The organism is Nitrospirota bacterium, assembly GCA_040754395.1.
In the GTDB taxonomy this organism is placed as follows: domain Bacteria; phylum Nitrospirota; class Thermodesulfovibrionia; order Thermodesulfovibrionales; family SM23-35; genus JBFMCL01.
In genome coordinates, this window is record JBFMCL010000004.1 from 57,672 (window position 1) to 115,342 (window position 57,671).

The window sequence follows — 57,671 nt, forward strand, 5'->3', positions numbered from 1 at the left end:
CTGAGACGTGCATCCCTTTCTCTGCGAACACTTCCCACGATGAAAGCATACAGTTCTTCAGGAAGGTCCGGCACAAGTTCACGGGGGTCAGGCACATCCTCCTTCAGGTGCAAATCCATTAGAGCTGTGAGATTATCCTCGGGAAAAGGCCTTTTTCCCATTAGCATCTCATATGCGGTAATTCCGAGGGAGTAGATATCGGTTCGTTCGTCAACAGGTTCCCCCCGAATCTGTTCCGGAGCCATGTAATAAATTGTTCCAGGAAGGTTAATGTCCACGCTCCCCGGAGGGCATGCCAGTCCGAAATCAACGATTTTTGTCACACCGTCAGGCTGAACAAAAATATTCGCAGGCTTGATATCCTGATGGATTATTCCATGCGAGTGTGCATACTCAAGTCCGGAGCATACCTGTAAAATGATATCCAGAACTGCCTTCAGGGACAATTTTGGCATATGCGCAAGGATATCTTCCATCGATGATCCTTCAAGATATTCCATCATGATAAAAACCGTCCGGTACAATTCTTCGATATCATAGACTTTCACGATATTTACATGATTCAGTCCTGCAATGATCTTTGCTTCATTCTGGAATTTTTCGGCGAATTCAGGGTCCATGGCCATTGTATGTTTAAGCATTTTGATTGCAACGGGGAAATTCAATTTTCCGTGAATACCCTTGTACACTGTGCTCCAGGCACCCTGTCCTATCGTCTCTTTTATAGTATACTTGCCGACTGTTCTGAATGCCGACAGTTTCGAAGCAGAAATCCTGTCGGTTACTATTTCGGTTAAAAAATTCCTGAGGTCGGGATATTTCTGGGACAATGAATCAAAACTGTTCCTGTTCAAACGCCATACACTAATGCCGGTTTCAGCATCAACATGCGTGCTCCTTCGGGCACCTGTCAGTACCGACATTTCCCCTACGATATCACCTGCCTTTAATCGTGTTATTGATTCTTCTTTTCCGTCTATTTCCACTCTGATAATACATGAGCCTTTGCGGATAATATACAAACTGTCGCCTTCATCACCCTGCGTGATAAACCTTTCTCCCGGCTCGAAATGCATAAAACTCAGGCTGTTCAACAGAGGGCTGACCGATTCATGGGGAATTGAATTGAAGAGATTTGTTTCAAGAAGGAATTCAAGATCCTGAGGAGTCATTCTTTTTTCTTCGTCTCCAGATACAGACGCAACTCTCTTGTCTCCGGCAACTGTCTTATGAAATTCAATCCCCATGAGATAGCTGCCTGTCTTCTTGGGATGAATATCGCTCCATATCACCTTTCCCATAAGTGTCATCCATGCCTTATTTCCGGGATGCCAGATGCGCATGTCGAGAACCGATTGCCTCCTGAAATCCATCGGCGTTTCAACGAGAAGTCCTTTTTTGCTGATATTAATGACATTTATATGCAGAGTTGCCGGAATTTTTGCAAATATTGTGCGCAGATCTTTTCCTTGCTCAGGATAGATAAGACCGTTGTTTGGCGGCTGTATCTGTTCTCTTGGCCAGCGCCTTCGTTCTTTTTTGTTCTCCATTCACTCCCCTCTGCATTGCTTTCCAGCCAACAGATAGCTTTTTGTGAATAGATGGAGTATTCAAATATAGTTGTAAAATTATAGCAAATTTTTGGTATTGAGCAGAAAACGTTTTTATTGAAGCTTCAGTTTTCCTCAAGCTATGAAAAGGCGGGGATATCTGCCGTATCAATTATGTGCAGATGGATCTTTTCGTCTTTATTCGCACTGCTGAATAAGGCTTCCGCAGCATTTCTGATCTTCTCCGGGGAATGCGCTGCAACTACAATACGCAACCTGTTAAACCCCAACCTGTTTCTTTCCTTTTTTCCTGCATCAACAAGAATCGGTAACACTTCCTTTATTACGTCTGTATCATCGATTTCCGCGATATAAATCAGGAGCCTGTTGCCGATATTCAGCCTGCTTCTCAGAACAATATCGTGTACCCTAAGAGAAGACTGACACTCAATAATGCGGAATACCTCGTCGGGACACCCGCAACCCAATGTATTTCTTACAAAAGTTTTTATTTCTTCATAATTATTCATATTTTCTTCAGAATTATACAAGAATGACGACCCTGAGGGTTCAAACGAAAGAAGACTCTCGTGCAGAGTGGTTCTGCCGGAAATGAATCAGCGAAGCCTGAGGGTCAGTATGGGGAGCCGAACAGACAAAACATGCAATATTGCAGTCGCAAGTACGGATACTGGCTTAGCCTCCTGCTGTCCGTCTCTCGTATGACCTTTTTATCCTGAGGGCTTTTACCCTTTTCTTTCTCGCCTCTCTCTTTTTGCGCTTCTCTTTTTCGGATGGTTTCTCAAAAAAGCTTCTCTGCTTTATCTCTTTGAAAAGGCCGTCTTTCTGAAGCTGCCGTTTAAGGGATTTGAGTGCTTTCTCTACATCGTTACCGTATACTTTGATATCCAAAACATTTATCACCGCCCTCTTCCTGAACTGTTACTTTTTCCATATGCTGCACTGCTCTGGACGGCCCCTTTGTCCCGTTTCTCAAACGAGTCATCACCTTGATTGCTGTAACATGATGACTTCGAATAAGCATTATTCCGCAGAAAAAACGAATATTTCATCGTCTCAGGGGGCCAAAACTCCACAAGACAAAATAGTATAGAATAAGTTTATTTTATTGTAAATCTTTTTTTCATTTCCATAAGGCGAAAAATCTCTATTGTCCTTAAAATTTCCCCTTTATTATTTGTCTGCCCTGAGCTTTTACTGCACTTCCTGTATATCTCAAGAGATAATATTCACTTTTTGTCAACTTTTTTGTTTTTTGGTAGAATGAACACCATAGGACCTGAACAGTTTGCACAATTAAAAACACCCTGAAATAGCATTACAGGAAATACCACATCACAAATTATTTCTGATACTTATTATAATATTAAATACATAAAATTTATTGACGGTTGCAATATGAATCATCATAATGAAGTCAGGACATTATTGTGAGAATAAAAACAGGACAAGGAGGATGTAAAATGAAAAGGTCTTTTTCTGCTATTGCTCTTTTGCTCGGAATCTGTCTGGTATTCTTTTATTTCGGTTCTGCACAGGGATTTCGTGGCGGCGGCGGAAGAGGAGCTTCTGCAACACCAACCAGTTCTGCCCTGAAACCCGAGGGCGCAGCCGTATGGCAATATCTGAAGACAACGGATTACACGAAGAAGTTCAAGATGTGGCCGGGAAAGTCGTCTTTCTATCAGGGCAAGGAGCCTCACGGTGCGCTTTTGACCACTTATGTCAATATTCCGGCCCTAATGGCCATTGCGGGAAAAAAGGGATCCTTTCCTGAAGGCTCCATGATTGTGAAAGAGAACTACTCCTCTGAAAAGCAACTAAAGTCGATAACCGTTATGTACAAAGTATACGGATACAATCCAGAAGCAGGAGACTGGTTCTGGGCACAATATGCGCCGGGCGGAAAAGTTGAAGCAGAAGGCAAGGTGGATACATGCATCAAATGCCATGCTGAAAACAAAAATAACGACTATATTTTTACCGCACCTCTGAAATAAGATGCCTGGGAGGGGAACCATGCTCCGGCACTTTCCCCTCTTTTTTCATACTGCATCGGGAGGGTTTCATGGATAAAGCATTCGACACAAGGGTTATTGACATTATCCAGCGGACTCACGATATTAAGAGTTTTCGATTTTCCTGCCCTCAGGACATTTCTTTCAAACCGGGACAGTTCTTTTTTGTTACGATAAGAATTCATGGAAAGGAAGCTTCAAAGCATTTTTCCTTTTCAAATTCTCCTACAGAGCATGGATATATCGAATTTACCAAGAGGTTAACCGGCAGCGAATTCTCTCAGGCACTCGATACACTGAAAACAGGGGACTGGGCAAGAATCAGAATGCCATTCGGGCTGTTCACATTTGAGGGTGAATATCCAAAAATTGCCTGCCTTTCCAGCGGCATTGGCATAACTCCTGTCAGAAGCATCTGCAAAAACGCATGCGACAGGCATTTACCCACAGATATTGTGCTGCTCTATGGCAACAGGACAGAAAAGGATATCGCGTTCCTTGACGATTTCCGTCAGATGGCAAAGGAAAACAGAAATTTTCGCGTCATTTACACTTTAAGCCGGCCTTTATACGCAGATTCCTGGTCGGGAAAGCAGGGACGAATCAGCGGAGACATCATCAGGGAAGAAATTCCGGATTACCTTGAACGGATTTTCTACATATGCGGGCCTCCACAGATGGTAAATGATTTAAAGGAAGTTCTTACAAAAGAGCTCATGGTTGATACTCAAAAAATAAAAACAGAACTATTTACCGGATATGGCTCCTGATCATTTCTTCCATAGGAAAAGGAAAGGTCTTGTTCAATACAGATCCGCCAAGCCCGTGGATCTTTCAGCCAAAATGTCTGAATCATGCAACAAATCCTACAGAATCAGAAAGGATTCTTCATGCAGATAGGATATGTCGGCCTCGGAAAAATGGGTGTCAACATGGTTGCACGTCTCATCGAAAAAAGCTATGAGGTTATTGTATTTGACAAAAACCCTAATGCGTTGAAAAGCATCACACAGACCTGTGTTTCCCCTGCTCGTTCCCTGAAGTCACTCGTTCATCGATTGGTGCCCCCCAGGCACATTTGGATAATGGTACCGCACATCGCGGTTGATGCGGTAATCGGGGAGATCCTTCCCCACCTCCAAAGGGGAGATTTGATTATCGATGGAGGAAACTCTCCCTACAAAAAATCAATGAAACGTTTTTATGCACTGGATCTGAAAGGCATAGACTTTCTGGATGCAGGGGTGAGCGGCGGGCCATCAGGTGCACGGAATGGAGCATGTATCATGGTTGGAGGGAAAATCGCAGTTTTCAGAAAATGCAAAAAGCTTTTCCGTGATCTGTCATGCAGGGGCGGATTCGGCTATATGGGAGAGGCCGGTGCCGGGCATTTCGTAAAAATGGTGCACAACGGAATCGAATACGGTATGATGCAGTCGCTTGCCGAAGGGTTTTCTGTCATGAAGTCTGCTCCATTCGCGCTTGATTTATCAGGAATAGCGGATCTTTATAACCATAAGAGTGTTATAGAATCAAGGCTGGTCGGCTGGCTGAAAAAGGCGTTTGATCAGCACGGAGAAGACCTGGTTTCAATATCTGGCAAGGTCTCGCATAGCGGTGAAGGAGCGTGGACAATTGAAACCGCAAGAGAAATCGGGATTCCGGTTCCGGTCATTGAAAATGCATTGAAGTACCGAATACAATCTCAGCGCAGCCCGTCGTTCACAGGAAAGCTTCTCTCTGCCATGCGAAATCAATTCGGGGGGCACGATGTCTTCAGGAAATCTCAGTGAGGAGAATAAATTGATAGATACGGAGAAATTGCAAAGGATAGCAAAACTTATCCGTTACTATATCATCTCTTCAACTGCAGAAGCGGGTTCAGGGCATCCGACCTCATCCCTTTCAGGGACAGATCTGATGACCGTACTCTTCTTCAGCGGTTTTTTCAGATTTGATCCTGATAATCCCGAACATCCGAATAACGACAGGCTGGTTTTCTCAAAAGGTCACGCATCACCTCTGTTTTACGCGTTATGGGCAGCTGCAGGAAAATTGACGGAGCAGGAACTAATGACCATGAGGAAATTCGGCAGTCCGCTGGAGGGTCATCCGACATCTTCTTTCAGGTTTACTGAAGCGGCAACAGGGTCTCTTGGCCAGGGTCTTTCTGTCGGCCTGGGAATGGCTCTGAACGCGAAATATGTCGATAAACTGCCATATCGCACATATGTGCTTTTGGGAGACAGTGAGCTGTCAGAAGGGTCCCAATGGGAAGCAATACAGTTGGCTGCCTATTACCGGTTATGCAATCTGATCGGGATAATCGATGTAAACCGCCTTGGACAGCGCGGAGAGACAATGTACGGTCATGATCTGAATGCCTACAAGAAGCGGATTGCTTCTTTCGGATGGAAGACATATGTCATCGATGGTCATTCGTTCACGGAAATAAGGGATGCGTACAGAAAAGCTCGCAGGTCCAGGAACAGCCCTGTAATGATTATTGCAAAAACCACAAAGGGAAAAGGCGTTTCTTTTCTTGAAGACAGAGATGGATGGCACGGCAAAGCGCCCAATATAGAAGAAGCAAAAAAAGCTATTCAGGAACTGGGAAATATCGATGCATCAGTCAGGGGAGTCATCGCGAAACCGAAAAACCTCAGACCCGCGATGATTCTGGAAGAAAAGTCGGATGAGACTGTATATCCCATGGACATACCAGTCGCAACCCGCAGGGCTTATGGCAATGCAATTACGCGTATTTTCCCTTCATGTCCTCATATGGTAGTTCTTGATGCTGAAGTCAGTAATTCAACCTATTCCGAAATTTTCCGTCAAAAGTACCCCAAACGTTTCTTTGAGATGTATATTGCCGAACAGAACATGGTGGGCGCAGCCCTGGGCCTTTCGCGACGTGGCAAAATACCGTTCGTTTCGTCCTTTTCAGCGTTTTTTTCGAGGGCTTTTGACCAGATCAGGATGTCCCAGTATTCAGATTCCAACATAAAGTTCTGTGGCTCCCATGCGGGTGTTTCAATAGGCGAAGATGGTCCTTCTCAGATGGGATTGGAAGATATCGCGATGTTCAGAGCCATTTCAGGCAGTGTCGTTCTGTATCCCTGCGATGCCGTCTCCACTGAAAAACTTGTTGAGGAGGCTGCAAAGCACTATGGCATAGTGTATATTCGTACAACAAGGAAGGAAACTCCCGTTCTCTATCAAAATACTGAATCTTTCCATATTGGAGGAAGCAAAATACTGAGAAGAAGCGGGAATGATCTTGCCACTGTCATCGCCGCCGGGATAACACTGCACGAAGCACTCTCTGCATACGAGGATCTCAAAAAGGAAGGTATTTATATCAGGGTAATTGATCTCTACAGCATAAAACCGGTCGACCAAGCGGCAATACAGGAAGCAATGATTCAAACAAAGGCCCTCATCACTGTTGAGGATCATTTTGCAGAGGGAGGCCTTGGGGAAGCGATAAGGAGTTCTTCCGTCAGTTTTCCGGTCCCTGTGTATTCTCTGGCCGTAAGCAAAATGCCGAAAAGCGGAAAACCTCAAGAACTTCTCGATTATGAAGGAATTTCACGTAATGCCATCACACAAACAGTAAAGGCTCTGCTGTGAAGCAGGGATGCCCTGAAACAATATTGTTCCCGCATGATGGATAATACTTCAGACAACCTGACATACCAGCCACAGTACCAGAAGATCGGAGCATGTGAAATAGAAATTTCCAGATCGTTCTGCCTCGTGATCTTCGGCGCTGCCGGAGACCTTGCAAAGAGAAAACTCATTCCCGCACTGTATCATCTGTTCAGAGATGGACTGCTTCCCAGACATTTTTTTCTTTTCTGTACCGACCGTCTGGAAATGAATCCCGGACAATATCGTCAGCTAATCAGAAAGTGGCTGAAGAAAATGCTTCAGGGAGATTTCACGGAGTCCCACTGGAAGAAATTCTCTAAGAGACTGTATTATTCGTCTTTCGATTTTTCCCAAACAGCCTCATACAGAATAAATCTCTTGGAACAACTTCCCATGCTTGAGAGGAGGCACAGGACAAATGGAAACCGCATTTTTTATCTTGCGATACCCCCTTTCATTGCAGAAAAGGTCATTTCAAATATCGGGGCAACCGGTTTAGCGTCCGAAGACCGCGGATATTCCCACATTGTCGTGGAGAAACCTTTTGGCCGGGATATCTTATCCGCACAGCACCTGAACAATGTCCTGAAAAAATATTTCACGGAAAAACAGATATTCAGGATAGATCATTATGTTGCCAAGGAAACAGTGCAGAACATGCTCATGTTCCGTTTTGCAAACTCAATCTTCGAACCGCTATGGAACAGACGCTACATAGATCATGTCCAGGTCACCGCCTCAGAGACGCTCGGAGTTGAAAACAGAGCCGGTTATTATGAAACAGCCGGGATCATTCGGGATATGTTCCAGAGTCATATCCTTCAGCTTCTTGCTGTCGTCGCGATGGAACCCCCTGCCGCCTTCAAGGCTGATTTTGTCAGGGATGAGAAAATCAAGGTATTCAGATCGATAAGGCATATCCCCCTTGAAAATATCAGTGAATTTGTTACGCTCGGTCAGTACGGAAAAGGGCGCTTCGGCAAAAAAATAGTTCCCGGATACAGGGAGGAACCGGGGGTATCCCCTCATTCCGTCACTCCCACATTTGCCGCCATGAAGGTTTTCATCGACAACTGGAGATGGAGAGGAGTCCCGTTTTATCTTCGTTCCGGCAAACGCCTCTCGCACAGGAAGACGGAAATATCGATACATTTCAAACATGTGCCGCATCTGATGTTCTCAAGCGTCATGGATGAATATATTGAACCGAATGAGCTGATTTTCAGGTTGCAGCCTGATGAAGGCATCAGTCTTACCTTTCAGACAAAAAAACCGGGCACAAAGGTATGCCTGAACCCTGTTCTGATGGATTTTTCCTACAAAAAGGACGTACTCCTCGATGCCTATGAGTGGGTACTGCTTGACTGCATACTCGGCGATCAGATGCTGTTTCTGCGGCAGGAGGGTGTTGAAGAAACATGGGCGTTTCTTACCCCGGCGCTGGAACAACTTGAAAAAACAGCTGCAGCATCTCATTTCCCGAACTACGATGCAGGCTCATCGGGACCCGATGAGGCGCGGGTTTTAATCGAAAATGACGGACGGTCATGGAGGCCCCTTGTCAGCGTCAAACCGGATAAACGTACAAATATTTCCAGATTTAGAGGGCATCAGCCGTAAGGCATCGGAAATATTTCTGAATCTTTCCGAGCACTTTATTTCGCTCGCCGACCGTTTTACCATTGCGCTTTCGGGCGGCAGAACACCTTTTCTCCTGTATTCTCTGCTGGAATCAGAATATTTTCTGAATACCCTTAACTGGAAACGTATCCATTTTTTCTGGGCAGATGAGCGATGCGTCCCGGCAAATGATCACAAAAGCAATTTCAGACTCGCCTTTGAAACGTTCCTTTCCAGAGCACCTGTGCCTGAAAAGAACATACACAGAATCAAAGGCGAAAAAGAGCCTGAGAAAGCGGCTTCGGACTATGCAACGGAGATCCGGGATTTTTTCGGTGGTTCGTATCTGCCGGTGTTTGACTGTGTAATCCTCGGCATGGGTGAAGACGGGCACATCGCTTCGATATTTCCCGGTTCTGAACTTCTTGCGGACACACTGAGAATTGCTGCTCCTGTGCATATGATAAAACCAGAAACTGACAGAATCAGCCTGACCCTCCCTGTTCTGAATAATGCGGCACATCTGCTCGTCCTCGTATCCGGCAAATCAAAAGCTCGGGTTTTAAAGTCTGTTTTCGAAAAAAGAAATCGGAAGGTTAATCCTCCCGCACGATTTCTTAAGCCCGTTCATGGGGATATCACATGGCTGATAGACAAGGAAGCAGCACAATGCCTGTCAGATGAAAGGTCAGAGTTGCATGACAATTGTTTTCGCATCTCCGGTCAGAACAGATTGAAACAGCAAGGATGACCTTTGTATGGATCGTTTAAGACATGCAACATGCAAAAAAGAAAAATGTATGAATCCTATTTATGCAATATGAAACAGATGTTGATAATTTTTTTTATCGAATGCTATGAAAAAGGTTTAAGCTGAATTATCCTTTTTTTTTGCGGATAAATAGACAGGATAAATAGAGTGGCAGGCTTTGCTGCGGCCGCTCCTGAAAGAAAGGAAAAAAACCTATGCCCCGGGATATTCCGATAGGAAATGGCAAGCTCCTCATTACATTTGATCACGATTATTGCCTCAGGGATATCTACTATCCCCATGCAGGCAGGGAAAATCATACAGAAGGTCATAAATTCAGATTTGGGGCATGGTCAGAGGGACATTTTGAATGGGTGAATCGGACTACATGGGAACTTCATTTGAATTATGTCAGCGAAAGCCTTCTGACAAATGTCAATGCAACCTCTAAACCCCTTGGCATAGAACTTCAATGCCATGATGTTGTCGATTACTGGGAAAATATCTATATAAGGAAAATAATCGTAAAAAATCTCCTTGATCGGGAACGAGAAGTGCGGATATTTTTCCACCATGATTATCACATCTCCGAATCATCAACAGGTGATACAGCCTATTATGATCCTGATGAGAGGGCGTTGATCCATTACAAGGGGAACCGGTATTTTCTAATGAGTGGGATACGGCACAATGTTCAGGAGCTTGACCAGTATGCTATCGGGGTGAAGGAATTCCATGGGATGGAAGGCACTTGGAAAGATGCAGAAGACGGTATCCTCGAAAAAAACTCTATATCACAGGGCTCAGTAGATTCAACACTCTCTTTTTCGATAAAGGTATCGCCTTCCCGCAATGAGACAGTTTACTACTGGACCTGTGTTGGTGATAACTATGCGATGGTCAGCAACCTGAACAAAATGATATCAGGTCACGGAACCGAATATTTTATCAAGCGAACGGAAAACTATTGGAAGGCATGGGTCAATAAGGACAATATCAATTTTTCACCCCTTCCCCTGAACGTGGTTAATCTTTACAAAAAAAGCCTACTTATATTAAGAACTAATATTGATTCGGGAGGGGCGATCATAGCAGGAAACGATTCAGACATACAGCACTTCGCACGAGATACATATAGCTACATGTGGCCAAGAGACGGTGCACTCACCGCATATGCCCTTGATATGGCAGGATATTTTGGTCTAACCAGGGATTTCTTCAATTTTTGTCTTGATATCATAAGGGTGGGAAAGGAATCGGTAGGATACTTCCTGCATAAGTATAATCCCGACAAATCTCTCGGAAGCTCGTGGCATCCATGGCTGACAGACAGCAAAAAACGTCTCCCTATTCAGGAAGACGGCACAGGCCTTATCATCTGGGCATTGTGGTTTCATTTCGATAAATACAGAGATATAGAGTTTATCATACAGCAGTACAAGGAAATGGTGATACGATGCGGAGATTTTCTTGCATCGTACAGAGAGGAAAAAACCGGACTCCCCCTGCCCTCCTACGACCTGTGGGAAGAAAAATGGGGCATTCATACCTTTACCGTTTCTGCAGTTTATGCTGGGTTAAAAGCCGCAGAGAAGTTTGCAGACTTTTTCGGTGACAAAAGAAGGAGTATCATTTACAGAAATGCTTCTGACGAAGTGAAACGGGCAATGGACAAGTATCTTTATCACAATGAACTCAAGAGATTTGTCAAAACAATACTGCCCGGCGAAGACGGATCTTTCAATATCGACTTTGCCGTAGATGCCAGCATTTATGCACCCTTTTATTTCGGAGTATTTGAACCTGATGACGAGCGCATTGTGAATACCATGTGTGCGATCAAAGAGCGTCTCTCGGTAAAGACCGATGTGGGAGGAATAGCAAGGTATGAAGGAGATACATACCATAAGGTTACTGACGATATGGACAAAGTACCCGGTAATCCCTGGTTTATATGTACTATATGGCTTGCTCAATGGTATATCGCGAAAGCAAAAACTCCTCAAGAACTCCGTGAGGCTATCCCTATTCTCGAGTGGGTAGCCTCACGGGCCCTGAACTCCGGTGTTCTTGCAGAGCAAGTCCACCCATATACAAACCATCCTGTTTCCGTATCTCCACTTACCTGGAGTCATGCGAGTTTCATATCTGCGGTGTTTGAATATTTGCACAAGTTTGAAAAAATTAGTATCTGTCCGGAATGCGGAAAACCCATGTATCTGCACAAACAGCAAAATGAAGAAACAATCAATTAAAGCACCAGGGAAAAGATCTCTGTCGTCCTCCTCGCCTTTTGTAAATCGGACAGCTTTCCATATTGATTTCGAAAAGGGACTATCTGTGATCCATTGTCCTCACAGTCCGGAATCAAAATTTTGCGGCATATAATTACCTGTTCAATAATATGCCGGGAAAGGAATTATTACCATGTCGAAAGTAGAAGACAATTCTGAAAATGAGACAATCTGCATCAGATTTTGTGGCACGTGCCCTTCTTACCCCGGTGTCAAGGGTGAATTGTTGTTTTGCGCGCGCGCCAAGAGCGGTTCCCCTAAACAGAAATCGGGCTGCAACTGCGGACTGTGCGATATCTGGAATAAATACGAGCTGTCCGCTTTTTACTATTGTATAGAAGACCCAAAAAAGTCTCAAGGTACAGAAGATGCCTAAACATCTTTCCAATTCAAACTGACGGGCAGGGAGGCTACTTATGAACATAACTGTGTTTACTCCGTTGCTCAAGTATGTGCACGGCGTTTATAATGCAGTTGTTCTGCTTTTTTTTCTTTATCAGGCTACGCTCGGGCTGAGAATAAGAAAGGAGAGATTAGCGGGGGGAAGTCCGCCGTCGGATCTCTCAAGAAAACACAGAATACTGGGACCAGTTCTGGCCTTCCTGGGCATTTCAGGTTTCTTTGCGGGAATGACGATCGTATATATCGATGAAGGAAAGATATTTGCACGTCCTCCCCATTTCATTGCAGGTATGCTCATCACGCTGTGTATTCTTGCGGTTGTGTTTGCATCACGGAAGATATCTGTCCGGAAACCTGCATGGAGAGACCGACATTTCATCCTCGGGATAATACTCATCCTGCTGTATCTTGTGCAGGCATTTCTTGGAACCAGGATGCTTCTTGAGTCTGGGAAGATCACGTCTTTTCTATCCTGATCTTCTTTGCCCCTTTGGCCTGTCTCAGAACTGCAGGGTCGCCGAATATCTTTCCGACAAGGTTGACATCGCTTGCAGGAACCGGCTCAGAGCCTTTGCTAATCGGGGTCGGGCCAAAAAAAATCGCCAGTGCATTGCCTGGAGGCCAATAGCCGATGTCTCCAACCTTTACCTTGGTCGTAGCGGTTTCATCAAGGGGCATCTCAACCGGTATATCAAAATAGAACTCATCACCCCACTCTTCCGGGTATGACTCTATTGGCAGCGCATCTGCTATTGCCCTTCCGGTTTTTGTATCATATAATTCAGCGTCGAGGACAATATCCTGGATAATTATTCTGATTCTTTCCTGTGGCATGAGAAATCCCTCAATCCTTTTTCTTCACACTTTACAATTTCAATTATAGGAAAAGGATGGATATTTGGCAAACGTATGTGCGGGCGGATGTTCAACAGCACTGCATAAAACTTCTGGCTCCTGCAATCAGCTTTTCAGTTATTGAGAATCCTCTTGAAATCCTCGTCTTCTGCAAGGCTTCTGAAGTCGTCATCTTCTCCGGCGGTATTTCTGTAGTCGGGATTGAGCAAAATGGCTTTTTTCAGATCTTTCAGAGCTTTTTCCTTGTCACCTGTAAAAGCATGCAGACAGGCTTTATTGTAAAGCGCATCAGTGAAATCAGGCTTGAGATAAATCGCCTTATCGTACGCCATGAGGGCATCCTCATACCGCCCGAGTCTTCCAAGGGCAAGGCCCTTGTTATACCACGCATTGTAAGAATCGGGCTTCAGCCTTATGTTATGCTCATATGCCTTCAGGGCTTTTTCATGAAGTCCGAGCTGAATCAGGGTAACCCCCTTGTTATACCAGGTATCGGGCGAGTCTGGATTCAATTCAATCGCATTTTCGTATGCCTTGAGAGCTTCCTCATATCGGCCAAGATTCGCCAGCACAACTCCGCTGCTGTGCCATATCCGCGCATCATTCGGCGTGAGTTCCACAGCTTTTCCGAATGATGAAAGGGCTTCCTCATACCGGTCGAGCCTTACAAGCACAATCCCTTTACCATGCCAGGCTTTCGCGTGATACGGTTCATTTTCGAGCGTCTTTTCGAATTCTCCCAGTGCTTCTTCGTATTTGTTCATATGCAGAAGCGAAGCGCCAAGGTTGCATCGGGCAAGCGAATAAGATTGGTTCATCGTGAGTGCCTTGAGATAGTAGTCTTTTGCCCGGATAAAATCACCCTTTTCATACTGGAAATTTCCCAGAACCACATAAGCTTTTTCATCGCCAACGGTCACATTCATATTTTTCTCGATGTCATACATTTTGTGGGAAAGTTGCGTAATAATACCTTCTTCAAAGATGCCCCGGGGGTTTTTCCTGTCCTCTCCTGACTGCACATCAATCGCATACGGACTCATCCGTGTTTTTTCCAGTATTTCCGAAATGATTTTTCTTATCTCGTCAGCGGTTAGGGAAAGCTGACTGTACTGTTCCAGTTTCTCCAGCAATTTTATTTGAGGAAAATTCAGATGAATCGCATTCAGCAGGCGCGCACTTTTTTTCTCAGCGTCACTCTCAACCGGTTTATTTTCCGATTTGTGTTCTTTTACAGTCCTTTCCAAATTCCGCATCTGTTCGCCCAATCCCTTCAGCTGAGGGGGAATGTTTTCAATGAATTCTTTCTCGATTTTCGCAATACGTTGCATAAGGTTAATGATGTCCTCTTTCATTTCTTCACTGTACCGTGTTTCTTTTGTAGATTCTTTCTTCTTCGCCTTTTTCCTTCTCAGATACGCAGCGAAAAGTCCGATTATACACACAAATGCAAGGAAAGCCGGAAGGATGATCCACCAGTTCTCAGTGAGTATTGTCATATCAATCAAGAATTGCATTGATTATAAGAGAGCATCAGCGTGCGTTTTGCCAGTAATCTACACGCTTTTCAGAATCATGTCAATGAATTATCAACGTTTCATCATATAATTTGTGATTATTGACCACCGATTGTCCGAGTGATGATTATCTGTACGCTGCTATTCATGTTATACTTTTTCCGAAGCCTTCTTGAGGTCAGAGAGAAAGGTTTTCGTCAGAGACCTCATTATTCCCACAGGAAGCAGAAATCCTGAAGCACTTGCAAGCAGTCCGGTAAACGTCTCCTTGCTCGTCACAAGGATTGCCTGTTCCTGTGTCTGGAAGAAGAATTCATGAAATGCAAAAAGGCCTTTCTTTTGCGCGGTCCAGACGACCCGGTCATACTTCCTGATTTCTTCAATCCTGATCCTGACGTTGATCGGAAACCAGAAGGGACGGAAACAGCATTTGATATCATTGCCACCTATAAGACATTCTGCCGCAGAATTCACATTCTGCAATACGGTATTCCAGTTCGTCCAGCAGGTCAGGTCTGTGAACGTATCCCATACTTTTTCCATAGGAGCATTGATCAATATCGTCTCTTTTATCATCATAGAAGTAACCAGATGAGCTCCTATATTGTAATTTTTTCCTTAACCTTATGGCTACCGGCTTTTCAGATTCCGGATTTTGCGCTTGCAACTATAAAGCATGCCTCTTAGAATAGTATAAAATGGAAAAAATCAGGATCGGCATCAGCTCTTGCCTGCTTGGAGAACATGTCCGTTACGACGGTGGGCACAAACGTGACCGCTATATCACGGATACGCTCGGCAAATATTTCTTGTGGACTCCGGTCTGCCCTGAAGTGGAATACGGCCTTCCTGTCCCAAGGGAAGCGATGCATCTCACCGGAGACCCGCAGGACCCTCGTCTTGTAACAGTCCGGACAGGGACAGATCACACGGACGGAATGCATAAATGGTCAGAGGCAAAACTGAAACAACTCGAAAAGGAAGATCTCTGCGGGTTTATATTTAAAAGCAAGTCACCGAGTTCAGGAATAGGAGGAGTGACAGTATACTCGGAAACCGGCACACCAGGCCGCAAGAGAGCCGGGATATTCGGGGGAGCATTTATCCGGAAATTTCCCCTTATCCCTGTAATTGACGACGGGCGCCTGCATGATCCGGGTCTCAGAGAGAATTTTATCGAAAAGGTCTTTGTCTACCAACGCTGGAAGGATTTTTTGCACAGCGGAAGCTCCATAAAAGATCTGGTTGCCTTTCACACAAAACACAAGCTTCTTATCATGTCCCACAGTCCAAAACACCTGAGTGCTCTGGGAAAACTCGCTGCAAGTGCAAAACACTATGAGCGGAAAGAACTTTTTCCCCGATATGTCAGTCTTCTCATGGAAAGCCTGCATCTTTTGGCCACGGTTAAGAAGAATACAAATGTCCTGCTGCATATTGCAGGCTATTTCAAAAAGGTACTTTCTCCGGATGAGAAAAAGGAACTGCTTGAGGTCATAGAGCACTATCATAAGGGGTTTGTTCCCCTGATAGTTCCTGTTGTGCTCATCAATCATTTTGTCAGAAAGTTCAATGAACCCTACCTCACACAACAGCTTTATCTCAACCTACATCCTGTGGAACTGATGCTCAGAAACCATGTGTAACTTTTGGAATTTCCATCGGGCACAATGTACAAAAGACGGGTATATGATACGGCTTTTGGTATTCACGGATACATGGTTGGCACATTTCTTTTATTCTGGACAGGCGATCAAATGACACGCATATTTCCTCAGATGAATGAAACCCTTCTGTCTGTGGGAGAAACAGCCTTATATCTTTTTCTCTCTATTTCTCTCGTCGCTGTCCCTTCAGCACTTGTGATATCATTGTTGTATTGGAAAGACTGGAAGCTTCTTATGCCTGGGATATGTTTGCTTGTGCTGTCCTTAGTAATTCTGTCAGTTGACCAGTCAGGCTTGCATATTGCCGCAATTTTATACGCACTTACGGCAACTGCTGCTTCTTCCGAGTGGTTCATCATACGCCGTCAAAAAGATTATGTTTACACGGACAAATCATCCTGAAGAATAGGAAGCGTGAGATATGCTCTTCTTGAAATACTTGCATCTTGCATTATACCTGTGGCTTGCGATTGTCTTAAGCGGATGCACACATGCAAAGAACATAAAAGACACGGAGGAATTGAAGCAGATCAGTGCCATCGGAAACAGTTCGGTGGTTTTTGGAAGGATACAATGGATTGAAGCCGGTGACGAGAAGCGAATTGGCAAGGGGATATTCAGGATGTCCCTTACTCCCCATCTTGTAAGATTGGAGGACAAAGCCAGAACAGTAACTGAAGTCGGCGAAAATGGCTTTTTCGTGTGGACTCTCCCTTCAGGCACATTTCTGATGAATAAAATAGCATATCGTGATCCTTGGTCAGGCAATTACTTATTCGTACCAAAGGTTGCCTTCACAGTCCCTGAAAATGGAAAAACCTACTATTTGGGAACATTAAAGGCCGAATTTTTTCCGAAAAGAGATGTAATAGGCGGGCTATCAGGATCGGTGAGATTCAGCACGTTTGATTCGGGAGAAACCGAGATTGCTGCTTTTCAGGAACATTTCGATGTGAAACACGAAAAGATCGAAAAATCCTTAATGGTACATGACTCCCGTCTGCCTCAAACATTTGAAACCACGTCAGAATTCGATCTTACGCTCAAGATAATCAATGCAGTGCTTTACGGACTGTCACCATGAGATTTGATACGCCTTGTTTTGAAAATGTCCGGATCAGCCCTGTTTCAAAAACCTTTCGAATGGCTTCTTGTCGTTTGCCTTCACATATGCCTCTTCCGGAGATACTACTTTCTGCATCATGAGTTCCATAATCGCCTGGTCAAGAAGCTGCATGCCATCTGCCTTTGCCATCTGTATCATGGAAGGTATCTGAAACGTCTTTCCCTCCCTGATAAGATTGGCAATCGCGACATTCACAAAAAGCAGTTCTATCGCGGCTATGCGCCCGGCCTTATCGGCTCTCTTCAGCAACTGCTGGGCAATAACTCCTTTCATCGATTCCGAAAGCATAGTTCGTATCTGTGCCTGCTGTCCCGCAGGAAACGCATCGATGACCCGGTCAACGGTTTTTGAAGCTGAACTCGTATGAAGAGTACCAAAGACGAGATGCCCTGTTTCAGCGGCAGTTATGGCAAGCTCAATCGTTTCCAGATCCCTCATCTCCCCGACGAGAATAACATCGGGGTCTTCCCTGAGCGCTGCGCGTAAGGCTGCCGCAAATGACCCCGTATGCGTGCTTACCTCCCGCTGGTTGACTAGACAACTTTTATTCTGATGGACGAATTCAATCGGATCTTCGATGGTCAGAATATGGTCTTTCCTGTTTCTGTTGATATAATCGATTATCGCAGCCAGAGTCGTGGATTTTCCGCTTCCCGTAGGTCCTGTCACAAGAACCAGCCCCCTGCTGAGATCTGCAAACCTCAGTACCTGCTTCGGAAGTCCAAGGTCTTCGACAGAAAGTATTGTGCTCGGGATTACCCTGAACACTGCACCAAAGCCCCTTTTCTGGAGAAAGAAATTTGCCCTGAACCTTGCAACAGATGGTATTTCATATGCAAAATCAAGGTCTTTCTCTTCAACGAACCGCTTCTTCTGGTCTTCCGTAAGCAGATCGAAAAGCAATTCTCTCAAGATTTCATTTGTCAGAACCTGAAAATTGATCTCCTCAAGTTCCCCGTGTCTTCTTATGAGTGGTTTTGCACCTACACTCATATGCAGATCACTGGCATTTTTTTCGATCATATACTGGAAAAACCTGTCTATTTTTGCCATATTCTGTGACCGTTTATTATTTTCTTGATTTCACTGGGAGAATAATTACCTTCCAACCGTCTATTAAAAACATATCCAAGTTCATTACATGACCTGCACCCCGATCCCCTGCAGGAACTGCACACTTCAGGAACCGGCATGCTGACATAAATGCTCATGAACTCTTCCGGCGCAGAATCCGGGATATACACTGTTTTGTCAGTGATCAGAGCACTGTGCTCACTGTGCTTCATTGAGAAAAAAAGATATCCGTAAACAGGTCTTTGTGACTGGAAAAACCCGGGCAGACGATGTGCTCTCATATCTGAAAATGTGAATTCCTCCGGAATGAACAAGCCAAAAGTCCCTATTACGGCGGGGAAACACACATTCTCATTCCTGTTCAACATGGGGAATACCGATAAAAACATCGTTGTGTCATTCAAATGGACTTCATACAAAAAGCCTATCCCCAGGGATTCGAACGATTCGAATACCTGTTCACTGGTATACGACTCGCTCAGAACCTCCATTTTTTTCAGAATTCCCAATCCGAATACATTTATCTCTGTATTGTTTTCGGTTGTGACAAAATCTATCCGGCAGAAAGAGGTTCCTTCCAGTCGCTCCAGAACTTTTTTAATACTGCTCATTAACGCAGGGATTCCTTTGCGCCTGAAAAACTCCATTAATATTTCTCTTATCTTCTCTCCGTTACCGGAGGAGAGCTTTATTTTTTTGCCAGAAAACTCCTCCATGGATTGAAAAACATCATTATTGAGAGGGTCATCCGTAGCAATCGCGATTTCATCATCAGTCTCATAAAGCGGCAATATTCTGTTTCTGGTAAGAAGTCCCTCGGAAAATCTGCTCATCAATTTCGTATCGAGAGCAATATTCTCGACTATCACGAACGGTATATCGAGTTGTTTGCTCAATACCCATTCAATATCATCACTGGTTATCTTTCCCAGCCTAATGAGCGTTTCCCCAATCCTGAGATTGAATTCTTTCTGGACCCGCAAGCCCTCTTCGAGGTCATCGCGCGTAATTTTTCCGTACTCTATCAGCAGTTCTCCGATACTCTTTTTCTTGAACACTGGGTTTTAACTCACTTACATTACTTTTATGTGATTATAGCAAAACAAGCGGTTCTTTCTCCCGGCCTTTCTTCCTGCGTCCTGTGCAGATAATGCATTAATATGCATTTGACTTTTAAAAATTTATTATGTTTATATAGCTCACCGTTCCGTATCTGAAATGAATTCATAAGGAGGAAATTATATGCGCAAGTACGGATGTATCGCAGTAATAGTATTCCTGATGACCATGTTTTTTCATGGTCAGACTGTGGCAAAGGAAAGTGATGTTGTTGCGAAAATCGGAGAGAAAAAAATTACCCTCGCTGACTTTGAGAGAATCCTTGGATATGTTGACACAGACAGACAGAAACTCTTTGAACAGAATCCTCAGTTGAAAGAGACGCTCCTGAATCAGATTGTGCAGAGCACTGTCATCTCTGATCTTGCCAGAAAGAAAGGTTTTGATAATAGGGCTGATGTGAAGGAACAGCTAAAGATCGTTACCGATAATTTTCTCGCAAATGAATATCTGAAAAGAGAGATCGCCAATAAGATAACTGTTTCCGAAAGTGAAATGAAATCGTATTATGAGGCCCATAAGGATGAGTTCAAAATACCGGAAATGGTAAAGGCGAGCCATATCCTGGTAAGACTGGATGCATCATCTCCTGAAGACGACAGGAAAAAAGCCAGAGAAAAAGCAGAGGATATTCTCAAAAAGATCAAGTCCGGAGAAGACTTTGCAAAACTTGCCTCAGAAATGTCTGAAGACCCGGGCTCGAAGACAAAGGGAGGTGATTTGGGGTTTTTTCCGAGAGGAAGGATGATAAAGCCTTTCGAGGAGATTGCCTTCTCTATGAAGCCCGGAGAAACAAGTAATGTGGTAGAGACACAATTCGGATACCATATCATTAGGGTTGAGGAGAAGAAGGAAGCGTCAGTTGAACCCTTTGATGCGGCAAAAGAACGGATCAATCAGAAGCTTTCACAGGATCAGATAAAAACAAAAGTTGCTGAATTTATTGAAAATACCATGAAAGATGCGGCGGTGGAGATGCATCCGGAAATTCTCACCGGAGAGGGAATAAGCAAGTAATTGTATAGTATTTTTGCTGCTTCTCAAGGAAGAAATAGCCCTGTTACACGGCACTCAGGGCTATTTCTTTGCTGCCTCACGTATTAAAGCCTGTCCGATGACATTCCTCTGTATCTGATTAGTCCCTTCATATATCTGCAGGATTTTGGCGTCTCTCATCATCTTCTCCACAGGGTACTCTCGCATGTATCCGGAGCCGCCCATAACCTGTACAGCATTCGTAGTAACCTTCATTGCCATATCCGTTGCAAATACCTTTGACATTGCGGAGACCTTCGAGATTTCTTTTGCCCCGTTATCGATATATCGCGCAACCGCATATACCAGCGCCCGTGCTGCCTCAATCTCTGTGGCCATGTCTGCAAGCATATGCTGAACTGCCTGAAAGCTGATTATGGGATGTCCGAACTGTATCCGCTGCCGTGCAAACTTCACCGCCTCTTCAAAAGCACCCTGCGCTATGCCGACCCCCTGCGCCCCAACACCGGCTCTTGCATGGTCGAGTGTTCTCATGGCAATGACAAACCCGAGTCCTTCCTTCCCGATAAGGTTTTCTTTCGGAATCCTGCAATTGTCGAATATCAGTTCTCTGGTCGAAGAGGCGCGTATCCCCATTTTTTTCTCTTTCTTCCCGAAAGTAAATCCCGGGGTATCTTTCTCAACAATAAACGCAGATGCTCCCCTGGCACCCTTGGCTTTGTCAGTTATGGCAATGAGCGTATAGATTTCAGCCTCTCCACCGTTGGTAATCCACTGTTTCGTCCCATTCAGTACGTATTCATTTCCATCGGGCTTTGCGGTTGTCTGTATTCCTGCCGCATCGCTGCCAGCATTGGCCTCTGTCAGACCGAAGGCAACCAGCCTTTTCCCTGAAGCGATATCAGAAAGATATTTATTCTTCTGTTCATCGGATCCGAAAAACAGCACCGGATATGTGCCAAGTGCGTTAGCCGCATATGTTGTTGCAACTCCAAGACATGCCCTTGACAGTTCTTCAACCGCAAGACACAAATCAAGACTCCCCTTCCCCAATCCCCCGTATTCCTCGGGGATAAAAAGCCCGAAAAGATCTGACTGGGCAAGCACCTTCATAATATCCCAGGGGAATTCCTCCTTCTCGTCAAGTTCCTCTCTGACAGGAACCACTTTTTCCTCCGCTATCTGTCGTGCAAGACCCCTTATTATTATCTGGTCTTCGGTCAAGAAGTAATCCATAAACATATCCTCCATTATCAGTATAAATTGAATTTCGTCTTATCGATTTCTCATCGTCATTGCATGAGAAAATAATTCTACCAAAAATGACGTAGTTTTTGCTGGAATCTCCCGGAATGAAAATACTTTGCCCGCTTCAAAGTACCATTTCTGACGGGTGTCCGCAATGATGACACAACAGGCAAGACGTATGTTATCTGATTACTGTCTCCTGTAACTGAATTTTGGGGGCTGTATCTCTATGTATGCGATTTCATGAGGAGAGAGAGGGCAGTTTCCAGGTATTCTTTTTCTTCTCCCTGGATGCCAAGCTCATCAAGGCTCAGGGAGAAATATTCCTTCGGCTCCTCTCTCCCTTTATTTTGAGACAGAGAATCAATGACATTTTGCATTGAATCCGGAATGCTCGTGAGTTTGATACCCACCCTGTAGGTTGTAGTATTGCCCTTTTTATCTCCCGGGCCGGCAATCAGCGTCGACCACACAATGTTTCCTTTGACAGGAAGTACCCTTCCCCCATGGTGCAGGTGAAACGTATATTCTCTGTTGATATCCAGTCTCCTGTCGGTTTCAAGAGATATGCCGCTCAGACTCATATCGAGTATTTTGATACAGTCAGCGATAGCCATTCTGCACACAACATCCTGATTGCGTATTCTGATTCTTTCGTGCATCCTGTGTTCTTTTGACAGCGTGATTTCCCGATCGCTTGTGAATTCAAGACCATTCTTGTAACAGATTTCGTCGTATTTATGACTCCATCGCACTACCGCAGGTATGTCTGTACCGATTGGGGTATTTTTTATGATGACACTTTGTCCGACTCTGAGTTGAGAAGCGGTTAAAAGACATAGTCCGAATTCATTTGCGTCCATAACAATACCATTGCAGGGTCTTTGTGAGCCAGGGGAAACAATGACATATTCTGTATTCTGGAATGCCAGTTTCCGGTTCTTTCTTCTTTTTCCGTCTTCCATAGAATTTTACTCCCCTGATTCCTATTGTATTCCCAATAGGAACAAAAAAAAATCCTACCGGGGTAGGAAAAAATTGAATCTGGGAAAAATCTGGATGCCGGATATTCAGAGATTCAGTCTCCCGTCGATTATCTTTAACCCTGTCATGGCTGTTGAGGTGACAGGATCATTGTAGACCCACATGACCTCTGCCTTTATCGAAGAACTTTGCACGCTCAGGTTCATGATATCGCCAACAGGAAGAGCGAGTTGACCGAAAATCCTTATACTGAACCCGCCGTCAGAAATATCAACCGTGTTTGCTTCAAGGAACTGTCCATTGTGGGAGAAAAGAAATGGTATCTCTTTCCTTATACGGTAGCCTTTTCTTTTCTCGGAACCGTGCTTCCCGCTGAAAATAATCCCGCAGAAGGGACATGGCTTGAAAGCCTCCACAGACGCAGTATATGCATCCTTTCTGCAACCCGGACATGTCAGCCGCAATATCAAATCATTTACCTCAAACCATGAATCTTTTGAATCTGTATTACCCCGCCAGCGGAATCCGCACGGGCAAAATCCCCGGAATATTTTATTTTCCTCAATTCCAGTAACTTGTACAAGAAATACTACAAAAGAAAGAATATTTCAATTACCCAAAAGAGTGAATTACTGTGATAAAAGTTTGAATAGTTATTAATACTTTTGTTTTAAAACCTCAGATATGACCAGGCCATATCTTGTGTGTGTAAAGGGCTAACTGAAGTCTGTCGGATACCCCGACTTTCTTGAATATTCTGTTACAGTGGGACTTTACCGTCTGTTCGCTGATATCCAGTTTCTGGGCTATCTCTTTGTTTCTGTATCCGTGGCATATAAGGGAGACTATTTCTTTCTCTTTTTTTGTAAGATCAATCTTCTTGTCGACAGTGTTCATATTGCAGAGGACATTTTTTATTAATTTGCGGTCGAGCCAGAGCTCACCGGAATAGACGACCTTCACGGCCTTTTTCAATACTGCTGCATCAGTATCAGGAGCAAGAATACCGTACACTCCCCTCAGAAGAAGTTCCGGGATATTCTTCTCTGCATCCGAAATCCATGATCTGTCGCATATGAGAAGTATTTTTGACTGGTTGCTGCTGTCGAAATCCTCCGGAAAGGAACGGAATATCTTGAAGTCGGCAAGGATAATATCGGGGTCCAGTTTCAGGATCTCGGAAATATCTATCCCTTCATCAAAAATACAGATTACGTCTATTTCTTTTTCTTCCCTGAAGAGTCTCTTGATTCCTTCTCCAAGGAGATAACTGTGACACCCTATGGCGATTCTGATATTCATTGGAATTTTATTATATTATAGCACTTTACATAACCTTTATTCATCTTCTACTTTCATTTTATTCCTCAAAATATGTCGCCGAGGCGTGTTCTGATTCCCAAACCGTGACCGCGGAAAGGCTGATATTATCATTATTCAGCTTCTTTTTAAGAGAATCATAAATCCATTTTGCGATGTTTTCAGAAGACGGGTTCTTCTCGGTGAAAGGGAATATTTCATTAAGATACCCGTGATCAAGCGGTGTCAACACCTCCTCAGTAAGTCTTTTAATCTCGTGGAAATCAATCGCGATGTCTATCTCATTCAGCTTTTCAGCAAGCACATACACCTGTATCTTCCAGTTGTGTCCGTGTAATTTTTCACATCGTCCTTTATACCCCCTGAGCTGGTGCGCTGAGGAAAAATGTTTTTCTATCATTAATTCGTACATTTGCGGTTAAATTATGCTTTTTTCTTGAATATCGATATATAGGGAAGATTTCTGAACTTGTTATCATAATCAAGACCATACCCGACCACAAACCTGTTCGGGATCTCAAATCCGACATAATCGAGAGGGATCTCAACTATTCTTCTCTCTTTTTTATCGAGAAATGTGCATATTCTGAGGCTTTTGGGAGATCTTGAGAGAATCCTTTCCCTTATATGATTGAGTGTCACCCCGGTATCAACAATATCCTCAATTAGGAGCACATCCCTGCCTGACATATCCTCCCGGACATCATAATAAACCTTCACCACTCCAGACGTATCAGTCTTTATGTAGCTTGACGCAATAATAAAGTCAATCGTCATGGGGACCTCTATAGATCTGACCAGATCTGTAAAAAACATGAACGCTCCCTTGAATATACCGACCGCAAGGATGTCCTTCCCCTTATAATCGCTGGATATCATGCTCCCGAGTTCACTGACCCGCGTCTGAATCTGACGTGTCGTAAGCAGAGGTTTTCCCACTATCATATCGTTTCTCCTCATCAGCGGAAAGTACAATCCTGCAAAAATACCTGACTACTATTAAATATAACTTTCTTTAAAATCGCAAGTTTTATTATATCAGACGCCATTGTTATGCTTAAGTTGCCTGCATTCGCTGATGGTATAATAGATCTGGTAACGGAATATGCCGATTAAGGTCTTTACCTTCCCTTTTCGCTACAGAGGATCAACCGCTGATATCCTCAGAACAGCTGCAGAAGATATCACGGGGTCTGATTACTCTTCAATCCTTTATCTTTCCCCTTCTCCTCAAAAACTTCTTGACAGCCAGCAACTGTTCTCAAAAATTGCAGGGGGATGTTATATCCCGCCTGAAATGCATACGCTCAAGCAACTCTCTAAAAAACTGTATTCAGTGCATGGAAACAAAAAAATCATCGCTCAGGCAGTCATTCCTGTGATTGTATCTCGACTCTCCGGCATGGGGCTCGGGTTTTCTGCCATCATCTCTCAATTCATATCTGAGATAAAACAGCACCATTCAGGAAAGGATCTTGCGTCAATCCGCAGTGAAATGAACGGTATTTTTCATGAGCTCGGCATCCCTGATGAAATTGCTGCGCGGGCAGAATATGCGCTTGATCTTCTGAATGCCTATCAGCAACTCCTTCGCTCATGTTCTGCAATCGATGAGAACGATGTGATGTCTGCCTGCCCGGAACTTATCAGCATGCACAATTTCAGCCATACTCACTTGCTTATTGACGGTTTTTACGATCTCACCTCAACGGAGGAAGAGATATTGAAACATCTGATTGGAAACTCTGAGAATGTTCTCATTTCAATACCCTATGATAATAATTTTACTTTTATAACAAAAAGATATATTTCTTTTCTGAATAATAACTTTAAATATGAAAAGATTCAGAAAAATCCTCTGCATGATGCTCCCGAACCTGTGTATCATTCATATCCCGGAATTGATGAAGAAGTGGAAGGCATTGCGCGAAACATAAAAAATAATTTTGTATCCGGCAGAATGCGCAACCTCGAAAAAATTATTGTTACCTGTCCTGTTATGGAAAAATATACACACAGAATTTCACGGATTTTCAGGAAATACGGCATTCCGCATTCTTTGTCTCACCTGAAAACACTCGGAGAAACGAGACCGTTTCTTGATCTCGTCGCCATGCTTGAATCAGTTGCAGACAATTACCCAAGGCTTACTTTCTCGCAGTTCCTTGTGTCCCCTTTTTTCAGGAAACTTTCTCCCCTGTTTCAATCCCATATCCCGCGCTTATGCATTGTAACCGGCATTTCCAGAGGAAAAGAGTCCTGGCTCAAAATATCATCTTTCTTACAAAACGGACATGATCTGTTATCAACAAAAGGTATCCCGCCCGGTCTCGAAAAGGAACTGGGTCGCATTTTCAGCAAACTTGCACCCCTTGAAAACCTGAAAGAATCCGGCAACTGTTCGCTGTTCAGTGAGTGCATACTCTCTCTTCTGGATGAGTTTGATTTTTCGTCAGATGACGATGCAGATCTCAAGGAAAAGACCTTTCGTCTTCTCAGGGAACTCTCTTTCATTGACATTATGATGTCGCACGCAGCTGATATCACCCCTCTTACTTTGCGCCAGTACATAGATGCCCTGAAACATGTCCTGAACACAACCGAAACAGAAATCGAAAGACCGGGAGTAAGAATTATGGCTTTCCGCGAGATACAGGGAATCGAACCTGAGTTTCTCTATATCGGCGGGCTCAGGGACGGAGAACTTCCTTCAAAACCTGATATTGACCATATCCTTCCCGACAGTGTCAGGACACGTTTCGGCCTTTCAAATCTTGAAAGATATCTGCTACTTCAGAAATTCATATATTTCAGGGCAACGGCATCGGCAACAAATCTTCATCTTTCCTATCCATCCATGGAGGAAGATCAGATGGCCCTGCCCTCTCCTTATCTCCCATGGAACAGAGAAATACCCAGCAGGTGTTACGGCATATTTTCAATGGAAGAAGAACTGATAAGAAAAGGACTGACACCATTCACATTTTATCTTACGGATATTTCCAGCAAGAAATCACCATTACTCAAGAAAATCTTCGGTACAGATTCGCATATAAGGGTAACGGATATCGATTCGTTCAGAAGCTGTCCGAGAAAGTTCTTTATAGAAAAAATACTCAATCTTCAGCCGACCGAAATCAGAAAATTCGAGATTGAGGCATCTTTGCTCGGCTCAATCATGCATGAAATAATGCAGGAGGTTATCGCGCATCCTTTCAAGGATCTCCACGAGCTTACATTCGTGTCAGAAGAAACAACACACAGCCTTCTCTCTCAAAAACCGATTGATGAATACTGGAAAAGAGTGATCGGTAAAACCTTCATTGCCCTTTTGCCGGAACTGTACAAGATTGAGAAGAAAATCCGGGAAGAGGGATATGCTTTTCAGACAGCTGAATTCAAGGTTGCCGGGGAAGTCATAAGGGGGGTTAAGCTTAAAGGGAAAATTGACCGTATCGACATAAAAAGACCAGATACCGCTCATCCCTTGCACGACCCCACACACAATACTTTTCTCTCTGATGGACCGAACAGCACGGTAATCGAAATTATCGACTATAAAACAGGTTCAGTGCAATTCAGCGGTCCTCAGGTATTGTCAAAGGGCGCCTCTCTTCAATTATTCCTTTATGCCTCCCTCATGAAGGCGACGGGAAAAGAGGTTGTCCGCGCGGGTATCTACTCTCTTAAGGACATGTCAATAACCTGGATACCCGGGAGAAATGACAAGCGAGATGGCCGTTCAATCGATGACTATCTGGAAACAAGTCTCCGCTTTCTCAGTGAGACTGTTGAACAATTGCGTAACGGATATTTTCCTGCGGATCCGCTGAATGAGCAGATATGCAGAAACTGTCCGGAAAGGCCTTATTGTCCTTTTATTCAGAAATCGGCCTGAGCATATGCGATCGGGTAATGGGTACAAACATGGAAAAGTATCTTGATATAACAAAAAGCGTTATCATCTCATCCCCCGCAGGTTCCGGAAAGACCGAGAAACTCGCAAGGAGATATGTGAGTCTGCTTGAAGGCGGCTCTGAAATCGAAAAAATTCTCGCAATCACGTTTACCGAAAAGGCAGCCGCAGAAATGAAGGAGAGGATACTCCGCATACTCGAACAGGAAAACCTCTCAATATTTACCAATGTGCGTGAAAAGATGCCGTTGATGCGCATATCAACAATTCATGCCTTCTGCCTGAAACTGCTTAAGCGATTTTCGATCGAACTCGGCCTCGATCCCTCTCTTAACGTTACTGATGAATTCAACGCATCGCTCCTTTGGTCAGATTCCGTTTATGAGAGTCTGCTTGTCGAAAAAGAACATCCTGACCTTTTCTTTGAGATGATGGTAAGCAGGGGAATAAAGGGCTGGGATGTCCTTTTGCGTACCCTCAACGAACTGCACAGCAGAAGGCCAATTCCGGAAGTCATGCTGACGGAAGATCACCGTTTCAGCCAGGAGGAAATTAACCTGCTCACGCTCTACCGACGATGTCTCAACCGCTATACCATTAAGAAAAGAGAGAAGCATCTCATTGATTTCAATGACATCGAGATTCTTACGTATGAAGCCCTCCTGCAAAACCCCCAATGGCAGAACATCCTGTATTCATTTGACGAACATACAGACCATATCCTTGTTGATGAGTTTCAGGATACGAGTTCTCTGCAATGGAAGATCATCGACAAACTGACTGAAGAATGGCGCTCAGGTCTCGGCGCAAAGAGAGCCGCCGGCAAAATTCCCACCATCTTTCTCGTCGGCGATGAAAAACAGTCTATCTATCTTTTCCGCGGGTCAAACGTCAGCGTATTTCACAAAGCAAAAAAGAGATTCTCTGAATGGCTCGGTGAGCAGTACCATTTTGAAGAAATACGGGAAAACTACCGAAGCCTGCCCGGGATTATCGATTTTACCAATTCCCTTTTTTCAAGAATAATGCCTCCTTCGCTCCATGAGACATGGCGCACCCGTTATACACCATTTGAGGCCACAAGGACAGGGGACGGCCGCGTTGAACTCATGCTCCTTAAAGGCGGGGAAAGCACAAAGAAAAACCGGGAGAAGGAGGCTTCTGTTCTTGCAAAGCAGATCAGTTATCTGAATGATTTCCACGAGATATGGGACAATGAATTTCACAGGCCATGCACATATGGAGATATGGCTATCCTCCTTAGAAAGAGGACTCATCTGTCTGTCTTTGAAGATGCCCTCAGGCGTCACGATATACCGTTCGTGGTGGTAAAAGGCATCGGGTTTTATGACGAACCGGAAGTCGCGCTGTTAAGGGAATTCATCTCTCTTCTGATTGATCCCCTTGATGATCACAGTCTTTTCTGCATTCTGAGGTCTCCCCTCTTTGGCATCGAGTACAACACTCTGCTGCCGCTCATCTCCCGTGGAGACATCCCCTTGTTTGAGAAGATCCATTCCTCACGCAACAAGAAGCTGATGAATGCATTTGTCCGCATTTCCGCATGGATTGAGAGGTCATACAGGACACCTCTTGCGGTGATGATCGAGGAAGTTCTGTCAGAAACAACTGCATGGCAGTATTTCTGGGAAAAGCAGCGTCATGGGAATATCAGGAAGTTCATTGCAATCATCGAACAATATGAGTCCCGTGGTTTTTCCTGCCTCGAGATCAGGGAAAAACTTATCTCGTCAAAGACCGGAGAAGAAGCAAAAGCGAACATCAATACCGAAGGTATGAATGCAGTAAAAATCATGACAATACATGCGGCTAAAGGTCTGCAGTTCCCGATCGTCTTTCTTCCTTCCCTGGATGAGGTCAATTCACCGAAAAGCGGACCTATTGTACTCATGGAAGATGAGGGAAGCATAGCTTTTGCACATGAGGAAGATCCGTCTAAGAGAAGAAAGAATATTCACTTTCAGCGGCAGAAAGAAAAGGAACTTGAAGAGGAAAAGAGGCTTTTTTACGTTGCGGTTACAAGGGCGAAGGACTATCTCTGCATGCTCGGAGTTCCCAAAAAAGACCAGCCCCACACAGGAAGGCTTGGATATATGACGGGAAATCTCGAACACCTCTCATCACTCAGCGTAATTCATGAACAGGAGATCGAGCGGATATGGTCGTCCCGCGGGATAACCTCCCGTCCGCCATCATTTTCTCAGGACGAGCTTTTTTCCGGTCCTTCATATACGGAACGGATTCCTTATGAACCTGCCGTAAAATGGCGTGATGTGACCGAATCGATGGATATCAGGATTACGCATGGAGAAGACTGGGTGCTGCTCGGAAGGGTTTTTCACAGCCTTTTTGAAAGTCTTTCGAAGGGAACCCTGAAACCGGAAGAAGTCACTGACAAAGCACGTATTCTGCTCAGAAATGAGCTATTCTCCGGCCAAGATGCGGAAGGCCTGATCAGTATCATAAAAGAAGATTTTCAAAAGCTCCGTGTGTCAGGGCATCTGGAAAATATCATCCTTCCCAAGGAGCGTTCTTTTGCGGAACTCCCCTTCATCCTGCACAAGGGAGACATAGCATACAGGGGCAGAATCGACAGGATTATCATAAAAGAAAATACCGCTTTGATATACGACTACAAAACCTTTCCCGCGCGCAACCGGGAACTCCCGGAACTGCTTGAAAAATATCGTTTTCAGATGGAGATATACCGTGAAGCTGCGGAAAAAATATTCTCTCTTGCGTCGAAGGGCTTTATCCTTTTCACCCATCTGCCCTCCCTGACCGTACTGTAAGTTACATGCGTTTGATCGTGCACGGCGGGGCAGGATCCAGAAGACCTTCCAAAAGGGTGCTGAAAAAGCTTTCTGAATCAATTTCCTCAGGATTCAGAGTATTGCAGGAAGGGGGCACATCACTCGATGCCGTTTCGAACGCTATAGTAATTCTTGAAGATTCCGGTCTGTTTAATGCGGGTGCAGGCGGGAACCTGCAGATGGATGGTGCCAGAAGACTGGATGCTTCTCTCATGGAAGGAAGCAGTCTTCGTGCAGGCACGGTTATCGGCCTGGAAGGAATACGTAACCCCATAAAGATGGCGCGGATTATCATGGACCTGCCGCATACTGTTCTCACAAATACGGGGGCAAAAAAGATAGCAGAGGCACATAACCTTCCGCCCCTGCATGGAACTGACAAAGAAGACCTCGCCAGGCTCGAGAAAAAAAGAAAGTGCCAGAAAGAAATCTGGAATATTTACGGACAGTATTTTTCGACTGTCGGGGCAGTTGCCCTCGATGCCTATGGAAATCTTGCAGCCGGTTCATCCACAGGCGGGGTCAGTGCAATGCTGCCCGGGAGGGTCGGTGACACGCCGATGATCGGTTCCGGCATCTATGCAGAAAACTCGCTCGGAGCTGCTGCCTGCACAGGTATCGGAGAATATATCCTGCGTTTAGTCCTTGCAAAGGAGATATGCATGAATCTTCAATACATGTCCCTCCGGACTTCTTCATCCACATCATTGAGGCGGCTGATCTGTCTGGGCGGACAAGCGGGGGTAATTCTCCTGGACAGAAAAGGACATTTCGCAATTACACATTCAACAGCATATATGCCCTCAGGTTTTGCGTCCTCCAGGGGAGTTTCAGTCAGGGAGAACTTCAGAAATATTACTGTGCAGAGACGCCGCAAAAATCTTTTGGGCAGTAACTGACCGGAGATTTTTCGGATTACTCGGGCATGTAAAGCGAAATACGATATCTGTAATATTTAAATCGTGGTGACGCTATCGTATGTAAGCTTCCGTGACATAACGTCGCATCATGCGATGGGAGTTGAAATAATAGGCATTCTTCCCTATCGCATTCTGCATCATCCTTATCCATGTGCGCCTGTCATTATAAAACATTGGTATGATGGTATCCTCAAGCTTGTTGTAAAGGTCATCTGCATCCCTAGTATCCGTATTCTCAACCAGAGTTGTCTCGGTCGGATTCGGGCCTATTGACCATCCGGTAAACCCTTCTATATGCCCTTCTATCCACCAACCATCGAGAACACTGAAGTTCAGCACTCCGTTATGGGCTGCCTTCATCCCGCTCGTTCCTGAGGCCTCTCTGGGTCGCAAAGGCGTATTCAGCCAAATATCAACTCCGGAAACCATCATGAGAGCGATTGACATGTCATAATTTTTCAGATATGCCAGCTGTATCCTGCCTTTCAGTCTTTCCCTCACGGTAAATATTTTTTCTATCAGCCTCTTTCCCATATCGTCCCTGGGATGCGCTTTTCCCGCATATATTATCTGGAGCTTGCCGGTTCCCATTTTTTCAAGTCTCTCAATGTCGCTGAAAATAAGATCAGCCCTTTTGTATGCTGTAGCCCTCCGTGCAAAACCGATGGTGAGAATATCCTGACTCATGGCGACACCGGTTTGTTTTTTGACATAATCCATCAAAATGTTCTTTGCCTCAAGGTGTGCATTCCAGATATCATCGTCAGGAACACGTCCAACCCTTACGAACAACTCGGGTTCATTCGCCCACCCGGGAAGATAATTGTCAAACAGATTCTTAAAACTGTCGCAAGTCCAGGTGAAGGTGTGGACACCATTCGTGATTGCACTGATCTCATATCCGGGAAACATGTTCCTTGATACCTCTCCGTGTTTTTTTGCGACACCGTTTATGAATTCGCTCAGATTGAGGCCGAGCCGGGTCATGTTCATGCTGTCTTTGCCTCCGAGCTCCTTCAGAACGTTCAGAGGAATCTGCTCCCCCATTGTCTTCATGACAAGGTCGTACGGAAAGCGATCATGACCGGCCTCTATAGGGGTATGCGTAGTAAACACGCAAAGGTCTTTTACTTTCTCTACATCCCATACCAACTTTTCATCCCACACGTCTTCAATAGGCCGCTTGAATCTGTTGAGCAGTTCGATGGTGAGAAGACTTGAATGCCCTTCATTCATATGATACTTCTTGATCTCGAACCCGAGTTCATGGAGCATTCTTACTCCTCCTATGCCGAGGACAATTTCCTGCTTCAGCCTGTAGGCCAGGTCTCCTCCATACAGATAATGGGTTATTTCCCTGTCCTCGGGGTCATTCTCTTCGATATCCGTGTCAAGAAAGAAAATCGGAACAAAACCCCCGGTCAGGCTTTTCTCATTATATTGCCACGCCTGGACAAGGACGTCCCTACCTTCTATCTGGACAGAAATTTTTGTAGGGAGCAGGGTCATATACTTTGCGGGATCCCATAATACTGGAGATTCGGTCTGCCGTCCCGATTCGTCCAGATCCTGTATGAAATATCCCTTCTTTGTCAGCACGGTGACGGCAACCATTGGAAGCTTGAGGTCCGCACTTGTTCTGATCGTGTCTCCGGCCAGTACCCCGAGACCACCGCTATAGGTCGGTATATCATTCTGTATGCCTATCTCCATTGAAAAATAGGCTATCTTGGGCTCATTTGTAAGATCTATCGGACACACGATATGCATGGAGAGATATTGTAAGATATTTGTACAGAGTTTAACAACAGGTGAATTACACAGGTGCGTCACATGGGACAGATCAGGCGTCCCAGTTTTTCGGTCATTATCAGATTGTCGGAGTAATCCACCGGACAGTCAATTATCGAAGGTACTGCCTGACTGAGGGCATCATTCAGGACAGGCAAGAGTTCATCCTCTGAAGAAATCCTGTAGCCCCTTGCGCCGAAAGACTCTGCGATACGGACGAAATCAGGGGTATTGAACTTTACGTGAAATGACTCTTTGTACCGCAGTTTTTCTTTCCATTCTATGAGCCCGTACCCTCCGTCATTGAATATCAGGCAAACAAAACTGATGCCGAGCCTGACCGCGGTATTAATCTCGCACATGGACATCAGAAATCCGCCGTCACCCACTGCCGCGATCACCTTTTTCTCAGGAAAAAGCAGTTTTGCCGATATGGCGGCAGGAATCCCAAAGCCCATAGACGCAAAGCCATTGGATATAAGAACGGTATTCTCAGCATAAGCCGGAAAGAACCTGGCAATCCAGATCTTGTGAGCACCGACATCACTGATGAGTATATCAGTGCGACCGAGGACATGCCGTATTTCCTTCAATATCCTGAGAGGCCTGAGCGGAAATCCCTTGTGCGAGAAATGCACTCCATGATCTGCAAGCACCTTCAGCTTCAGGTAATAGGGAGATATCTCCCTGCCGTCCAGGCGCTCCGACAGGAGAGAAAGTGCCCTGGCGATGTCCCCGATGATTTCGATTGCAGGATAATGGGAATCCGTTTCAGACGGAACAAAGTGGATGTGGATTATCCTTTTATTCGTGTCGGGATTCCAGTACCGGGGGCTGAATTCCACAGGATCATATCCGACAGCAATAATGAGGTCTGCTTTCTCAAATCCGCATGATATATAATCACGCGATTGAAGTCCTACAGTAGAGATGAAACAGTCATCATCAGACGGTAGCGCTCCCATGCCCATGAATGTGGCTGCAACTCCGATGTGTGTTCGGGAGACAAACTTCCTCAGTGCACGCGAAGCCTTCCCACGAATAATACCGTTTCCCACGAGAACCAGAGGGAATTTTGCATCTCTAATTAAGGTGACGGCGTGATCAATGGCATCCTCTGAAGGTTCGGGGTAGTGCTCAGTTTCATGGGGAACGGGATTTCCGACTGCATCGTTCAATGCGACGTTTTCCGGGAATTCAATATGTGACGGACCTGGTTTCTCGGCAGAGGCAGTCTTGAATGCCTTTCTGACAATCTCCGGGATGACATTCGGACTCTCAATCCTTGCATTCCACTTGGTGACCGTTCTGAACGCAGAAAGAATATCAATATACTGGTGGGACTCCTTGTGAGTCTTTGCAATGCTGGTTTGCCCTGTTATTGCAACCATCGGCGAGAAATCGAGAAGGGCATCGGCAACCCCAGTCATGAGATTCGTTGCCCCCGGACCGAGTGTGGAAAGGCACACACCCGGTTTTCCGGTAAGCCTCCCATAGGCATTTGCCATGAATGCAGCCCAACGTTCATCATGGGTGGTTACCACTTCTATGGTCGATGAGGTCAGGGCTTTCAACAGGTCGATTGTCTCTTCTCCGGGGAGGCTAAAAACATGCTTAACCCCCTCTGCCTCGAGACATTTCACGAACAGTTCAGCAGAATTCATAACAATTCATCGAAGTCGGTAATATGCAAAAAATGTCTGGACTGCTTTGGACTTACTTTGGAATTCGCCCTCGCCTTGTACAGAAGAAACCTGATGCCGAAACGCCTTGCCGTTTTCAGTATCTCCTCAGTATCATCGATGAAAAGCGTCTTCTCCCTGTCAAAGCCGAGACGTCTTTCAGCAACTTTCCAGAATTCCAGGCTTTCTTTCGGATACCCGGCATCAAACGAAGACAAAACAGTATCGAAATGTTTTCCTATCTGTGTCTTCCTGAATTTCAGGTCGATTGATTTATAATGTGCATTCGTCACGAGAAAGACTTTTTTCCTGCGTTTCCTCATATTCATAAGAAAGGTTTCGACATGAGGATGAACTTCTATGAGATGCTTTATCTGTTCCTTCAGGGCGGGGATGTCGAGATCAAGCTCTTTCGACCAGAAGTCGAGGTCTGTCCAGTTTAATGTTCCTTCATGTATCCTGTACTTGCCCATGAGCGCTTCTTTCGCCTTGCCGAACGTGATATTATATTTTTCTGCATATGTTTCAGGAACGAGATGTTCCCAGAAGTAGTCATCAAAATACTTGTCGAGCAGAGTACCGTCCATATCAAGGAGTACAAATTGTATTTCATCCAGAGGCACTTTCATGTGTTTTTCAGACCAAGAGAACACTTCTCTCTTCTTCTCATTTGCGTGAATATTTCTGCATTCACAGCCAGGCCTGAACTTCCCGGCTGCCTTTCAGGCTTTAAAAAGGGAGGATTTTCGGTATCTTGAAGCCTTTTTTCCCCTTGAACATCTTCAGCATTCTCTTTATTTCGATGTACTGCTTTATTACCCTGTTCACGTCCGTTACGGTTGTACCGCTTCCGGTTGCAATCCTCCTTCTTCTGCTCCCATTGATAATCGTATGATCTCTCCGTTCCTTTTTCGTCATGGAACTGATGATTGCCTCGACTTTGACCAGTTCTCTTTCATCTATATCCATATCCTTGACCTTGTTCATGCCTGGTATCATATTAATAAGGTTTTCAAGGGGTCCCATGTTGCGCATCTTCTTCAGCTGTTCCCTGAGATCATCAAACGTGAACGATTCATCCATTATGGTCTTCTGAAGCTTTTCCGCCTCTTTCTGGTCAAACGTTTTCTGGGCCTGCTCTATCAGACCCAGGACGTCCCCCTTGCCGAGTATCCTCGACGCGATCCTGTCAGGATAAAACGCTTCCAGAGCATCTATCTTTTCTCCGGTCCCGATGAATTTTATTGGTTTCCCGGTAACTGAAATGATAGAGAGTGCCGCACCGCCTCTCGCATCGCCATCCATCTTGGTAAGAATGATCCCGTCAATTCCAATCTGTTCCCCGAAATTTTTAGCAATATTGACCGCATCCTGTCCTGTCATGGCATCAGCGACAAAGATAACCTCTTTTGGCAGGACACTCTCCCTGATTTTTCTGAGTTCTGTCATAAGCGACTCATCAATATGCAGCCTTCCGGCAGTATCAAGGATTACCACATCCCTTGCATCCAGTCTTGCCTTTTTGACCGCCTCGCTGCAGAGGTTCACCGGATCCTTGATTTCCCTTGATGAAAAGACAGCCACGTCAATCTGTCCACCAAGCGCGACCAGCTGGTCAATGGCAGCAGGTCTCTGGAGGTCTGCGGCAACAAGCAGAGGCCTTCTGCCTTCCTTTTTGAACATTCTGGCAAGCTTTGCAGCTGTCGTGGTTTTTCCGGAACCGTGGAGGCCTACCATCATGATAATAGTAGGCGGGTTGGGTAACAGTTGAATCCTGCTGTTCGTTTTCCCGAGCAGTTCGCAAAGTTCGTCATTTACTATTTTGATAACCTGCTGCCCCGGGGTAAGGCTTTCGAGAACTTCCTTTCCGACAGCCTTCTCCTTTACCTTTGCAATAAACTCCTTCACAACCTTGAAATTGACGTCTGCCTCCAAAAGGGCAATACGTATCTCCTTCAGGGCAACCTCGACATCCTCTTCCTTAAGGAGGCCTTTGCCTTTCAGTTTCTTAAAGATAGATTCCAGTTTCTCGGTGAGAGATTCAAACATAGAAAAACCTTTTTATCATTTGATATCGAATGGTTACACCGCTCTCAGGATGGATACATTCTGCTTATGCACTGAGGAGGGAATCCAATTTTGCCTTAAGCTGCTGTTTCGGAACAACACCGACTATCTGATCCATCTTTTCTCCGTTTTTGAAAAACATGATTGTCGGGATTCCCATGATTTTGTATCTGCTGGCGATTTCAGAATTTTCATCGGTATTCAGTTTCAATACTTTCACTTTGCCAGAATACTCTTTTGCCAGCTCCTCGACCGTGGGGGAGATCATCCTGCACGGACCACACCATGCCGCCCAGAAATCAATCATGACGACCCCCTCCGTCTTGAGCACCTCATTCTCCCAGTTAGCGGTCGTCGCTTCATGTATTCCTTCTGCCATGTGAACCTCCTGTAATTCCCTTATTTTCATAAAAGGAAATTGATTGTATAATTATATTTTCCGGTCTCCGACTTTGTCAATGACAGAGGATCAAGAAAAACTTTAATTCATTGACACTCTTGAGTTTTTTCTGCTATTTTTAACAATGAAAAGCTTCTGGCTGAGCCTTTTTTTTGTATTCATTGTCCTGTGCGGAATTTCATATGGTTTCGAAGTTACCGGCATTCAGCCAGTTGACCCATACGGGGTTTTCTCGACCTTCAGCGCTGAGAGCCTTCCCCGGGGCAAGGTAGCCCTTTCTGCGGGTTCTGAAGTATCAATAGACCCTGATTTCTATCGTTTTGTTTTCAAGAGCGCATATGGCATTACTGATAATCTTGAAATCCTGCTCACTGTTCCGTACGTATTTGGCAACGATACAACAGATGGTTTTGAAGATCCCGCATTCGGCCTGAAGCACAGGTTTTTTGATGAAGGCAGGTATGGCCCATCACTTGCATACGTACTGAACGCGTCTCTCCCTTCAGGACGAAGTCAGCTGAGTACCGATGGAAGGTACGGTCTGGGTCTTGTAATCAGCAAAAGGATCGGTCCGGTAAATGGACATCTGAATCTTTTTTATGAGAAAGCCGGTTCCGGTGATTTTGAAGACGACATATCATTCCTTGCCGGACTCGATTTCGCTGCATCACACAACTTTAAGTTTCTCGCAGAGTTATACTGCAAAAAAAGTCATGATTCAGGAAAACTCGATTCAGTAGAGGGCCGGATCGGGTACAGGTTTACGACCACGGATTTTATTTATACTACATTTGGTGCAGGGTTCGATCTGAAAAACAGAAACCCTGAAACCAGAATAATATTTACAGTGACATTTCTGTCACCTGCCGAAAAAAAGAAGATCAAGAAAATATATGAAGAGGAATAACTAAGAGATGTTTGATATTGGCATGCCGGAACTGATAGTAATTTTCATCGTTGCCCTCCTGGTTTTCGGCCCCAAAAAACTGCCGGAACTGGGCAGGACTCTCGGCAAAGGCCTTGGTGAATTAAAAAAGGCATTGCAGGATGTGAAGGAGTCCGTAGAAGAGGAATTCAAGGAAACAACTTCAGATATCCGCGATACGGTGACGGATGTCAAGAAGCAGCTTGAGACAGAAGTAAAATCTACCGAAAAAACAATAAAAGACACCGTGAAGGAAGTTCAGACACAGGTTGAGACCGAGTCAGAAGAACTCAACAAGACCATTGACAGCACAATAAAGGATGTGGAGGATCATGCGGACAGTGGTTCCAAAAAGGGAAAATGAGATATTGGTTCAGGTGGTGCCTTAAAAACCTTAATGATCCATTTCAGAAATAGAATCAGAATTCCCCTGCATTGTATTGACCGCAAAACTTATCAGGTTTTGAAAATAATTCTTCCAATAGATACGGAGGCAGAAGGTTAGCATGTCAGAAACCAGGATGATGGGATTTCTCGAACATCTCGGTGAACTCAGAAAAAAAATTACCGTTTCCTTGATCGGTTTATGCGTTACGTTTGTCATTGCCTTCAATTTTTCCGAACAGATCCTCAGGTTCCTCATGTTCCCTCTCAAATACAGCCTGGATTTCTCGGTAACAAAAAGGTACATGTATTTTGCGCCCCATGACAAGCTCCAGAACATGAAACTCGTGTTTCTTTCACCTGCTGAAGGATTCTGGATGAACATGAAGATCGCTATAGTTGCCGCCCTTATACTTGCACTTCCCATCATTTTCCAGCAGCTGTGGAGTTTTATTTCACCCGGACTTCATAAAAAAGAGAAAAAATATGTCGTTCCGTTTGTCCTGGTAGCAACACTCCTCTTCCTTGTTGGTGCTGCGTTCTGTTTTTTCATCGTTCTGCCGTTTGCCATGAGTTTCCTGCTTACTTACAAGATAGGGGATTTCATGATGCCGATGCTTTCAATCGGTCAGTATGTTGATTTCTGCCTTAAGTTTATTCTTGCATTCGGTGCGGTATTCGAACTTCCGATATTTATCATCTTTGCAACACGCATGGGTTTCGTAACTCCGCAAACCCTCGCAAAGAACAGGAAGTATGCCATCCTGATCGCGTTTGTGATTGCAGCCATGCTTACTCCGACGCCCGATGCCTTCAACCAGTCCCTCATGGCTGTACCAATAATCATTCTGTATGAAGTCGGGATTCTTGCCTCACGAATTTTCAGGATTAAAGAGACGGTCTAATGCCGACCATAAGGGGAAAAAGCCTGAAGGCGATCACCTATGACATAGCTGAAGGATATGTGGTAGTAAATCCGCTTTTTCTGAAACCGCTCGACGGAGAATCCATCAAGGGACTTTACCACGAAATGATGAAAGTTCAGGTAGAGATACGGGGAGAAAAATTTCCTCACGGCGATGTCCAGGCTATCAGGTGGAGGAACACCCGGCTCCAAAGGCTCAATTCTGCCTCAATGGTGCTCAAAAATTTTGCCAGGGAGAGGAAGATCATTATTGTTTAATGTTTGACTGCTTCAAATAACTATGTTAATTTCTAAGCATGGAAATTTCCGAGGAAAGTAAAGAAGCAAGAGATATCATTCAGAACCTTATCAAGTCCAAAAAGACTATAAGGATGTATCCTCAGAACAATCCCATCTATGCAAAGATCCTCGAAGATTCTTACACCAGGTTCAAAAGCTTTTTTGATTACCATGAAAGCATTGTACTGAGCATCAAGCAAAACAGCATCCTCTACGACAACGAGCAGATCTATTACAACCCTGATAAGGAGGATAACCTCGCCCTTTTCTTCTTTAAAGACGGTTTGCGTGAACTTACATTCAAAAAGGGACTCATGCGGGAAGAGCTCGAGGAATTTCTGAAGATTATCGCGCTTGATTTTGACAGGGATGCGATAGACGACGATGTGGTAACGCTCCTTTGGGAAAAAGACTTTCAGAATATCCAGTATGTAGTTGATGAAGCTTTTCTTGCCGATGCCGATGAAGAAGACTATTCAATAAAGACTGAGGAAAAGGCAAAAGAAAAGGTTACCGATGTAAATGACCTGATGAAGGCCTATGAGGACGGATTTGTCCAGGAAGATGTGAAGGGGATATCAATTGTTCCGCTCACGGATAATGATCTTCAGATGCTCGTGAAGGAACTGGAAAAGGACTCTTCGGAAAAAATAGGGAAATTGACACTCATCCTCTTCGAAATCATTTACCAGTCTGAAGACAAAACGGACGTTGAGCAGGCATTTACTTTTCTGAAGGATGCCATAAATTTTTCGATGAAGCACGGGGATATGGAAACAGCAATCGAAGTGATGAGGAAAGCGAAGAAAATACTCGAAAATCCGCTTATGGCAGAAAATGAAAAGAGATACATGATGCTGCTTCCTTCATATCTTGGCACTGATGAGATAATCAGCCTTCTTGCTGACATCCTCGACAGCGGAATCGAGATAGACACGACTATTTATGATGAATTCGTCGCCCACCTCGAAAAAAATGCGATCGAACCACTCATAAAATATCTCGGGGAATTAAAGACTATCCGCGCACGAAAGAATGTGATAGAAGCTCTCATCAGTATCGGGAAAAAAGATATCCAGGCACTCTCAAGAGGCCTTGATGACCAGAGATGGTATGTGGTCAGAAATATTATCTATATTCTTAGAAGAATCGGCGACAGGAGGGCAATCGACTACCTGCTGAAAACAGTAAAACATTCTGACATAAGGGTAAGGAAAGAGGGCATTAAGGCACTTGGCGACCTCGGAGGAAAAGAAGGAATACAAACTCTCAGGGAATGCCTTGACGATACTGATATGCAGATACGGGTAGCTGCCGCAAAGTCCTTCGCGTCTATCGGGTCAGAAGCCCCAAAACGGATTCTTCTGGACAAAATTGCCGAAAAGAGTTTCAAAGACAAGGATTTTGAGGAAAAGAAAGAGTTTTTTGAGGCAATTTCAAGGTGGAAGGATCCCGAGATATTCGACTTTCTGGTGAAAATCCTGAAGACAAAATCATTCTTCGGAAGAGCAAAGCTTTATGAAAGCAAGGCCTGTGCGTTGTTATGCCTCGGACTGCTGGGAAACAAGGACGCTCTCCCCCTGCTGTACAAATATCAGGATTCCGGAAACAAACTCCTCAGAGATTTTTCGCTCTCTGCAATCAAGAAGCTGGAATATGGGAATTAAAGAAGAGAGAGAAATACAAAAGCACGGACAGGACATAATCAACCAGTTCTCTGTTATTCTGCGGACTGCCCAGATCCATGATCCCGCGAATATTGCCGTTATGACCGCGGTCGAACGGTTTCTGTCCCTGATAAACCAGCTTACCGAGTCCGGTACCAGCATAAATCTTGAACTCGTCGGTGAGTATTTCTATATAGATGAAACCAGAATCCGCTATTCCATGGAGTACCTGCTGAATTTCGATTTCCTGATCCGTGAGTTCAAAAGGCGGGAAATCGGAAAGATTGTGTTCATGAGTAACCTGCAGCCCAAAGACATCCAGATATTCCTTAAGGCGTTTATTGCGGCCGGTTTTTCTGACACGCCTTACGAAACCATGTCAGACATCACGGGAGAATCCGACAACCTTGAGATATCAAGACTCCAGAAAATACTGGAGGGGGAACAGGTTGATGTCAGAAAGGTGATAAAGAAAGTCTATTTCAACGCGGTTTCCTATACCAGGGGAGTGATGACGAAGATCCAGGCAGGTGAAAAAGTGAACATCAAGAAGGCCAAAAGGGTCGTTGAGTCGATGGTTGACCACATTCTCGAAGAGGAAAACCTTCTCATCGGCATGACCGCCATCAAGGAATATGACGAATACACGTACCATCATTCAGTAAATGTGAGCATCCTTTCGATCGCTTTGGGTCAGAGGCTGGGCTTGAGCAAAAAAGTCCTTACCGAACTCGGACTGGTCGCGCTGTTTCATGACATCGGCAAAATCGAAATTCCCAGTGAAGTCCTGAACAAATCCACCAACTTCACCGAAGACGAATGGAAGGTTATCAGAAGACACCCGATTTGGGGAGTTAAAGCAATATTGAAAATACGGGGTGTTGATTTCACTGCGTCCAGGGCTGCAATTGTTGCATTCGAGCATCATATGAACTATGATCTCAGCGGATACCCGAAGGTCGCAAAACACTCTGAACTCGATTTCTTCTCAAGAATTGTGAGCCTCGCAGACCAGTACGATGCGATGACTTCATCGAGGGTCTATTCAAGAATTCCGCTGTCACCTGATAAGGCGCTGAGTATCATGATGGAAAGGGCCGGTTCCCAGCTTGACCCTCTCCTTTTCAAGTTTTTCATTAATATGGTCGGAGTATTTCCCATCGGCACTCTGGTAATGCTCGATACGAAGGAACTCGGCCTTGTGTATGAGAGCAACACTGTGTTTGCCGACAGGCCAAGGGTACTGATCATTATTGACAGGCAGGGGAAGAGGGTAAGCGGTCCGGTGGTCAACCTTACCGAAAAAGACGAACAGTCAAGATATTACCGTTCCATTATAAAAACGCTTGATCCCAACAAGTATAAAATAAACCTTGCCGAATACCTTCTCTGATTTGCATGTGCCAGAGGGTTACTCCTTATCTCTCCTGATATCCGCGCCCAGCATGAGAAGTTTTGTTTCCATCTTTTCGTAACCCCTGTCAAGGTGATAAATCCTGTGCACTTTCGTCTCGCCCTTTGCAGCAAGAGCTGCGACAACGAGTGATGCACTTGCCCTCAGATCTGTTGCCATCAGTGGCGCCCCCTTTAGCCGCTCAACCCCTTTTACGGATGCGACGCCACCTTCAACAATTATCTCTGCTCCCATTCTTATCAGTTCGGCCACATGCATAAACCTGTTCTCGAAAATCATTTCCTTAATGACGCTTGTTCCTTCGGCAATGCACATTAGGGCCATGAACTGCGCCTGCATGTCCGTCGGGAATCCAGGATATGGCATCGTGGTAAGATTCGCCGCAGCAGGTCTTGAAGGTCCGGATACACGTATGCCGTCAGTGACCGGTTCAAATGAAAGACCGGCCTCTTTAAGCTTCATTACCGATGCGTCAAGGTGCTCAATGCAGCACCCCCTGAGAATAATGTCTCCACCGGTGATCCCGGCAGCGGTCATGAAAGTCCCTGCCTCTATCCTGTCAGGTATGACAGTATAGTTCATGGGTTCCAGCCCATCGACCCCTTCTATTTCGATGGTGCTTTCTCCGGCCCCTTTTATCCGGGCTCCCATGGAAACAAGCGCATTGGCAAGATCCACGACTTCCGGCTCCATTGCCGCATTTTCGAGCACGGTTCTTCCTCTTGCCAGAGTCGCAGCCATCATAAGATTTTCGGTTCCCGTAACGGTCGGGGTATCAAAATATACCGATGTGCCCGTGAGTTTTTTTGCCTTCGCAATTACATATCCGGACTCCAGTCTGATGTCTGCGCCCATTTTTTCAAGACCCATAAGATGGAGATTTATCGGTCTCGCGCCAATCGCGCACCCGCCCGGAAGGGATACCTTCGCCTTTCCGTATCTGGCGATAAGGGGACCAAGCACGAGAATGGATGCCCTCATGGTTCGTACCAGATCATACGGTGCTTCAAAATTATCAATCCTGCTTGTGCTGATTATTATCCGATGATCCTCATAATGATATCCTGCGCCGAGGTTTGCGATGAGGCGCCCCATTGTCTTGATATCTTTTAAATCAGGAACCTTTGCGATCGTACTTTCGCCGGATGCAAGAACTGAAGCTGCCATGAGAGGAAGGGCAGCGTTCTTTGCCCCACCTATCTGTACCTCTCCCTTAAGCTTTTTGCCGCCTTTGATGACGAGTGTATCCAATTATATACTCCAGAAACAGTTATGCAAACGGTACACCGTAATTGCCTTGTGATGCGCTATCCGTGTATTCCGGCAATCTGTTGATGCGCCTTCGGAACTCTTTTTGTTTTTCCGCCTCATACGTATCCGGTACCCGGAGTGATAACGCTTCTAATGCAACCACTTGCCGGAAGACTGAGATTATTATAATATCAGATGAAAGAAGAAAAAAATGACAGAAATATTCCAGGGCTTGCACCCTGTATTTCAGGCACTTATTGCGACCTGTTTTACCTGGGCGATGACCGCTTTCGGTGCTTCCCTGGTTTTTTTCTCCAGAGACATCAGCAGAAAATTGCTTGACGGGATGCTCGGCTTTGCCAGCGGTGCGATGATCTTTGTCGTTATTGAAGAACTGGTTCCTGAGTCCCAGCGGGGAAACAATACCGATCTGGCGACTATGGGGGCCCTTGTGGGTTTCACTGTCATGATGATCCTTGATGTTGCCTTCGGATAGAGAAAAAGGCCTCAATATTCAATTTTCGTGTTGCTGAAACAAAAAACGGTACGCTATACTTCTTACAAACAGAAATCTTAGATAATCAAGAGGAAACAGGGTGCGACATGCCGTTTTTTGGAGAACTTTTTGTCAGTGAGATCCTGAAAAAACCTGTTCTCGACCCGAAGGGAGAGGATCTCGGCAGGGTAAGGGACATGATCGTCGTGAAGGGTGAACCCTTCCCGAGGGTTTCTGCCCTTATCGTGGAAAAGAAAAAGAGATTCTTCAACCTTCTGTGGACCGATCTGAACATCTTCAATAAAAGAATCATCTCGACAAAAATCTATTCTGACAATCTTCATCCTTACGAGTCAGACGAGAAAGACCTCCGGATTGTAAGGGATATTTTCGATAAGCAGATAGTCGATGCAAATGGCGCCAAAGTGGTACGGGTGAATGACGTAAAACTCGAAGGGTATAATTCAGAGGCTATCCTCGCTGCGGTAGATGTCGGCATGAGGGGTATAATGCGAAGACTCGGATTCGAAAGAAGCGGAGAGGATATGATGAAGATTTTCAAGAAACATCTCCCGTATAACCTTATTAGCTGGAATTACATTCAGCCCCTGGAGCCGAAACTTACGAAGATTTCCCTTACTGTTCCACGACAGATGGTCTCTGAGCTTCATCCTGCTGACATCGCTGAAATCATCAGCCAGGTCTCGCACAAGGAAGGTGCAACGTTTTTCAAGGGCCTGGACGTTGAAACCGCGGCAGAAGCTCTTTCCGAACTGCAGCCTGACGTGCAGGCAGCCTTAATCACGGGGATGGACACTGATAAGGCTGCGGATATCATCGAAGAGATGCCGCCTGACGAGGCAGCCGACATCCTGAGCGACCTCCCCGTTGATAAAGCCAAGGAAATACTGGAGCAGATAGAAAAGGAGGAAGCCGAGGATATCCAGGAGCTCCTCAGCCATGAGGAAGACACTGCCGGTGGCCTCATGACAAATGAATTCATTGCCTTTGCTCCCGATATGCCTGTCAGGCAGGCAATAGAAAAATTCAGGCAGGATGCAGAAGAGGTCGAAACAGTCTATTACATCTACATCATCGATACGGATGAAAAGCTCCTCGGCGTTGTCTCGCTCAGGGATCTGCTGCTTGCGCCTCTTGATGCCACTCTTTCTGATATCATGGAAACGAAGCTTAAGACGGTAACATCTGACGCTGATGAAGTCGAGGTTGCAGAGATAATTTCAAAATATAACCTTGTGGCCATACCTGTCCTTGACAATGACGGGTTTATCCTCGGCATTGTTACCATTGATGATGTAATAGACCGGATACTCCCCCCTTCTGCAAAGAGAAAGAGGAGAAAGGTATGAGCCTCTGGAAAAGAATCGCCGTTTTCCTGTCAATCATGGGGCCGGGAATAATCACCGCGAACATCGATAATGATGCAAGCGGGATCACTACATACTCGGTTGCCGGTGCACGATTCGGCTATTCGCTTCTCTGGACGTTAATACCGACGACTATCGCCCTTGTTGTCGTACAGGAAATGGTTGCGCGCATGGGAGCAGTGACAGGCAAGGGTCTTTCGGATCTCATAAGGGAAAATTACGGGGTAAAATCGACTTTTTACATGATGTGCGTGCTCTTTGTCGCCAACTTCGGAACAACCGTTGCCAATTTCGCAGGCTGGGCTGCAAGCATGGAGATACTCGGTTTGAGCAAATATCTTATGGTGCCGGTTGGCGCTCTTTTCATATGGATTCTCGTTGTGAAAGGCAGCTACCGGTTTGTTGAACGCATCCTCCTTTTTGCGTGCCTCCTGTATTTCGGTTATGTCCTTTCGGGTTTCATGGCAAAACCTGAATGGTCGGAGGTCATTTACCATACATTCGTTCCACAGATGAAATGGCAGCCGGAATTTGTAATGCTGAGCATAGGCATTATCGGGACGACCATTACGCCGTGGATGCAGTTTTACCTCCAGTCATCGATCGCGGAAAAAGGCATAAAGAAGGACGAATACAAAGCCTCGAGGCTTGACGTGCTTATCGGGTGCAGCATTACAGACATTATCTCGTTTTTCATAATCGTCACCTGTGCCACAACACTCTTCAGCCAGGGGATCAGGATACATGAGGCATCAGAGGCAGCCATTGCCCTTAAGCCACTCGCCGGAAACTATGCATTTCTGATATTTGCGGTCAGCCTTGCGAATGCGGCCCTTTTGGGTGCGATCATCGTGCCTCTGGCAACATCATACTACATCTGTGAAGCCATGGGATGGGAACGCGGGGTGAACAAAACATTCAAGGAAGCTCCTCAGTTTATGGGGATTTACACATTCATGATCGTAACAGCCTCCCTTGTGATATTGATTCCTGAAGTTCCTCTCGTGTTCCTGATGGTCCTTTCCTCAGTGCTGAACGGTATTCTTCTGCCGTTCGTCCTGGTATTCGCGATAGCGCTGGTCAATAACAAGAACCTGATGGGCGAATATGTGAACCCAAAAATCTACAACATCATCTCTTGGGGCACAGTCGGGGTTATTTCGCTGCTCACAGCATTCTTTTTGATCACAATACTGTTTCCGCTGAAGGAGATATATGGTTAACGCAATCGAATGGGTTGACGGAAAAGTAATCATGCTTGACCAGACACGCCTGCCGCTTGAGGTGCGCTTTATTGAATGTACAGACTACCTGATGGTGGCTGAAGGCATAAAAAAGCTGCGTATCAGGGGTGCTCCTGCCATCGGGATTGCAGCAGCAATGGGTATCGCTCTCGGTGCACAGGAAATACGTACAACAGATTCTGAGGAATTCATCAAAGCCGTTGAACCCCTGTTCCACGCAATGCTTTCAACAAGACCCACGGCAGTGAACATACAATGGTCGGTGAACAGAATACGCGCTCTTCTGACGAGAAAAAAAGATGAACCTGTCAGCAGATTGAAGGAAATCCTGATTGACGAGGCGAGGCTTATCCTTCAGGAAGATGTGGAAGTAAACAAGGCGATCGGAAAGTGGGGGGCGGAATTTATCAGGGATGGAGATACCATCCTGACGCATTGTAATGCAGGCGCCCTGGCAACCGGCGGATACGGCACTGCGACAGCGCCCATGCGTGTTGCCAGAGATCAGGGCAAGAGAATCCAGGTTATTGCAGACGAAACAAGACCGGTTCTCCAGGGAGCACGCCTCACTGCATGGGAATTAATGCAGGATGGTATACCCGTAACTCTTATTACTGACAATACAGCCGGCGCTCTCATGAAAAGAGGCGAAATAGATCTCGCCATCGTCGGTACCGACAGAACATCCCGTAACGGCGATGTGGCAAACAAGATAGGAACCTATACCGTAGCAATCCTGTGCAAGGAACATAAAATCCCCTTTTATGTTGCAGCTCCCCTGAGCAGCATCGATTTTTCAATCGTGTCAGGAGACGACATCCCCATTGAAGAGCGTGGTGATGAAGAAGTAACGCATATTTTCGGCAGATGCCGGATCGCCCCTCAAGGGGTAAAAGTGAGGAATATCGCCTTTGACGTAACGCCGTCCAGATATGTCACTGCAATAATTACGGAAAAAGGCGCGTTCAGACCAAAAGACATAAAAAGTCTATCAAAACATACCATTGACCCGGAAAGACTCAGGATCAAACCCTGAGCGCAACCTTTTCTTGCCTTTATGCGTTGTTTTCCTTGTTATCATGCCTTTCATCTTGACATTGAAACTGTCACTGTCCTACCATTAAGAATGCATCTGGAAGAGATATTCAATGCCTATCAACATGATCTGAAAATCGTCGAAGATAAAATCCGTGACATATTCAGCAGCCACGTTTTTACCATTCCGCTTATCGGCAAACATATCCTCGACGGAGGCGGCAAGAGACTTCGACCATTAATCCTCCTGCTGAGTGCAGAACTGGCAGGATTCCGTGGTGATGCACGTCTCATTCTGGCAGGGATTATCGAATCCATACATACGGCTTCACTGCTCCATGACGACGTTGTTGACGGCGCGGAGATACGACGGGGCAAGCTTCCTGCCCATTCAATCTGGGGAAATCAGGTTGTCATACTTGTCGGGGATTTTCTTTATTCCAATGCACTGAGACTTGCTGTTCTGCAAAGGAGCCAGCGGATCATGGAGGCACTTTCTGAGGCTACTACAAGGATGACCGAAGGAGAGATTCTTCAGCTTTCCAAGACCGCAGACCCGGATATCTCCGAAGAGGACTACCTGAATATCATCTCTGCGAAAACCGCTGCGTTGATTTCTGCCGCATGCCGCATCGGGGGTATCCTTGGATCAGTTCATGAAGATATGGAAAATGCACTGGCGCGATTCGGTCTGAAGACCGGTATTGCATTTCAGATGGCAGATGATATACTTGATTATATGGCGGAAGAATCAGAACTGGGAAAACGTCTCGGGAAAGACCTCAGGGAGGGGAAAATAACTCTCCCACTTATATGTCTTCTGAAAACTGTCACTCCTTCAGAGAAGGAACAGATAAAAAATATTATAAAAAACGGTTTTAAAAAGAGCGGGCTCAGGATAATACTGAAGCTTTTCAGGAAATATCACACGATAGAGCAGTCGCTGGGAAAGGCGCAAGACCTGATCGCTGATGCTAAGGCAGAACTTTCGGTTTTTCCGGATTCAGACGCAAAAAAGGCGCTGTTCGCAATTGCCGATTATACGCTTCAGAGAAATAAATAGATGCATCCCGTTGCCGAACTTGCCAGAAGAACTGTGGAAGTATATGTCAGGGAAGGCAGGGTATTACAGACGCCAGACCCTTTACCACCCGAATTGCTTCATGAGTCAGGAGTTTTTGTCAGTCTCAAAAAACACGGCGAACTGAGGGGATGCATCGGGACGTACATCCCGACCTGCAAATCTGTCGGGGAAGAAATCATCGCAAATGCCATATCGGCAGCAACAAAAGACCCCCGGTTCTCTCCTGTCGAAGAAAATGAACTCAAAGATCTCACCTACTCTGTCGATATCCTCTCCTACCCCGAAAAAATACACGGCCTTCACGACCTCGATCCCCGAAAATATGGCATAATTATTGTAAGCGGCAGCAGAAAAGGTCTGTTGCTGCCTGACCTCGAGGGTGTCGATACGGTAGAAGAGCAGCTGCGCATTACCAAAATGAAAGCAGGAATATTGCCTCATGAGGAGGCAGAAATCTATCGATTTGAGGTAAAAAGATACAAATGACTGACATACCGCTCAAAGATAATATAAAGCATAGCAGTCTTCCCAAGCTCCTTGCACATCTCAACAGGGGAAGATTGACGGGCACCCTCGTGGTGAAAACACTGGCGTTCACGAAAAAAGTCTTTTTCAATAAGGGTGAGGCTATCTTCGCCTCTTCGACATACGAGGACGACAGGCTGGGGGAGATGCTGATCAAGGCAGGAAAGATCACCATGGAACAGTATGACAAATCCGTGGAGGTTCTCAAAAAGTCCGGGAAGCGCCTCGGTGCAATATTGGTCGAGAACGGGTATATTAGCCCCAAAGACCTTTTCTGGGGCGTGAAGTATCAGGTCAGGGAAATCGTCTACAGTCTTTTTTTGCTCGAAGACGCTGAATACGAATTCACTGAAGGAGACATGCCGTCCAATGAGGTAATTACCCTGAAAATGAGTATGGGGAACCTCATTTACGAAGGGGTTAAGAGAATAGATAACTGGACCAGAATCAAGAATGAGATGCCCGGGACAGAGACAGTCGTCAGATTAAGCAGCAATCCTGCGACTCTCTTTCAGAATGTCGAACTGAGCCCCCAGGACAGAAAAATGCTCTCTATTATCAACGGAAGGAAAACAATCAAAGAGCTGGTTGACAGCGCATGGATTGGATCCTTCGAGGGTATGAAGATACTCTATGTGCTCTGGTCCATAGGGGTAATTGAGGAAAAAGTTAAAGAAACAGAAGAGATTCCTGTAATGAAGGATGTTTTTTCACTGGATGAGATACTGCAACCCACATCAGGTGATGATTTCTCATTTGTTCAGAAGGTGGATGAATTATATATCAACCTGGACAACCTCAGCCCGAACGATCTTCTCGAAGTTAGTTCTGATCCTGATCCCGAAACGTTAACCAGGAACTATTACCGTCTCACCAGGGAGTTTCACCCGGACAGGTATTTGAGTGCAGCTGATCCTACGCTGAAAGACAAACTCAACACAATCTTTGACGCAATCGAACATGCGTATGCTGCGCTGAAAAAAGATGATCCGTCCATGTCAGCAACAACAGAATTGCAGGATAAATCCCAGGATCTTTTCAAACAGGGAGTCGCGGAATTCAAAAAAGGGAACTTTCCTGCTGCGGCTGAATCCTTCAGATCAGCGGCCGAAAGATCGCCAGATAATGCCAAACTGTGGAGTTACCTGTCACTGGCCCTGATTAAGATACCGAACAGGATACAAGACGCGGAAAAAGCCCTGCTCGAGGCGATTAAGGTAGACCCTCATAATGCAGACCACTATGTAAACCTCGGACTGATTTATCTTAAGCAGAATATGAAGAAAATGGCCTCTCTCCAGTTCGAGAAGGCATTGAAGCTTGACCCGCAGAATGCAAAGGCAAAAAAGGGATACCAGCAGACAAGGGAATAATTATTTTCTCTTAAAAACCCCGCTCTTTCCCCCCCGTTTTTCCATCAGCCTGATATCCGAAATAATCATCTCCCTGTCGACCGCCTTGCACATGTCATAAATAGTCAGAGCAGCAGCAGATACCGCAGCGAGGGCCTCCATCTCCACCCCTGTCTGACCCGTAGTTTTTACCTGCGCCCGTATGTATATTATGCTTTGCCTGGTGTCATGAGAGAAGTCTATATCGACGGAAGTAATATTCAGGGGATGACACATCGGGATCATATCACCTGTCCTTTTTGCTGCCATGATTCCTGCTGTCCGTGCAACACAGAGGACGTCGCCCTTGGGAACCCTGTTGTCCAGTATCAGCTTCAGTGTATCTGTGTTCATGTGCACTGATCCTTTCGCCAAAGCTGTTCTCCTTGTCGGCGGTTTTTCAGTAACATCAACCATTTTCGCCCTTCCCTTTTTATCGAGATGCGTCAGTTTCCTCATCGGTCATCACCCCTGCTTCACGAATATTCCGCACTATGTCTTTCTCGACCAAACGCTTGTTCTTCCTATGAGCGAAAATCCGATATACCCGCGGACTTTCAGTTTATGTTCTTCCAGAGTCATTTTGCAGGAATATGTTTTCCCGTTCTTGGGATCATAAATTTTCCCGTCATCCCATCTGTTGTCATTCCTGTATGAGAACCCTGTCAGTATCTGCAGTCCCATGAGTTTTTTGTCCCTCAGGGTTTCATCAGGGTTTTTTGCATCAATCTTGTCTTTTCCTTCCTCATTCTTCGGGTTCCTGAGCCAGACGATTTTTCCGCAGTATCTTTCGCTGCACTTGAATATCTTGATAACCGCGGTACCTTCTTCGTTGTACCATTCGCCAACGATTGCATCAGGATTCTGTGCGGAGGCATTGACACTGAAGAACAGCCCCATTGCGATGATACAGAAGATAATCCGTTTCATAATACCCTCCTTTATCTGTGTAAATTCAGATTGCCTCTATTATATCGCATAAGGGATATACGGTAAACGAGGCAGCGCGAATGCTCTCACAAACATAGCACTGCACAAATCTTATTGAGGACGGTCTAATCCGTGCTTCCGTAAAATAGCAGAAAACTCATAAGACTGGAATAGCTCCATAAGCTTCTCTGTTGCAATTTGCTGTTTCTCCGTCCAATTACCACGTATTCTGATCGCATAAAGAATTTCGGTATGGTTTCCGGGCAATGGCTCTGGTTCTTTAAGGGTTCCGCCGAGAGAAACAATATCAAAAAGATCCGGAGTTTTATCGAGAAAAAAGGCTTCGCTTTTTTTGGTGCCGAAGGCGGGATTTGAACCCGCACGGCCTTGCGACCACTAGACCCTGAACCTAGCGCGTCTGCCAGTTCCGCCACTTCGGCACACAGATATTATACGTGAAACGTATCCCGCCTTACCAGTCCAGCGGCAAGCCTTCGGTTTTTGTAATAAGCCACTTGGTCCGCTCTTTTTCGAGGGTAAATCTCAGACGTGCCGGGCTCGGCATATCTCCAAGAATATAGCCGGTATCGCTGCCCATGGTTGCGATAACCCGCACATCCAGTTCAGCAGACGCAGTATTTTCACCGACCGTAATCTTGAGATTTTCGTATTCGATCTTTATGTCAGACAGTTGCTGAAAGACCTTTTTCATCGATTCCTTCAGATACAGATAGGTCAATCCATAGTCATCCCGGTAGTTGAAGGAAACTTTCGACATTACTGCCTCGATATCCTCCTTTTCAATGGCTACGGCACCTTCCCTGAAAAGCTTCTTTATCCTGCTCATATCTGACGGGAACAGAAAATAGAGGAAAATCGGTACAAGAATGACGAGAAATATGAGAAGAATGGTTTTTTTGCTCATCGGCTCCTCCGCTCGCCTCAGTTTTCCGTAACCGCGATGAGAGATTCCCTGATCACCTTCAGCAATTGCTGCAGATTCTTTCTGCTGATGCTCAAGGGTGGCATTATCACGATAACATTGCCGAGGGGCCTGATAATTACTCCGTTGTCCCTTGCATGATATGCAACACGCCATCCCATCTTCTCGGCCCAGTCGTAAGGTTCCCTGGTCACCTTGTTTTTTACCATCTCAATCCCTGCCATGAACCCCGCGTTCCGGACATCTCCCACATGCTCAAGTCCGGACATTTCCTTTAACCATGCTTCGAGTATCATGATTTTCTCCTGAAGTGCATCCAGTGTCTTTTCATGTTCGAATACATCGAGGCATGCGATTGCTGCGGCACATGCGAGGGGGTTTCCTGTATAGGAATGGCCGTGGAAGAATGTCTTCAGTTCTCTGAATTCTCCGAGAAACGCATCGAATATCTCGCCGGTTGAGAGGGTAGCTGCAAGCGGCAGATACCCCCCGGTAATTCCCTTTGAAAGGCAAAGGATGTCCGGCAGCGCATCTTCATGCGCACATGCAAACATCTTTCCCGTTCTGCCAAAGCCAGTTGCCACCTCATCGGCTATCATTATTATGTTATATGCAGTACACAATTCCCTGACCCCTTTCAGGTATCCCGGCGGAGAGGCGATCATTCCTCCCGCAGCCTGCATCTTGGGCTCAATGATTATTCCGGCAATCTCGTCCCCATGCAGCCTGAATATCTCTTCGAGTGACCCGAGGCATGCAATCTTGCAGCCGGGATATTCTCTGCCAATCTCACAACGGTAGCAGTAGGGAGAAGGCGCCTGGTATGTCTTGAACAGGAGCGGACCAAATGCCTGATGGAAGATATCGACTCCGCCGACACTGACCGCGCCGATTGTATCGCCGTGATATGCATTGTTCAGGGAAACAAACGCGTTTTTCCCTTTCGCACCCCTGTGCTTCCAGTACTGAAAGGCCATTTTGAGGGCAATTTCAACAGATGTCGAGCCATTGTCCGAATAGAACACCCTGTGTAACCCTTCTTGCGCGCCTTCTTCCGTCTCTTCCTTATCGGCCCGGGTACCGGACGCCAGGGCAAATGCTCTCTGCACAGTCTTTACCAGCTTTTCAGCCAGCAGTATCGCAGGCTCGCTGCTCAGGCCAAGCAACGTGCTGTGGGCTATCTTATCCAGTTGTGCCCTGATTGCATCATCTATTTCCTTTTTTCTGTGTCCGAAAATATTCACCCACAAGGATGAGACGCCGTCAAGATACCATCTCCCGTATGTGTCCTTTAAAAAGCAGTCCCTCCCCTCCGTGATGATAACCGGTTTTTCTCCGAGCCAGTCCTTCATCTGAGTGAACGGATGCCAGATATATTGCCTGTCAAGCTCTTCCAAACGTCTGTTGTCCTCAGTCAGTCCCATAATTTACTCGCGATGTGCGACAAATATCCTTTTTATGCCGGCATAATCTTTTTTCAGTGTGATGTTCCGGTACCCTTTATTTTCTGCCATCTCTCTTACCCGTTCCGCCTGGCCGAACCCCAGTTCCAGCATTAAGATACCATTCTTCTGCAGGTAATTTCCCGCTTCAGACAGAATCAAACGATACGCATCCAACCCGTCCCTGCCTCCGTCCAGTGCTGCTGTCGGTTCCCAGTCCCTTATCTCGGGCTGTAAATGCACGATATCATCATGTGGTATGTACGGAGGATTTACGATCACCATATCGGCTTCACACTGTGCATCACTTCCTGCAAAAAACCCTCTCAAAGGGTCGAAAAAAGACCCCTGCAGGAAATGCACATTCCCCACGCCGTTGATACCGGCATTCTGCCGTGCATATCGTATTGCTGTCCCGGAAATGTCTGTCCCGAACACCTCTGCCACAGGAAACTCTCTCGCGAGTGCAATGGCTATGCACCCGGTTCCGGTGCAGAGGTCCACTATCCTTGATTTCCTGCTGCCGAGTGCGGATTGCGCAATCATTCTCACCGCTTCCTCAACCAGCAGTTCTGTCTCAGGCCTGGGGATCAGAACTCCCGGTCCGACCGATATCCGCAACCCGTAAAATTCAGTGTATCCGATGATATATTGCATAGGCTCCCTCGCCGATCTTCTTTTCAGGCATTCCCTGATCCGGGAAAGCACATCGTCGGAAATCTCCGGATTATCCCTGTGAAGGGATAACAGGTCAGTATCAAGACAGTGAGACAATATGATTTCTGCCTCCTTTTCCGCACTTTCTATGCCCTGTTTCCTGAGCATTTCTATCGCTATCTTCATCTGTTCAAAAGCTTTCATATGTCATAGTGCGGTTTGATGGATATCATGATGCGGTCACAATCAATGCAAAGCCTGAAAACATCAGGAATGCCCCCGCAAGCCTTTCACGAATATTCCTTTCCATAAAGAGATAATATCCGAATATGACGCCGATTATCACGCTCATCCTCTTAATGGAGATCATGTAGGCAACCTTAGTAAGGCTTATTGCAATCATATGGGAGGCTATCATTACTGCATAAAAAAGTCCCGGAGCAAAAAGACCAGTATATCTCTTCTGTACGATAAAAACCCCTGCGTCTTTCCTCCCCGCAATCAGCGCTATCGGGGTAAATACAATTGTCAGAGTGATAAAATATGTTATGCCGAAAAACAAGGGAGACGAGTGTTCAATGGCCATTTTTCCCAGAGAGGAGGTCACACTGTAGATCAGAGCAACCAGTATCATGAAAACTGAACCTCTTTCACGGGTAACAGCCCTGAAAGGCTCAAGAAACCCCTTGCGCACCGTATGAATGTTGAGCATGTAGCCTCCTGCAGCAATCAGAAAAATTCCCGCAGCGCCCTGAAGTGAAACCTTTTCCCCCAGCATGACATACGAAATCCCGATCAGAAATACCGGGGTAAGAGAAAGGAAGGGGAGTGTCAGGCTCAAGGGAGAGGCCTTCAGTGCTTTTATATAGAACACCATCGCCAGTATCTCAAGAGGCATGGCAAGCAGGAATGCCTGATAAAATCCTGTATCAAGGTCAGGTATCGGGACAAATATCCAGAGGATCGCAAGCAGAGGGACGGAAAAGAGCAGCCTGCACCATGCAACAAGATACTCGTTATTCCCTGTCAGTGCCTTTTTGGTAAGCGCGTCGCTGGCAGCAAGTGTGAATGCTGACACAAGCGAGAGCAATATCCAGGTAGAGGCCATTGAATTTTGTTAATTAATTTTATTAATTAATTTCGAATAATATGTTATTTATATATTGTGGTTGACATCTGCATACTTATGTGATATAGATGGTATGAACATTAAAGAATCCAATTAATAGATAACATGAATTATTTTGCTATTTCTGTTATTTTCCGTTTTCTACGCAATCCAAACTTGCTACCTATTATAATGCAACCAATTTAAAGAAAGGAGGAGTCTATGAATGTTATTACGCGAAGAGAATTCTTAAGGATCTCCGGCGTTGCGGCGGCCGGCCTGACATTCAGCCACATGGGGTTTGACATGTCGCCTGTTCAGGCGTATGCTGCGGAGCTTCGGACCGCACTCCGGATCAAAGGGGCCAGGGAAACTCCCACGATCTGCTGTTTCTGTTCGGTAGGATGCGGCATCCTGGTTTCCACAGACAAAAAAGGAAAGGTGATCAATGCCGAGGGCGACCCTGATCATCCCATCAGTGAAGGAGCGCTCTGCGCCAAAGGGGCCTCCTCGTATCAAATCGCGGTTAATGAAAATCGCCTGAATAAGGTACGGTATCGTGCACCCAACAGCGCCGCATGGAAAGAGGTAAGCTGGGAATGGGCTTTGAACAAAATCGCGGCAAACATCAAGAAGAGCAGGGACAAAAGCTTCGTCGGGAAGAACAAGGACGGCAAGGTAGTAAACCGTACCGACGGTATTGCATCCGTCGGAAGTGCAGCGATGGACAATGAAGAATGCTGGCTGTATCAGA

At 45.5% G+C, this 57,671-nt stretch carries 55 protein-coding genes, 1 tRNA gene and 1 pseudogene (2 of these 57 cut by a window edge); 29 read left to right on the forward strand and 28 right to left on the reverse strand.

The window, feature by feature from the left end; genetic code table 11:
• The 3 genes from AB1552_03170 to rpsU all read right to left on the reverse strand — a co-directional run.
• On the reverse strand, positions 1–1,550 hold the 5' portion of the coding sequence (locus tag AB1552_03170; GenBank protein MEW6052778.1) for a protein kinase. 217 nt of this gene lie to the left of the window's left edge; only the first 1,550 of its 1,767 coding nucleotides appear in the window; it begins with the start codon at positions 1,548–1,550; the stop codon falls past the left edge of the window.
• Positions 1,551–1,690: 140 nt separating this feature from the next.
• Positions 1,691–2,080, reverse strand: a complete 390-nt coding sequence (locus AB1552_03175) for a hypothetical protein (GenBank protein MEW6052779.1) — start codon at positions 2,078–2,080, stop codon at positions 1,691–1,693.
• A gap of 166 nt (positions 2,081–2,246) precedes the next feature.
• The gene (rpsU, locus tag AB1552_03180) at positions 2,247–2,462 is read right to left on the reverse strand and encodes a 30S ribosomal protein S21 (protein ID MEW6052780.1); all 216 of its coding nucleotides are present in this window, start codon (positions 2,460–2,462) and stop codon (positions 2,247–2,249) included.
• A 572-nt stretch (positions 2,463–3,034) separates the two neighbouring features.
• Between rpsU and AB1552_03185 the strand changes: the two genes are divergently transcribed.
• The 9 genes from AB1552_03185 (at position 3,035) to AB1552_03225 (ending at position 12,789) form a co-directional block, all read left to right on the forward strand.
• On the forward strand, positions 3,035–3,571 hold the full coding sequence (locus tag AB1552_03185) for a cytochrome P460 family protein (GenBank protein ID MEW6052781.1): 537 nt from the start codon (positions 3,035–3,037) through the stop codon (positions 3,569–3,571).
• Positions 3,572–3,639: 68 nt separating this feature from the next.
• Positions 3,640–4,359, forward strand: coding sequence for an FAD-dependent oxidoreductase (locus tag AB1552_03190; GenBank protein MEW6052782.1), 720 nt, complete (start codon positions 3,640–3,642; stop codon positions 4,357–4,359).
• A gap of 120 nt (positions 4,360–4,479) precedes the next feature.
• Complete coding sequence (gnd, locus tag AB1552_03195) at positions 4,480–5,382, forward strand: phosphogluconate dehydrogenase (NAD(+)-dependent, decarboxylating) (protein MEW6052783.1); 903 nt, start codon at positions 4,480–4,482, stop codon at positions 5,380–5,382.
• The gene (locus AB1552_03200) at positions 5,360–7,225 is read left to right on the forward strand and encodes a transketolase (GenBank protein ID MEW6052784.1); all 1,866 of its coding nucleotides are present in this window, start codon (positions 5,360–5,362) and stop codon (positions 7,223–7,225) included. The genes gnd and AB1552_03200 overlap by 23 nt, the downstream gene beginning before the upstream one ends.
• Before the next feature lie 33 nt (positions 7,226–7,258).
• The gene (gene zwf / locus AB1552_03205) at positions 7,259–8,866 is read left to right on the forward strand and encodes a glucose-6-phosphate dehydrogenase (protein MEW6052785.1); all 1,608 of its coding nucleotides are present in this window, start codon (positions 7,259–7,261) and stop codon (positions 8,864–8,866) included.
• Positions 8,805–9,617 (forward strand): 6-phosphogluconolactonase, encoded by an 813-nt coding sequence (pgl, locus tag AB1552_03210; protein ID MEW6052786.1) that lies wholly within the window; start codon positions 8,805–8,807, stop codon positions 9,615–9,617. Before zwf ends, pgl begins: the two co-directional genes overlap by 62 nt.
• A 215-nt stretch (positions 9,618–9,832) precedes the next feature.
• Complete coding sequence (locus AB1552_03215) at positions 9,833–11,872, forward strand: glycoside hydrolase family 15 protein (GenBank protein MEW6052787.1); 2,040 nt, start codon at positions 9,833–9,835, stop codon at positions 11,870–11,872.
• Positions 11,873–12,044: 172 nt separating this feature from the next.
• A complete protein-coding gene (locus tag AB1552_03220) occupies positions 12,045–12,287 on the forward strand; it encodes a DUF2769 domain-containing protein (protein ID MEW6052788.1) in 243 nt (80 codons plus the stop codon).
• Positions 12,288–12,327: 40 nt separating this feature from the next.
• The gene (locus AB1552_03225; protein ID MEW6052789.1) at positions 12,328–12,789 is read left to right on the forward strand and encodes a DUF4079 domain-containing protein; all 462 of its coding nucleotides are present in this window, start codon (positions 12,328–12,330) and stop codon (positions 12,787–12,789) included.
• Here the strand turns inward: AB1552_03225 and AB1552_03230 are convergent.
• The 3 genes from AB1552_03230 to AB1552_03240 all read right to left on the reverse strand — a co-directional run bounded on the left by AB1552_03230 (position 12,770) and on the right by AB1552_03240 (position 15,264).
• On the reverse strand, positions 12,770–13,147 hold the full coding sequence (locus AB1552_03230; GenBank protein ID MEW6052790.1) for a cyclophilin-like fold protein: 378 nt from the start codon (positions 13,145–13,147) through the stop codon (positions 12,770–12,772). The two genes, AB1552_03225 and AB1552_03230, sit on opposite strands and share 20 nt — an antisense overlap.
• A 134-nt stretch (positions 13,148–13,281) precedes the next feature.
• Entirely contained in the window at positions 13,282–14,667 is a 1,386-nt protein-coding gene (locus AB1552_03235; GenBank protein ID MEW6052791.1) for a tetratricopeptide repeat protein, read from the reverse strand.
• Between the two features lie 168 nt (positions 14,668–14,835).
• Entirely contained in the window at positions 14,836–15,264 is a 429-nt protein-coding gene (locus AB1552_03240) for a hypothetical protein (protein ID MEW6052792.1), read from the reverse strand.
• 119 nt (positions 15,265–15,383) lie between these two features.
• On the opposite strand from AB1552_03240, the gene AB1552_03245 reads away from it, so the two are divergent.
• Positions 15,384–16,331 (forward strand): DUF523 and DUF1722 domain-containing protein, encoded by a 948-nt coding sequence (locus tag AB1552_03245; protein MEW6052793.1) that lies wholly within the window; start codon positions 15,384–15,386, stop codon positions 16,329–16,331.
• Between the two features lie 128 nt (positions 16,332–16,459).
• Here AB1552_03245 and AB1552_03250 read toward each other — a convergent pair whose 3' ends face one another.
• Positions 16,460–16,711: a hypothetical protein gene (locus AB1552_03250; GenBank protein ID MEW6052794.1), complete on the reverse strand. Its 252-nt coding sequence runs from the start codon at positions 16,709–16,711 to the stop codon at positions 16,460–16,462.
• Positions 16,712–16,773: 62 nt separating this feature from the next.
• Between AB1552_03250 and AB1552_03255 the strand changes: the two genes are divergently transcribed.
• Complete coding sequence (locus AB1552_03255; protein ID MEW6052795.1) at positions 16,774–17,436, forward strand: hypothetical protein; 663 nt, start codon at positions 16,774–16,776, stop codon at positions 17,434–17,436.
• A 33-nt stretch (positions 17,437–17,469) separates the two neighbouring features.
• On the opposite strand, the gene AB1552_03260 is transcribed toward AB1552_03255, so the two are convergent.
• Together AB1552_03260 and AB1552_03265 are read right to left on the reverse strand one after the other, a co-directional pair.
• The gene (locus AB1552_03260; protein ID MEW6052796.1) at positions 17,470–18,531 is read right to left on the reverse strand and encodes a type IV pilus twitching motility protein PilT; all 1,062 of its coding nucleotides are present in this window, start codon (positions 18,529–18,531) and stop codon (positions 17,470–17,472) included.
• Positions 18,519–19,610, reverse strand: coding sequence for a hypothetical protein (locus AB1552_03265; GenBank protein ID MEW6052797.1), 1,092 nt, complete (start codon positions 19,608–19,610; stop codon positions 18,519–18,521). The genes AB1552_03260 and AB1552_03265 overlap by 13 nt, the downstream gene beginning before the upstream one ends.
• 184 nt (positions 19,611–19,794) lie before the next feature.
• Here AB1552_03265 and AB1552_03270 point away from each other — a divergent pair, with 184 nt between their 5' ends.
• Complete coding sequence (locus AB1552_03270; GenBank protein MEW6052798.1) at positions 19,795–20,688, forward strand: peptidylprolyl isomerase; 894 nt, start codon at positions 19,795–19,797, stop codon at positions 20,686–20,688.
• 60 nt (positions 20,689–20,748) lie between these two features.
• Here AB1552_03270 and AB1552_03275 read toward each other — a convergent pair whose 3' ends face one another.
• The 6 genes from AB1552_03275 to hpt all read right to left on the reverse strand — a co-directional run bounded on the left by AB1552_03275 (position 20,749) and on the right by hpt (position 25,164).
• Positions 20,749–21,903 carry an acyl-CoA dehydrogenase family protein gene (locus tag AB1552_03275; protein ID MEW6052799.1) on the reverse strand — a complete coding sequence of 385 codons (1,155 nt, stop codon included), beginning with the start codon at positions 21,901–21,903 and terminating at the stop codon, positions 20,749–20,751.
• A 239-nt stretch (positions 21,904–22,142) separates the two neighbouring features.
• Positions 22,143–22,880, reverse strand: coding sequence for a PilZ domain-containing protein (locus AB1552_03280; protein ID MEW6052800.1), 738 nt, complete (start codon positions 22,878–22,880; stop codon positions 22,143–22,145).
• A 105-nt stretch (positions 22,881–22,985) separates the two neighbouring features.
• Positions 22,986–23,315 carry a PilZ domain-containing protein gene (locus AB1552_03285; protein MEW6052801.1) on the reverse strand — a complete coding sequence of 110 codons (330 nt, stop codon included), beginning with the start codon at positions 23,313–23,315 and terminating at the stop codon, positions 22,986–22,988.
• Positions 23,316–23,577: 262 nt separating this feature from the next.
• A complete protein-coding gene (locus AB1552_03290; protein ID MEW6052802.1) occupies positions 23,578–24,201 on the reverse strand; it encodes a response regulator transcription factor in 624 nt (207 codons plus the stop codon).
• Positions 24,202–24,259: 58 nt separating this feature from the next.
• Positions 24,260–24,619, reverse strand: coding sequence for a 6-carboxytetrahydropterin synthase QueD (gene queD, locus AB1552_03295; GenBank protein MEW6052803.1), 360 nt, complete (start codon positions 24,617–24,619; stop codon positions 24,260–24,262).
• Positions 24,620–24,642: 23 nt separating this feature from the next.
• Positions 24,643–25,164 (reverse strand): hypoxanthine phosphoribosyltransferase, encoded by a 522-nt coding sequence (gene hpt / locus AB1552_03300; GenBank protein MEW6052804.1) that lies wholly within the window; start codon positions 25,162–25,164, stop codon positions 24,643–24,645.
• 160 nt (positions 25,165–25,324) lie between these two features.
• On the opposite strand from hpt, the gene AB1552_03305 reads away from it, so the two are divergent.
• The 3 genes from AB1552_03305 to AB1552_03315 are packed head-to-tail and all read left to right on the forward strand — an operon-like array spanning position 25,325 to position 31,868.
• A complete protein-coding gene (locus tag AB1552_03305) occupies positions 25,325–28,117 on the forward strand; it encodes a PD-(D/E)XK nuclease family protein (protein ID MEW6052805.1) in 2,793 nt (930 codons plus the stop codon).
• Positions 28,063–30,948 (forward strand): UvrD-helicase domain-containing protein, encoded by a 2,886-nt coding sequence (locus AB1552_03310; protein MEW6052806.1) that lies wholly within the window; start codon positions 28,063–28,065, stop codon positions 30,946–30,948. The genes AB1552_03305 and AB1552_03310 overlap by 55 nt, the downstream gene beginning before the upstream one ends.
• Before the next feature lie 5 nt (positions 30,949–30,953).
• Positions 30,954–31,868 carry an isoaspartyl peptidase/L-asparaginase gene (locus AB1552_03315; protein ID MEW6052807.1) on the forward strand — a complete coding sequence of 305 codons (915 nt, stop codon included), beginning with the start codon at positions 30,954–30,956 and terminating at the stop codon, positions 31,866–31,868.
• Positions 31,869–31,940: 72 nt separating this feature from the next.
• Here AB1552_03315 and glgP read toward each other — a convergent pair whose 3' ends face one another.
• The 5 genes from glgP to trxA all read right to left on the reverse strand — a co-directional run bounded on the left by glgP (position 31,941) and on the right by trxA (position 37,808).
• The gene (gene glgP, locus AB1552_03320) at positions 31,941–33,659 is read right to left on the reverse strand and encodes an alpha-glucan family phosphorylase (GenBank protein ID MEW6052808.1); all 1,719 of its coding nucleotides are present in this window, start codon (positions 33,657–33,659) and stop codon (positions 31,941–31,943) included.
• A 59-nt stretch (positions 33,660–33,718) separates the two neighbouring features.
• Positions 33,719–35,344 (reverse strand): acetolactate synthase large subunit, encoded by a 1,626-nt coding sequence (locus AB1552_03325; GenBank protein ID MEW6052809.1) that lies wholly within the window; start codon positions 35,342–35,344, stop codon positions 33,719–33,721.
• Entirely contained in the window at positions 35,341–35,991 is a 651-nt protein-coding gene (gene yrfG / locus AB1552_03330) for a GMP/IMP nucleotidase (GenBank protein ID MEW6052810.1), read from the reverse strand. Before yrfG ends, AB1552_03325 begins: the two co-directional genes overlap by 4 nt.
• A 100-nt stretch (positions 35,992–36,091) precedes the next feature.
• Positions 36,092–37,411: a signal recognition particle protein gene (ffh, locus tag AB1552_03335; protein ID MEW6052811.1), complete on the reverse strand. Its 1,320-nt coding sequence runs from the start codon at positions 37,409–37,411 to the stop codon at positions 36,092–36,094.
• A gap of 64 nt (positions 37,412–37,475) precedes the next feature.
• Positions 37,476–37,808, reverse strand: a complete 333-nt coding sequence (trxA, locus tag AB1552_03340) for a thioredoxin (protein ID MEW6052812.1) — start codon at positions 37,806–37,808, stop codon at positions 37,476–37,478.
• Between the two features lie 145 nt (positions 37,809–37,953).
• Between trxA and AB1552_03345 the strand changes: the two genes are divergently transcribed.
• The 6 genes from AB1552_03345 (at position 37,954) to AB1552_03370 (ending at position 43,402) form a co-directional block, all read left to right on the forward strand.
• A complete protein-coding gene (locus AB1552_03345; protein MEW6052813.1) occupies positions 37,954–38,736 on the forward strand; it encodes a hypothetical protein in 783 nt (260 codons plus the stop codon).
• Between the two features lie 7 nt (positions 38,737–38,743).
• Entirely contained in the window at positions 38,744–39,118 is a 375-nt protein-coding gene (tatA, locus tag AB1552_03350; GenBank protein ID MEW6052814.1) for a twin-arginine translocase TatA/TatE family subunit, read from the forward strand.
• 142 nt (positions 39,119–39,260) lie between these two features.
• Complete coding sequence (gene tatC / locus AB1552_03355; GenBank protein MEW6052815.1) at positions 39,261–40,043, forward strand: twin-arginine translocase subunit TatC; 783 nt, start codon at positions 39,261–39,263, stop codon at positions 40,041–40,043.
• A complete protein-coding gene (locus AB1552_03360; GenBank protein ID MEW6052816.1) occupies positions 40,043–40,321 on the forward strand; it encodes a hypothetical protein in 279 nt (92 codons plus the stop codon). Before tatC ends, AB1552_03360 begins: the two co-directional genes overlap by 1 nt.
• 38 nt (positions 40,322–40,359) lie before the next feature.
• Positions 40,360–42,009, forward strand: a complete 1,650-nt coding sequence (locus AB1552_03365; GenBank protein MEW6052817.1) for a HEAT repeat domain-containing protein — start codon at positions 40,360–40,362, stop codon at positions 42,007–42,009.
• Complete coding sequence (locus AB1552_03370; GenBank protein ID MEW6052818.1) at positions 41,999–43,402, forward strand: HD-GYP domain-containing protein; 1,404 nt, start codon at positions 41,999–42,001, stop codon at positions 43,400–43,402. Before AB1552_03365 ends, AB1552_03370 begins: the two co-directional genes overlap by 11 nt.
• A gap of 18 nt (positions 43,403–43,420) precedes the next feature.
• On the opposite strand, the gene murA is transcribed toward AB1552_03370, so the two are convergent.
• Positions 43,421–44,674: a UDP-N-acetylglucosamine 1-carboxyvinyltransferase gene (gene murA / locus AB1552_03375; protein MEW6052819.1), complete on the reverse strand. Its 1,254-nt coding sequence runs from the start codon at positions 44,672–44,674 to the stop codon at positions 43,421–43,423.
• 349 nt (positions 44,675–45,023) lie between these two features.
• Here murA and AB1552_03380 point away from each other — a divergent pair.
• From AB1552_03380 to AB1552_03410, 7 genes and pseudogenes are all read left to right on the forward strand, one after another.
• Positions 45,024–45,170: pseudogene (locus tag AB1552_03380) on the forward strand (ZIP family metal transporter).
• A 107-nt stretch (positions 45,171–45,277) separates the two neighbouring features.
• Positions 45,278–46,540 carry a CBS domain-containing protein gene (locus AB1552_03385; protein ID MEW6052820.1) on the forward strand — a complete coding sequence of 421 codons (1,263 nt, stop codon included), beginning with the start codon at positions 45,278–45,280 and terminating at the stop codon, positions 46,538–46,540.
• Entirely contained in the window at positions 46,537–47,781 is a 1,245-nt protein-coding gene (locus AB1552_03390) for an Nramp family divalent metal transporter (GenBank protein MEW6052821.1), read from the forward strand. The genes AB1552_03385 and AB1552_03390 overlap by 4 nt, the downstream gene beginning before the upstream one ends.
• A complete protein-coding gene (gene mtnA / locus AB1552_03395) occupies positions 47,774–48,838 on the forward strand; it encodes an S-methyl-5-thioribose-1-phosphate isomerase (protein MEW6052822.1) in 1,065 nt (354 codons plus the stop codon). Before AB1552_03390 ends, mtnA begins: the two co-directional genes overlap by 8 nt.
• Before the next feature lie 90 nt (positions 48,839–48,928).
• Positions 48,929–49,900, forward strand: a complete 972-nt coding sequence (locus AB1552_03400) for a polyprenyl synthetase family protein (GenBank protein ID MEW6052823.1) — start codon at positions 48,929–48,931, stop codon at positions 49,898–49,900.
• Complete coding sequence (amrA, locus tag AB1552_03405) at positions 49,901–50,407, forward strand: AmmeMemoRadiSam system protein A (protein MEW6052824.1); 507 nt, start codon at positions 49,901–49,903, stop codon at positions 50,405–50,407.
• The gene (locus AB1552_03410) at positions 50,404–51,819 is read left to right on the forward strand and encodes a DUF4388 domain-containing protein (protein ID MEW6052825.1); all 1,416 of its coding nucleotides are present in this window, start codon (positions 50,404–50,406) and stop codon (positions 51,817–51,819) included. The genes amrA and AB1552_03410 overlap by 4 nt, the downstream gene beginning before the upstream one ends.
• Here the strand turns inward: AB1552_03410 and moaC are convergent, their stop codons facing one another.
• The 7 genes from moaC to AB1552_03445 all read right to left on the reverse strand — a co-directional run bounded on the left by moaC (position 51,820) and on the right by AB1552_03445 (position 56,917).
• Positions 51,820–52,296, reverse strand: coding sequence for a cyclic pyranopterin monophosphate synthase MoaC (moaC, locus tag AB1552_03415; protein MEW6052826.1), 477 nt, complete (start codon positions 52,294–52,296; stop codon positions 51,820–51,822). It abuts the gene before it with no gap.
• A 33-nt stretch (positions 52,297–52,329) separates the two neighbouring features.
• A complete protein-coding gene (locus tag AB1552_03420; protein MEW6052827.1) occupies positions 52,330–52,767 on the reverse strand; it encodes a DUF2147 domain-containing protein in 438 nt (145 codons plus the stop codon).
• Between the two features lie 353 nt (positions 52,768–53,120).
• Positions 53,121–53,207: transfer RNA gene (locus AB1552_03425), tRNA-Leu, on the reverse strand.
• A gap of 32 nt (positions 53,208–53,239) precedes the next feature.
• Positions 53,240–53,692 carry a hypothetical protein gene (locus AB1552_03430; GenBank protein MEW6052828.1) on the reverse strand — a complete coding sequence of 151 codons (453 nt, stop codon included), beginning with the start codon at positions 53,690–53,692 and terminating at the stop codon, positions 53,240–53,242.
• 17 nt (positions 53,693–53,709) lie between these two features.
• Entirely contained in the window at positions 53,710–55,128 is a 1,419-nt protein-coding gene (bioA, locus tag AB1552_03435; protein MEW6052829.1) for an adenosylmethionine--8-amino-7-oxononanoate transaminase, read from the reverse strand.
• 9 nt (positions 55,129–55,137) lie between these two features.
• Complete coding sequence (gene prmC, locus AB1552_03440; protein MEW6052830.1) at positions 55,138–56,013, reverse strand: peptide chain release factor N(5)-glutamine methyltransferase; 876 nt, start codon at positions 56,011–56,013, stop codon at positions 55,138–55,140.
• 25 nt (positions 56,014–56,038) lie between these two features.
• Complete coding sequence (locus AB1552_03445) at positions 56,039–56,917, reverse strand: DMT family transporter (protein MEW6052831.1); 879 nt, start codon at positions 56,915–56,917, stop codon at positions 56,039–56,041.
• Between the two features lie 222 nt (positions 56,918–57,139).
• Here AB1552_03445 and fdnG point away from each other — a divergent pair, with 222 nt between their 5' ends.
• Positions 57,140–57,671, forward strand: partial view of a formate dehydrogenase-N subunit alpha gene (gene fdnG, locus AB1552_03450; GenBank protein ID MEW6052832.1) — the 5' portion only. 2,498 nt of this gene lie beyond the right edge of the window; the window shows 532 of its 3,030 coding nt (coding positions 1–532); it begins with the start codon at positions 57,140–57,142; the stop codon falls past the right edge of the window.

Bases quoted from the DNA above. Each gene is read 5' to 3' on its own strand.
- AB1552_03410 (MEW6052825.1), top strand. From the start codon at position 50,404: ATGACTGACATACCGCTCAAAGATAATATAAAGCATAGCAGTCTTCCC.
- AB1552_03245 (MEW6052793.1), top strand. From the start codon at position 15,384: ATGGAAAAAATCAGGATCGGCATCAGCTCTTGCCTGCTTGGAGAACAT.
- AB1552_03430 (MEW6052828.1), bottom strand. From the start codon at position 53,692: ATGAGCAAAAAAACCATTCTTCTCATATTTCTCGTCATTCTTGTACCG.
- AB1552_03370 (MEW6052818.1), top strand. From the start codon at position 41,999: ATGGGAATTAAAGAAGAGAGAGAAATACAAAAGCACGGACAGGACATA.
- AB1552_03175 (MEW6052779.1), bottom strand. From the start codon at position 2,080: ATGAATAATTATGAAGAAATAAAAACTTTTGTAAGAAATACATTGGGT.
- AB1552_03400 (MEW6052823.1), top strand. From the start codon at position 48,929: ATGCATCTGGAAGAGATATTCAATGCCTATCAACATGATCTGAAAATC.
- tatA (MEW6052814.1), top strand. From the start codon at position 38,744: ATGTTTGATATTGGCATGCCGGAACTGATAGTAATTTTCATCGTTGCC.
- AB1552_03345 (MEW6052813.1), top strand. From the start codon at position 37,954: ATGAAAAGCTTCTGGCTGAGCCTTTTTTTTGTATTCATTGTCCTGTGC.
- AB1552_03445 (MEW6052831.1), bottom strand. From the start codon at position 56,917: ATGGCCTCTACCTGGATATTGCTCTCGCTTGTGTCAGCATTCACACTT.
- AB1552_03310 (MEW6052806.1), top strand. From the start codon at position 28,063: ATGCAGAAACTGTCCGGAAAGGCCTTATTGTCCTTTTATTCAGAAATC.
- AB1552_03325 (MEW6052809.1), bottom strand. From the start codon at position 35,344: ATGAATTCTGCTGAACTGTTCGTGAAATGTCTCGAGGCAGAGGGGGTT.
- AB1552_03220 (MEW6052788.1), top strand. From the start codon at position 12,045: ATGTCGAAAGTAGAAGACAATTCTGAAAATGAGACAATCTGCATCAGA.
- queD (MEW6052803.1), bottom strand. From the start codon at position 24,619: ATGATAGAAAAACATTTTTCCTCAGCGCACCAGCTCAGGGGGTATAAA.
- AB1552_03280 (MEW6052800.1), bottom strand. From the start codon at position 22,880: ATGGAAGACGGAAAAAGAAGAAAGAACCGGAAACTGGCATTCCAGAAT.
- AB1552_03290 (MEW6052802.1), bottom strand. From the start codon at position 24,201: ATGAATATCAGAATCGCCATAGGGTGTCACAGTTATCTCCTTGGAGAA.
- gnd (MEW6052783.1), top strand. From the start codon at position 4,480: ATGCAGATAGGATATGTCGGCCTCGGAAAAATGGGTGTCAACATGGTT.
- AB1552_03260 (MEW6052796.1), bottom strand. From the start codon at position 18,531: ATGGCAAAAATAGACAGGTTTTTCCAGTATATGATCGAAAAAAATGCC.
- AB1552_03230 (MEW6052790.1), bottom strand. From the start codon at position 13,147: ATGCCACAGGAAAGAATCAGAATAATTATCCAGGATATTGTCCTCGAC.
- glgP (MEW6052808.1), bottom strand. From the start codon at position 33,659: ATGCATATCGTGTGTCCGATAGATCTTACAAATGAGCCCAAGATAGCC.
- AB1552_03305 (MEW6052805.1), top strand. From the start codon at position 25,325: ATGCCGATTAAGGTCTTTACCTTCCCTTTTCGCTACAGAGGATCAACC.
- AB1552_03190 (MEW6052782.1), top strand. From the start codon at position 3,640: ATGGATAAAGCATTCGACACAAGGGTTATTGACATTATCCAGCGGACT.
- trxA (MEW6052812.1), bottom strand. From the start codon at position 37,808: ATGGCAGAAGGAATACATGAAGCGACGACCGCTAACTGGGAGAATGAG.
- mtnA (MEW6052822.1), top strand. From the start codon at position 47,774: ATGGTTAACGCAATCGAATGGGTTGACGGAAAAGTAATCATGCTTGAC.
- yrfG (MEW6052810.1), bottom strand. From the start codon at position 35,991: ATGAAAGTGCCTCTGGATGAAATACAATTTGTACTCCTTGATATGGAC.
- AB1552_03200 (MEW6052784.1), top strand. From the start codon at position 5,360: ATGTCTTCAGGAAATCTCAGTGAGGAGAATAAATTGATAGATACGGAG.
- ffh (MEW6052811.1), bottom strand. From the start codon at position 37,411: ATGTTTGAATCTCTCACCGAGAAACTGGAATCTATCTTTAAGAAACTG.
- AB1552_03275 (MEW6052799.1), bottom strand. From the start codon at position 21,903: ATGGATTACTTCTTGACCGAAGACCAGATAATAATAAGGGGTCTTGCA.
- amrA (MEW6052824.1), top strand. From the start codon at position 49,901: ATGCATCCCGTTGCCGAACTTGCCAGAAGAACTGTGGAAGTATATGTC.
- AB1552_03250 (MEW6052794.1), bottom strand. From the start codon at position 16,711: ATGATGAACCACTCGGAAGAAGCAGCAGTTGCCGTAAGTGCGTATAAA.
- prmC (MEW6052830.1), bottom strand. From the start codon at position 56,013: ATGAAAGCTTTTGAACAGATGAAGATAGCGATAGAAATGCTCAGGAAA.
- AB1552_03215 (MEW6052787.1), top strand. From the start codon at position 9,833: ATGCCCCGGGATATTCCGATAGGAAATGGCAAGCTCCTCATTACATTT.
- AB1552_03225 (MEW6052789.1), top strand. From the start codon at position 12,328: ATGAACATAACTGTGTTTACTCCGTTGCTCAAGTATGTGCACGGCGTT.
- AB1552_03270 (MEW6052798.1), top strand. From the start codon at position 19,795: ATGCGCAAGTACGGATGTATCGCAGTAATAGTATTCCTGATGACCATG.
- AB1552_03315 (MEW6052807.1), top strand. From the start codon at position 30,954: ATGCGTTTGATCGTGCACGGCGGGGCAGGATCCAGAAGACCTTCCAAA.
- AB1552_03420 (MEW6052827.1), bottom strand. From the start codon at position 52,767: ATGAAACGGATTATCTTCTGTATCATCGCAATGGGGCTGTTCTTCAGT.
- AB1552_03385 (MEW6052820.1), top strand. From the start codon at position 45,278: ATGCCGTTTTTTGGAGAACTTTTTGTCAGTGAGATCCTGAAAAAACCT.
- AB1552_03235 (MEW6052791.1), bottom strand. From the start codon at position 14,667: ATGACAATACTCACTGAGAACTGGTGGATCATCCTTCCGGCTTTCCTT.
- AB1552_03365 (MEW6052817.1), top strand. From the start codon at position 40,360: ATGGAAATTTCCGAGGAAAGTAAAGAAGCAAGAGATATCATTCAGAAC.
- AB1552_03240 (MEW6052792.1), bottom strand. From the start codon at position 15,264: ATGATGATAAAAGAGACGATATTGATCAATGCTCCTATGGAAAAAGTA.
- AB1552_03255 (MEW6052795.1), top strand. From the start codon at position 16,774: ATGCTCTTCTTGAAATACTTGCATCTTGCATTATACCTGTGGCTTGCG.
- AB1552_03185 (MEW6052781.1), top strand. From the start codon at position 3,035: ATGAAAAGGTCTTTTTCTGCTATTGCTCTTTTGCTCGGAATCTGTCTG.
- moaC (MEW6052826.1), bottom strand. From the start codon at position 52,296: ATGAGGAAACTGACGCATCTCGATAAAAAGGGAAGGGCGAAAATGGTT.
- zwf (MEW6052785.1), top strand. From the start codon at position 7,259: ATGATGGATAATACTTCAGACAACCTGACATACCAGCCACAGTACCAG.
- hpt (MEW6052804.1), bottom strand. From the start codon at position 25,164: ATGATAGTGGGAAAACCTCTGCTTACGACACGTCAGATTCAGACGCGG.
- AB1552_03360 (MEW6052816.1), top strand. From the start codon at position 40,043: ATGCCGACCATAAGGGGAAAAAGCCTGAAGGCGATCACCTATGACATA.
- tatC (MEW6052815.1), top strand. From the start codon at position 39,261: ATGTCAGAAACCAGGATGATGGGATTTCTCGAACATCTCGGTGAACTC.
- AB1552_03390 (MEW6052821.1), top strand. From the start codon at position 46,537: ATGAGCCTCTGGAAAAGAATCGCCGTTTTCCTGTCAATCATGGGGCCG.